The 55,654-nt window shown below is 58.8% G+C and carries 58 protein-coding genes, 2 tRNA genes and 1 pseudogene; 18 read left to right on the forward strand and 43 right to left on the reverse strand.

Annotated elements, in window-relative coordinates:
- Positions 1-694: 694 nt before the first annotated feature.
- Positions 695-1,270 carry a reactive chlorine resistance membrane protein RclC gene (rclC, locus tag B348_RS0105345; RefSeq protein ID WP_017735115.1) on the reverse strand — a complete coding sequence of 192 codons (576 nt, stop codon included), beginning with the start codon at positions 1,268-1,270 and terminating at the stop codon, positions 695-697.
- A gap of 177 nt (positions 1,271-1,447) precedes the next feature.
- On the reverse strand, positions 1,448-1,789 hold the full coding sequence (locus B348_RS0105350) for a carboxymuconolactone decarboxylase family protein (protein WP_016779377.1): 342 nt from the start codon (positions 1,787-1,789) through the stop codon (positions 1,448-1,450).
- A 110-nt stretch (positions 1,790-1,899) separates the two neighbouring features.
- On the opposite strand from B348_RS0105350, the gene B348_RS0105355 reads away from it, so the two are divergent.
- Entirely contained in the window at positions 1,900-2,811 is a 912-nt protein-coding gene (locus B348_RS0105355; RefSeq protein ID WP_017735116.1) for an AraC family transcriptional regulator, read from the forward strand.
- 213 nt (positions 2,812-3,024) lie between these two features.
- Here B348_RS0105355 and B348_RS0105360 read toward each other — a convergent pair whose 3' ends face one another.
- The 12 genes from B348_RS0105360 to B348_RS0105415 form a co-directional block, all read right to left on the reverse strand.
- Positions 3,025-6,714, reverse strand: a complete 3,690-nt coding sequence (locus B348_RS0105360; protein ID WP_157356479.1) for a DNA-binding protein — start codon at positions 6,712-6,714, stop codon at positions 3,025-3,027.
- Positions 6,715-7,024: 310 nt separating this feature from the next.
- The gene (locus tag B348_RS1000000131505; RefSeq protein ID WP_157356480.1) at positions 7,025-7,228 is read right to left on the reverse strand and encodes a hypothetical protein; all 204 of its coding nucleotides are present in this window, start codon (positions 7,226-7,228) and stop codon (positions 7,025-7,027) included.
- Between the two features lie 63 nt (positions 7,229-7,291).
- Complete coding sequence (locus B348_RS0105370; RefSeq protein WP_017735119.1) at positions 7,292-8,134, reverse strand: hypothetical protein; 843 nt, start codon at positions 8,132-8,134, stop codon at positions 7,292-7,294.
- 98 nt (positions 8,135-8,232) lie between these two features.
- The gene (locus tag B348_RS0105375) at positions 8,233-11,121 is read right to left on the reverse strand and encodes a DUF927 domain-containing protein (protein WP_017735120.1); all 2,889 of its coding nucleotides are present in this window, start codon (positions 11,119-11,121) and stop codon (positions 8,233-8,235) included.
- The gene (locus tag B348_RS0105380) at positions 11,118-11,390 is read right to left on the reverse strand and encodes a DUF3077 domain-containing protein (protein ID WP_017735121.1); all 273 of its coding nucleotides are present in this window, start codon (positions 11,388-11,390) and stop codon (positions 11,118-11,120) included. The genes B348_RS0105375 and B348_RS0105380 overlap by 4 nt, the downstream gene beginning before the upstream one ends.
- Positions 11,387-11,671: a hypothetical protein gene (locus B348_RS0105385; protein WP_017735122.1), complete on the reverse strand. Its 285-nt coding sequence runs from the start codon at positions 11,669-11,671 to the stop codon at positions 11,387-11,389. Before B348_RS0105385 ends, B348_RS0105380 begins: the two co-directional genes overlap by 4 nt.
- 528 nt (positions 11,672-12,199) lie before the next feature.
- The gene (locus tag B348_RS0105390; protein WP_017735123.1) at positions 12,200-12,538 is read right to left on the reverse strand and encodes a hypothetical protein; all 339 of its coding nucleotides are present in this window, start codon (positions 12,536-12,538) and stop codon (positions 12,200-12,202) included.
- On the reverse strand, positions 12,535-12,801 hold the full coding sequence (locus B348_RS0105395) for an AlpA family transcriptional regulator (RefSeq protein WP_017735124.1): 267 nt from the start codon (positions 12,799-12,801) through the stop codon (positions 12,535-12,537). Before B348_RS0105395 ends, B348_RS0105390 begins: the two co-directional genes overlap by 4 nt.
- 87 nt (positions 12,802-12,888) lie before the next feature.
- Positions 12,889-13,800 carry a hypothetical protein gene (locus tag B348_RS0105400; RefSeq protein WP_017735125.1) on the reverse strand — a complete coding sequence of 304 codons (912 nt, stop codon included), beginning with the start codon at positions 13,798-13,800 and terminating at the stop codon, positions 12,889-12,891.
- Between the two features lie 246 nt (positions 13,801-14,046).
- Positions 14,047-15,288, reverse strand: coding sequence for a tyrosine-type recombinase/integrase (locus B348_RS0105405; RefSeq protein ID WP_017735126.1), 1,242 nt, complete (start codon positions 15,286-15,288; stop codon positions 14,047-14,049).
- Between the two features lie 166 nt (positions 15,289-15,454).
- A tRNA-Met gene (locus B348_RS0105410) sits at positions 15,455-15,531 on the reverse strand.
- Positions 15,532-15,802: 271 nt separating this feature from the next.
- A complete protein-coding gene (locus tag B348_RS0105415) occupies positions 15,803-16,354 on the reverse strand; it encodes an RNA polymerase sigma factor (RefSeq protein WP_017735127.1) in 552 nt (183 codons plus the stop codon).
- 263 nt (positions 16,355-16,617) lie between these two features.
- Between B348_RS0105415 and B348_RS0105420 the strand changes: the two genes are divergently transcribed.
- The 11 genes from B348_RS0105420 to sctU are packed head-to-tail and all read left to right on the forward strand — an operon-like array spanning position 16,618 to position 26,757.
- Positions 16,618-17,676 (forward strand): TyeA family type III secretion system gatekeeper subunit, encoded by a 1,059-nt coding sequence (locus B348_RS0105420; RefSeq protein ID WP_017735128.1) that lies wholly within the window; start codon positions 16,618-16,620, stop codon positions 17,674-17,676.
- Position 17,677: 1 nt separating this feature from the next.
- The gene (gene sctV, locus B348_RS0105425) at positions 17,678-19,771 is read left to right on the forward strand and encodes a type III secretion system export apparatus subunit SctV (protein ID WP_017735129.1); all 2,094 of its coding nucleotides are present in this window, start codon (positions 17,678-17,680) and stop codon (positions 19,769-19,771) included.
- Positions 19,772-19,808: 37 nt separating this feature from the next.
- Entirely contained in the window at positions 19,809-20,708 is a 900-nt protein-coding gene (locus B348_RS0105430; RefSeq protein ID WP_026136578.1) for an FHA domain-containing protein, read from the forward strand.
- Positions 20,705-22,063 carry a FliI/YscN family ATPase gene (locus tag B348_RS0105435; protein ID WP_026136579.1) on the forward strand — a complete coding sequence of 453 codons (1,359 nt, stop codon included), beginning with the start codon at positions 20,705-20,707 and terminating at the stop codon, positions 22,061-22,063. Before B348_RS0105430 ends, B348_RS0105435 begins: the two co-directional genes overlap by 4 nt.
- Positions 22,050-22,478: a YscO family type III secretion system apparatus protein gene (locus B348_RS0105440; RefSeq protein WP_017735132.1), complete on the forward strand. Its 429-nt coding sequence runs from the start codon at positions 22,050-22,052 to the stop codon at positions 22,476-22,478. The genes B348_RS0105435 and B348_RS0105440 overlap by 14 nt, the downstream gene beginning before the upstream one ends.
- Positions 22,475-22,933 (forward strand): type III secretion system HrpP C-terminal domain-containing protein, encoded by a 459-nt coding sequence (locus B348_RS0105445; RefSeq protein WP_026136580.1) that lies wholly within the window; start codon positions 22,475-22,477, stop codon positions 22,931-22,933. The genes B348_RS0105440 and B348_RS0105445 overlap by 4 nt, the downstream gene beginning before the upstream one ends.
- Positions 22,930-23,943, forward strand: a complete 1,014-nt coding sequence (locus B348_RS0105450) for a FliM/FliN family flagellar motor switch protein (protein ID WP_017735134.1) — start codon at positions 22,930-22,932, stop codon at positions 23,941-23,943. The genes B348_RS0105445 and B348_RS0105450 overlap by 4 nt, the downstream gene beginning before the upstream one ends.
- Positions 23,940-24,593, forward strand: a complete 654-nt coding sequence (sctR, locus tag B348_RS0105455) for a type III secretion system export apparatus subunit SctR (protein ID WP_026136581.1) — start codon at positions 23,940-23,942, stop codon at positions 24,591-24,593. The genes B348_RS0105450 and sctR overlap by 4 nt, the downstream gene beginning before the upstream one ends.
- A gap of 7 nt (positions 24,594-24,600) precedes the next feature.
- Positions 24,601-24,864 carry a type III secretion system export apparatus subunit SctS gene (gene sctS, locus B348_RS0105460; RefSeq protein ID WP_014716816.1) on the forward strand — a complete coding sequence of 88 codons (264 nt, stop codon included), beginning with the start codon at positions 24,601-24,603 and terminating at the stop codon, positions 24,862-24,864.
- A 10-nt stretch (positions 24,865-24,874) separates the two neighbouring features.
- The gene (gene sctT / locus B348_RS0105465) at positions 24,875-25,663 is read left to right on the forward strand and encodes a type III secretion system export apparatus subunit SctT (protein ID WP_026136582.1); all 789 of its coding nucleotides are present in this window, start codon (positions 24,875-24,877) and stop codon (positions 25,661-25,663) included.
- On the forward strand, positions 25,660-26,757 hold the full coding sequence (gene sctU / locus B348_RS0105470; RefSeq protein ID WP_017735137.1) for a type III secretion system export apparatus subunit SctU: 1,098 nt from the start codon (positions 25,660-25,662) through the stop codon (positions 26,755-26,757). Before sctT ends, sctU begins: the two co-directional genes overlap by 4 nt.
- Here the strand turns inward: sctU and B348_RS0105475 are convergent, their stop codons facing one another.
- The 19 genes from B348_RS0105475 to B348_RS0105560 form a co-directional block, all read right to left on the reverse strand.
- The gene (locus tag B348_RS0105475; protein WP_017735138.1) at positions 26,758-27,108 is read right to left on the reverse strand and encodes a hypothetical protein; all 351 of its coding nucleotides are present in this window, start codon (positions 27,106-27,108) and stop codon (positions 26,758-26,760) included. It abuts the gene before it with no gap.
- Positions 27,109-27,119: 11 nt separating this feature from the next.
- On the reverse strand, positions 27,120-27,323 hold the full coding sequence (gene hrpT / locus B348_RS1000000131905; RefSeq protein WP_026136583.1) for an HrpT family type III secretion system protein: 204 nt from the start codon (positions 27,321-27,323) through the stop codon (positions 27,120-27,122).
- Entirely contained in the window at positions 27,320-29,461 is a 2,142-nt protein-coding gene (gene sctC, locus B348_RS0105485) for a type III secretion system outer membrane ring subunit SctC (protein ID WP_026136584.1), read from the reverse strand. The genes hrpT and sctC overlap by 4 nt, the downstream gene beginning before the upstream one ends.
- A gap of 14 nt (positions 29,462-29,475) precedes the next feature.
- A complete protein-coding gene (locus B348_RS0105490; protein ID WP_017735140.1) occupies positions 29,476-29,868 on the reverse strand; it encodes a hypothetical protein in 393 nt (130 codons plus the stop codon).
- Positions 29,869-30,084, reverse strand: a complete 216-nt coding sequence (locus B348_RS0105495) for a hypothetical protein (protein WP_017735141.1) — start codon at positions 30,082-30,084, stop codon at positions 29,869-29,871.
- Between the two features lie 89 nt (positions 30,085-30,173).
- Positions 30,174-30,767, reverse strand: a complete 594-nt coding sequence (sctL, locus tag B348_RS0105500; protein WP_017735142.1) for a type III secretion system stator protein SctL — start codon at positions 30,765-30,767, stop codon at positions 30,174-30,176.
- Positions 30,745-31,326, reverse strand: a complete 582-nt coding sequence (locus tag B348_RS01000000129765) for a type III secretion protein (protein WP_256204104.1) — start codon at positions 31,324-31,326, stop codon at positions 30,745-30,747. The genes sctL and B348_RS01000000129765 overlap by 23 nt, the downstream gene beginning before the upstream one ends.
- Before the next feature lie 13 nt (positions 31,327-31,339).
- A complete protein-coding gene (gene sctJ / locus B348_RS0105505; protein WP_026136585.1) occupies positions 31,340-32,140 on the reverse strand; it encodes a type III secretion system inner membrane ring lipoprotein SctJ in 801 nt (266 codons plus the stop codon).
- Between the two features lie 2 nt (positions 32,141-32,142).
- Entirely contained in the window at positions 32,143-32,514 is a 372-nt protein-coding gene (locus B348_RS0105510; protein WP_017735144.1) for a hypothetical protein, read from the reverse strand.
- A 126-nt stretch (positions 32,515-32,640) separates the two neighbouring features.
- A complete protein-coding gene (locus B348_RS0105515; protein ID WP_017735145.1) occupies positions 32,641-32,853 on the reverse strand; it encodes a hypothetical protein in 213 nt (70 codons plus the stop codon).
- Between the two features lie 234 nt (positions 32,854-33,087).
- The gene (locus B348_RS0105520; protein WP_017735146.1) at positions 33,088-34,011 is read right to left on the reverse strand and encodes a sigma 54-interacting transcriptional regulator; all 924 of its coding nucleotides are present in this window, start codon (positions 34,009-34,011) and stop codon (positions 33,088-33,090) included.
- 324 nt (positions 34,012-34,335) lie between these two features.
- Positions 34,336-35,436 (reverse strand): redox-regulated ATPase YchF, encoded by a 1,101-nt coding sequence (ychF, locus tag B348_RS0105525; protein ID WP_017735147.1) that lies wholly within the window; start codon positions 35,434-35,436, stop codon positions 34,336-34,338.
- Between the two features lie 21 nt (positions 35,437-35,457).
- A complete protein-coding gene (gene pth, locus B348_RS0105530) occupies positions 35,458-36,042 on the reverse strand; it encodes an aminoacyl-tRNA hydrolase (RefSeq protein ID WP_017735148.1) in 585 nt (194 codons plus the stop codon).
- Between the two features lie 168 nt (positions 36,043-36,210).
- Positions 36,211-36,804, reverse strand: a complete 594-nt coding sequence (locus tag B348_RS0105535) for a 50S ribosomal protein L25/general stress protein Ctc (RefSeq protein ID WP_017735149.1) — start codon at positions 36,802-36,804, stop codon at positions 36,211-36,213.
- Positions 36,805-36,942: 138 nt separating this feature from the next.
- Positions 36,943-37,884, reverse strand: coding sequence for a ribose-phosphate pyrophosphokinase (locus B348_RS0105540; RefSeq protein ID WP_003208392.1), 942 nt, complete (start codon positions 37,882-37,884; stop codon positions 36,943-36,945).
- Between the two features lie 46 nt (positions 37,885-37,930).
- Positions 37,931-38,005 (reverse strand) — tRNA-Gln (locus tag B348_RS0105545).
- A 37-nt stretch (positions 38,006-38,042) separates the two neighbouring features.
- Complete coding sequence (gene ispE, locus B348_RS0105550) at positions 38,043-38,846, reverse strand: 4-(cytidine 5'-diphospho)-2-C-methyl-D-erythritol kinase (protein WP_371105854.1); 804 nt, start codon at positions 38,844-38,846, stop codon at positions 38,043-38,045.
- A 49-nt stretch (positions 38,847-38,895) separates the two neighbouring features.
- Positions 38,896-39,513, reverse strand: a complete 618-nt coding sequence (gene lolB, locus B348_RS0105555) for a lipoprotein insertase outer membrane protein LolB (RefSeq protein WP_017735152.1) — start codon at positions 39,511-39,513, stop codon at positions 38,896-38,898.
- Positions 39,514-39,517: 4 nt separating this feature from the next.
- Positions 39,518-41,242, reverse strand: coding sequence for a tetratricopeptide repeat protein (locus tag B348_RS0105560; RefSeq protein ID WP_026136587.1), 1,725 nt, complete (start codon positions 41,240-41,242; stop codon positions 39,518-39,520).
- A 182-nt stretch (positions 41,243-41,424) separates the two neighbouring features.
- On the opposite strand from B348_RS0105560, the gene hemA reads away from it, so the two are divergent.
- From hemA to B348_RS0105590, 6 genes are all read left to right on the forward strand, one after another.
- On the forward strand, positions 41,425-42,714 hold the full coding sequence (hemA, locus tag B348_RS0105565) for a glutamyl-tRNA reductase (protein ID WP_026136588.1): 1,290 nt from the start codon (positions 41,425-41,427) through the stop codon (positions 42,712-42,714).
- Entirely contained in the window at positions 42,711-43,793 is a 1,083-nt protein-coding gene (prfA, locus tag B348_RS0105570; protein WP_017735155.1) for a peptide chain release factor 1, read from the forward strand. The genes hemA and prfA overlap by 4 nt, the downstream gene beginning before the upstream one ends.
- Positions 43,794-44,624, forward strand: coding sequence for a peptide chain release factor N(5)-glutamine methyltransferase (gene prmC / locus B348_RS0105575; RefSeq protein ID WP_017735156.1), 831 nt, complete (start codon positions 43,794-43,796; stop codon positions 44,622-44,624).
- Positions 44,618-45,373 (forward strand): molybdopterin-synthase adenylyltransferase MoeB, encoded by a 756-nt coding sequence (locus tag B348_RS0105580; protein WP_017735157.1) that lies wholly within the window; start codon positions 44,618-44,620, stop codon positions 45,371-45,373. Before prmC ends, B348_RS0105580 begins: the two co-directional genes overlap by 7 nt.
- A complete protein-coding gene (gene murI, locus B348_RS0105585) occupies positions 45,366-46,160 on the forward strand; it encodes a glutamate racemase (protein WP_026136589.1) in 795 nt (264 codons plus the stop codon). The genes B348_RS0105580 and murI overlap by 8 nt, the downstream gene beginning before the upstream one ends.
- 111 nt (positions 46,161-46,271) lie before the next feature.
- On the forward strand, positions 46,272-46,790 hold the full coding sequence (locus tag B348_RS0105590; protein WP_017735159.1) for an acyloxyacyl hydrolase: 519 nt from the start codon (positions 46,272-46,274) through the stop codon (positions 46,788-46,790).
- A gap of 172 nt (positions 46,791-46,962) precedes the next feature.
- Here the strand turns inward: B348_RS0105590 and B348_RS0105595 are convergent, their stop codons facing one another.
- The 10 genes and pseudogenes from B348_RS0105595 to B348_RS0105640 all read right to left on the reverse strand — a co-directional run bounded on the left by B348_RS0105595 (position 46,963) and on the right by B348_RS0105640 (position 55,631).
- Positions 46,963-47,268: a YkgJ family cysteine cluster protein gene (locus B348_RS0105595; RefSeq protein ID WP_017735160.1), complete on the reverse strand. Its 306-nt coding sequence runs from the start codon at positions 47,266-47,268 to the stop codon at positions 46,963-46,965.
- 54 nt (positions 47,269-47,322) lie between these two features.
- Positions 47,323-47,814, reverse strand: coding sequence for a DUF2878 domain-containing protein (locus B348_RS0105600; RefSeq protein WP_017735161.1), 492 nt, complete (start codon positions 47,812-47,814; stop codon positions 47,323-47,325).
- Positions 47,807-49,078, reverse strand: coding sequence for a cyclopropane-fatty-acyl-phospholipid synthase family protein (locus B348_RS0105605; protein WP_017735162.1), 1,272 nt, complete (start codon positions 49,076-49,078; stop codon positions 47,807-47,809). The genes B348_RS0105600 and B348_RS0105605 overlap by 8 nt, the downstream gene beginning before the upstream one ends.
- Positions 49,065-49,874: a DUF1365 domain-containing protein gene (locus tag B348_RS0105610; RefSeq protein ID WP_017735163.1), complete on the reverse strand. Its 810-nt coding sequence runs from the start codon at positions 49,872-49,874 to the stop codon at positions 49,065-49,067. The genes B348_RS0105605 and B348_RS0105610 overlap by 14 nt, the downstream gene beginning before the upstream one ends.
- Complete coding sequence (locus B348_RS0105615) at positions 49,871-51,118, reverse strand: NAD(P)/FAD-dependent oxidoreductase (protein ID WP_017735164.1); 1,248 nt, start codon at positions 51,116-51,118, stop codon at positions 49,871-49,873. The genes B348_RS0105610 and B348_RS0105615 overlap by 4 nt, the downstream gene beginning before the upstream one ends.
- On the reverse strand, positions 51,115-51,897 hold the full coding sequence (locus tag B348_RS0105620) for an SDR family oxidoreductase (RefSeq protein WP_017735165.1): 783 nt from the start codon (positions 51,895-51,897) through the stop codon (positions 51,115-51,117). The genes B348_RS0105615 and B348_RS0105620 overlap by 4 nt, the downstream gene beginning before the upstream one ends.
- Positions 51,894-52,316, reverse strand: a complete 423-nt coding sequence (locus B348_RS0105625; RefSeq protein WP_017735166.1) for a nuclear transport factor 2 family protein — start codon at positions 52,314-52,316, stop codon at positions 51,894-51,896. The genes B348_RS0105620 and B348_RS0105625 overlap by 4 nt, the downstream gene beginning before the upstream one ends.
- Positions 52,309-53,753, reverse strand: a pseudogene (gene phrB, locus B348_RS01000000129770) (deoxyribodipyrimidine photo-lyase). The gene B348_RS0105625 and the pseudogene phrB overlap by 8 nt, the downstream one beginning before the upstream one ends.
- Positions 53,754-54,671: a MerR family transcriptional regulator gene (locus tag B348_RS0105635; protein WP_017735170.1), complete on the reverse strand. Its 918-nt coding sequence runs from the start codon at positions 54,669-54,671 to the stop codon at positions 53,754-53,756.
- Positions 54,672-54,674: 3 nt separating this feature from the next.
- Positions 54,675-55,631, reverse strand: a complete 957-nt coding sequence (locus B348_RS0105640; RefSeq protein ID WP_017735171.1) for a DUF523 and DUF1722 domain-containing protein — start codon at positions 55,629-55,631, stop codon at positions 54,675-54,677.
- Positions 55,632-55,654: the final 23 nt, after the last annotated feature.

Raw genomic sequence — 55,654 nt, forward strand, 5'->3', positions numbered from 1 at the left:
GTGAACAGCAGTTCACCCGGTTCACCTGTTCACTAAGCTGGGCACCTTTCTGCTGACACGATCACGCGGGTTTCCTACCCCGTACCTTCAAGAGTGCTCCAGGGTCCCCACAACCGAACCAAAGCTAAGAGCATGACCCACATCGCTTCGCTGGAGGAGCAATACTAATGGGGCTAGGGGGATACCCTAATAAAACCGTGTTACGGGTGTTACGCGTGTTACATGGTTTGATAAGTGTCTGACTTTTAAAGGGTTTTTGTGGTGTTACACAGCTGTGGCTGATTTGCCGATATGCGTGTTACATGGCAAAAAGGTGTTACATCAATGAACGCCTTGGGAGGAGCTGTTTGTGATGATTACGGCGTGTGTCATCGAACTAGGGGCTTTCACTTAGAAGGGCCGCTACCGGCCAGAAGCGGACGCTCATGACCGACCGCTTCCGGCCGATTCTGTTGAAAAAGTCGGCTTCGGTTTCCACGGCAGAAAAGTACGCGTCGGAGATTGAAATCCGTGTTTTACGCAAAAGGTGCAGGGCTCAGATTTGACGTAGCAGCGTGCCAAAAGGGCGATTTTAGCGCTCAATGCATGGGTAACCAGGCCGGGTCGACTTTTTCAACAGAATCGGCCACAAGCAGCCTCTCGGAGGTATCTACGAAGCTTGAGGCGATTCAGATTTCAAGGCTTTAAAAGAAAACTAGGGGCGCCGCTCTTGCAATAACTGACGGGCGGAATCAGCCATCACCGGAAGAGCGCCGGCCAGCATCAAGAGATCTTTGAGCACTAGGCGTCCTGCACCAGACAGAAATGGAAAGCCATGTTCATCATCACCAAGATCCGGTACCCAGGCTTCAGGTGTGGTGAGCAGGAAGGTTAAGGTCACCAGCGGTGTACCGAAGGCCAGCGCCCCACCAAGCAGACCGGCGCGTCGCGAGATCGGGTTGGAAAGCACCAGCAGACCGATCAGAATTTCTACTAAGCCCAGGCCGTTGGAAAAGATGTATGTGTTATTTGCGGCCTGCCAAACGCGCTTTTCCGCATTCAATTCACCCTCGTGAGTCAGGTGTGCCTTGTAATCCTCGGGATGTTCATAAAAAAAAGACATAAACGGGCTATTGGCGACAAATGGGGTAATGCTATCGGCTTCGTAAGGCGCGAATTTGAGCGCCCCGATCCACAAGAAAACTACGGCGATCGCCAGTCTCATGAGGTGTGTGCCAAGGGTGTCGAGTTTGCTGATGAATTGCAGCCATGTAGTGAATGAAGCGAGCATCAGACTTATCCGAATATTTGGAATGTGAAACCAGTCTGAGGCTTAGCCGCGAGACGCTTTTGTGCGTCATGCTCAAGTTATTGTTCGATCGTCTCAACAAGTGGCTGACGTCTGGATGTATCAGGTAAGCCCCGGCACGTTTAAGTGTGCGGGGCCGGTGGAGTTATGGCGAAAGAGCTATTTTTTCAAGGTGTCGTACGCCTCAAGAGCGCGCAGTGAATAAATATAAGCGGCGCCTGCGTTCAACGAGATCGCAGTGGCCAAGGTCGCAGCCACTTCCTCGCGGCTCGCACCAGCCTTAATGGCCGCATCAGTGTGAGCTGCAATACAGCCGTCGCAGCGTGTAGTGATGGCGACTGCAATGGAGATCAATTCGCGGGTCTTGGTGTCGAGCACATCGTTTTCGGCAGAGGCTTCTCCGAGGGCCATGTAGGCTTTGACCATTTTTGGATTACTTTTGCCCAGCGCGCCGAAAGCTTTCTGGATGGAGGGTAATAATTCGGACCAGTTAATGAACATTGCGGTAACTCCTGAGGGGGGTTGGGTGTAATGTTTAACCTTGTTTAGTGTATGCCCTAGTCCTATTTTGATTAGTTCGATACGCTCTGTTTTTTCTGCGATGCGCTCAAATGAATTCGATCGACAAGCTCATCAGCCTCGCCAATGTTCGTGGCAGTCTGGATTTACGTTGCCAATTTCAGGGTGACTGGTCCCTGGAGCATGAGCAGGAAGCGCTGGGCAAAGCGCCATACCACGTGGTGCTGTCGGGTGAGTGTCGGGTGGAGCTTCCAAGCGGGCAGCGTCTTTCTATGCGCGCCGGCGACGTTCTGCTCCTGCCGGGTGGTGCGCCGCATGTGCTGCATAGTCCGGGCAAAACTGTTGCGCCAACATTGGTATCGGCAAAGCGTATCGACGCTGGCATATTGCCCATACATCGCATTGGCGGCGTGAGTGCGGATCTGGACATGCTATGCGGCTGCTTTCACTTCAACCGAACTTCGTTGCTATTTGCTTCATTACCTGACTACCTGTTGATACCCAGCGGCACGCTCCCAGCGGATGGACCATTACAGTCTCTGGTCGATTTATTACGCGGGGAAGCAGACGGCGATCAGATCGGAGCAAAATTTTTGCTCGATGCTCTTTCTCAGGCGTTATTCACCCTGATCCTTCGCGCCCATCTATCTAGCCATGGCCAAGACATCGGCACGCTCGCCTTGCTCAGCGATAAACGTCTGGGCCCCGTATGGCAGGCGATGTTGGCTGATCCTGCGCACGAGTGGACCATCCAAAATCTAGCAGATATCGCGTGCATGTCCCGAGCATCTTTCATGCGGGCGTTCGTTCGTGTGGCTGGTGTGTCGCCATGGGTATTGCTTACGCAAGTCCGTATGGAATTGGCGTTCAGCCTGCTGAGTCATTCACATCTGGGATTAAAAGATATTGCCTTGCAGGTTGGTTACCAATCGCAGGCGGCGTTCAGCAAAAAATTTAAGGAGGTTTATGGGGCGCCTCCAGGGAGAATGCGCCGCAGAATTTAGAGCTGTCACTTAGGTAGGGGTGACCAGAGATGGCCGTTTTCTGCCTGTTGTGATCGGCGGAGAGCGGCCAAAAGCAGTCATTCGGGCGCGTCTAAATTCGGGCGCGTCTAGGGAGTAAGGGGCGATTCAAAGGCACCCATGCGAGGCTCACCGCTGGGTCGAAGGTGACAGCACTAGTCATCCTCGTACAGACGTAATTCAGATAGGCAAGCCTCACTTACGCTTTCTATGTACCTCAATCATTCCCTTGCTATCGTCGTAGCTACTTACCGTATTTTCACGCTTAAGACGTCCCAATAGCTCTCGATCAGCAGGCGTATCCGGCACTTTTAGTCTACCGCGGCCCACTTCAGTCAGCTCAGGGTAATCACCGTCAAGCGCTTGCAGGATGGTGAAGAGCTGGTCACGACTGATCACCTCCAGGTGTGGTTTAAGCAGTAGTAAGATGTGCTGCGCTGAAACTTTCCCTTGCGCCATTTTCTGTACAACGTCAGGCGAGAGCTTATGCTCGAATGCGATAGCGAATCGCGCTAGTTCGTTTAGCCCAAGGTTAGTGGCCACTTCCACATACTGGAGAGCTTGCTCGACAATTACATTTTTGATCGTCGAATAAATATCATCACTCCCCAGTAACATCGCCAAGTCTCGCCCTATCAAAGCCGGGGTCATGTAGCTCGAAAACTCCTGCGACTCTCGGATAAATTCTTTGCGCGTCGGCCAATCGGTGGATGCAAGGTGCTCATATGATTCTGCGTCATCCGCAATGACGTTGTATTTGAGCAACTGAGCGAAGAGCTCGCCAACTTCCACCGCAATTTTACCAGCAGCGAGATATTTGCTAAGGCTCAAGCTCGCGACCAGCTCCGCACGCAACACCGCTGACGGAAGCTGGTCCGTTGCTGCCAGGATCGACATCGCCAACGCAGTCTTCGATCCCTCGTCGGCAGTGTCGATGTCGGTGATCTCAGCCGCGGCCGTCAGCACTTTTGTTAGATGCGCATCAATCGCCCCGATAGCCACGACGTAACCCTTAACGTTGTTGAATGTTGCGGGGATACGCTTATTTTCAGCTAGCGCTGGCCACGCCCCCTCAGACACATCTGTAAGGTCTGAAACATCACACTCCATAGCAGCACGCTCGACCACATCTCCGAGACGAGACGCATCTATCGAGAGCACATCTTCGATCACGGCAAGGAAGTGCTCTTTCGCATCTATCGTCGCGGATGTGCCTTCGACAGCCTCCAAGTACTTGCTCAAATGCCTGAGCACGTAGTCATACACCGTTTGGTCCCGATCCTGAATGACGTCGAGCGCCACGGTTTTCGCACTGTCGATAGCTATCAAGAGGTTCTGGTAAGTGATCTCATACAAATTGCGTGATACGAACGACGTACGGACATGACGGCCAAGCAGCTCAAGGCGAGGAACGGTAATACCTGCATCTCCGTAGAGCACGCCGATACGTTCAGCCTGGGCCGGCGAGGTCGCATCCGAAGTTAGCGCCGAAAATTCAGCGTGGCGCTCCGACAGGTATGACGACACCGCAGAATCAATCCGCTGCTTGGGAGGCGGCAAATTTGCGAGCGCTACATTCACAAACGCTAGACGCAAAGAGTCGTCTAGATCCGCCTGAGTCACTAGGTAGGTAAGCACTCGCGTGGACGCGATCGTGAAACGTTCGATAAGCCGATGGCGCTCTTCCCCTGCGCTGAGGTAGGCCTGCAGAAAACTGACCTGGCGCTCCCCGAGACCAACTAGAGAGCGGATCATGATGTCGGCTGCTTTGACATCTGAGGCTAGAAGACGATCTAAGATTGCGATGTTGTAAAGCGCAGGCTCCTGCAGCGCGTTCTTGCCTCGTTCGCGGACGATGGCGTCCACGTCCTCTGGGGTAAGCAAGAAGTGCTGATCCATCAGATCTCGCTCGACATGATGAATAATGAAATTCGTGGCAGCGGTGCCAACGCGATCCCCGTGGAAGGTTGACGTGTAGAGCGTGAAGTTGCGGTTGATATATCCGGCACGGACGATCTGGTACGCCAGGCCCGACGTTAGGATGCTTTTCGCAATTGCCTCGAAGGACTGCATGCCCTCCTCATATTGGACGAGAAATTCTGGCCGCTTGACGAGATCACCAAGATCAGCGCTTCGCAGGAATTTGATGTCATCCATCTTCTCATCGATTTGCTCGGTGAGAGCTTCAAGATCCGCTTCGTTCCAGCTCTTGGCGTCCAGCGGATCCCTAAGCGCAGCCACAAGATTGTCGCGGGTGAACGTCAGCGTATGACCGTGGTAGTTGTCGTAATATTTAAGCGGCGAATATTCGTCTGGAGAGACGAAGCTTGTCCAAAACTGCGCTTTCTTAAAGTCGTTCGGAGACTTCGCAACACCTTCAATCGAATACGTTGCATTTTGGGTCCGAAAACCAGCAGCTTCAGCAGTTAGCTGCACGTACTCAAGCAGCCGCTCTCCCAACTGAGCACTACGAGTAACAGCTCCGTTGATCCGCGTGACCTGCTGACGGAGCAAGCGAACATCGCCCTCGATTCGCTTGATGTTCTCAGTCACCAGTTCACGGCTTAGCTTGTAGAGCACGTCCATGTTGCTATGCCCGAGCCGGATGGTCTCGAAGTCAGCTAAGTGCGTACTCTTATAGAGCATCATCGCAAACAGGTCAGTCTCATTTAGTTTGAGGTCCTCGCCGTCGCCGGCGAAGATCCGGTCGCGAAAGACGATGAACTCGTTACGGACGTTCTTGAGCAGGCGCATATCCGGCACGTACTGCGTCGCTAAATCGAGTAGCTCCGCAGCTACCTGATGCTTGATCTGGCCGAGTAGCTGTAGCGCCAAGTTACGAGCGCTTCTGTGCGTAATGAAAGGGACTACCGGGATGACCAGATCGAAGAATTTCGTGCGATTAGCGCGCATAGCTTCGATCTGTGCCGGATCTTCCGTAGCGAGCACCTCTGTATTGCGTTTACGGCCTTCTATCTCCAGACCAATACGATCGAAGATGCTGTCTTTGATGGCATAAATAAATCGAATCGGTTTCTTGATCTGAGGCGAGGCGTTGAGCAGGGTGTTGAGCGCTCGAAGCGTCTCGAAAATATGAGAGTCGTTGAACCGATCGATATCCTCGAAGAGCACAACATCGCGATCTGAGACCTCAAAGAAATAGACGATCTCATCGAGATATTGGTCAAAATACGAAACGGAGCTTTCGTTGAGCGTGACGGTTGCAGATCCCGCGGAGAGCTGCTGGATATGCAATTTTCCATAGAATGACCAGCTTACTAGGAGGGCGGTCAGCGCACTGGCACACCAAACGACAGGATGAGCCCACACCCCGATATCCGCATACGGCGCGAATACAGAGGCAATCTTTGCCGTCCACTCCGTCAGTAGGAAAACTACAACAATGACGAACCCCAACAATATCGACGTTCCTATCGCCCGCCACCATCTAAAACGCTCGATACGTCGAAAGCGAGAACCAGGGGTTCTGCTCGGATATTCTCGATAGAGCAGCTGTTTAACAATTTCCTGTTGAATGCGGTTGGTCGGCGTGGTGGCCTGAACAGGCACTGAATCATCAAGCTGAGAAACTTCGATAGGTGCAAGCGTCGAGAGCGATAACTCTACGATGCGATGATCCAGCCGCCGAGCGACTTCCTGCATGATGCTGCTCTTACCGACCCCGTAGTTGCCGGACAAAGCTATGTTACGAACTTGATCCTTCGCGAGCGCAGCTTCGATAGCGGCGACATAGCCACCATGCTCTTCTGCCAAATACTCAGGGGTAAGCGGGACCAGCTCCCACGTGTCCCTGGTAGGCTTTTGTTCAGAACGGAAGATGCCCTGAACACAACTACGCATGCTGCGCAAAAAATGACAGAGCACATGTCCTCCTGACGAAATATCCTAATTTGTGGCAGTACCACATCAAGATCGAGCAGCTAAGTACGCAGACAGTACACGTGCCTACACAACCGTCGACCTCGCTAATATACCCCACCTGTGAGGCGCGTACTTGAATCGCCCCTGATTTCGTAGACACCGCCATGCATTTGCTCGAAGGGCTGCTTTTGGCCGAACACGGTCCTAAGCCCACAGCCGCCAAAAATCAGAAGCCAGAAAAATCTGGAGGCTTGTTTCGTAATGTGAGGATCTAGCGAAGCGAAAGCTGCTTAAGCTTCCGCCACTTTATCAGTCACCTTTTTTTGAGTTGGAGGTCAATGAAGGCAAGCTCTGCCTTGATTGCATCAATCGTGAGCGTCTCGACTCGAGTGCTTTTATTTGCTTTTACATTGAGCTTCTTCATGCCAGCCATGCCGACAATTATCCCGTTCAAATGCAGCTTTCGGGCCTTTAGGTAATCAGGCATCTGAGCACTGTTCTGTGGTGGTTTATTCATGATTAAACCGATGGTTGGGCCGAAGCAGCCGACCCTTGCCGGTTGCTTCGGGGAAGGTTTGGGTTAGGCTGCCAATAGGTCAATCAGGCTGTGTTGGCGCGAGCGATCTGCGAGTTCGTGCCAGGTCCAGCTTCCAAAGCGCTCGCCTTGTTCAGGTATATCCAGCTTCATTAATGCAACCGGGTCTCGATTGATCAGGTCGCGTGCGGCCCACAACTTACCGCCTGTTTCCAGCAGCGCTTTCGCGGCCTCATTCCACTTTTCTTCTAATACTGTGTTTGCCAGATGTGCTGCTTCTTTTTCAATCTTGGCATGTTCTTTTTGTGCCTCCATGATGTGCTGATCAATCGTCACCATCTCCTGCTCCAGGGCGGTGATGAGCAGTTGTTGGCGGCGGTGATGCTCAACCGCAGTCGTGAGGTTCTTTGCAGCCTTTTGGGCTTCCGCATTAGCGGCTTTCTCACCTTCCACATCGCCCCAGGCCACGGCCTGCGCATAAGCGGTGGCAGCGTCCGTTTCAGCTTGTCTAGCCTTTGCCATGTCTTCCTGGTCGCACTGGCGGACCTGCTGCAACCGTGTCTCAATGCTGGTGCGCTTTTCGTTGAGTTCCATCTCGTCGGCTTTCCAGTTCGCCATCGCGCTAAGGTAGCCCGCAGCTAAGCTCTCACGGTTCGCCAGGGCCTCCAGACGATCAATCTTTTGATTTAGAGTGTGGATCTCGAGATTTCGCGAGTCGATGCGTCTTTTGTGATCGTTGATTTCATCCTGCACGGCTCGTTGACGGCCCTGTTGAATAACCTCTGGAGTTTCCAGTGCCGCTTCAAAGGGCGCCAGGTCGCGCTGAATGCTCTCCACTTCGAGGGTCAGTTGGTCGCGGCGGTCTTTCAGTTCTTGGATAGTGTTCATCTGTATTGTCTCTGGGTACTGCGGTTGATAGGGATGGTTGTCGAACGGCTGGCGAGGCCGGAAATGAGCCGGCGCTTCCTCGATCAGCAGGCTCGCCGTCAGGCGGCCTTGGCCTCGCCTTCGTCCGTTCCTGGAACGGTCTTCACCACATAGCAGCGCTGGGGCCCTAACCCGGGCAGACGGATCAAGCTGTACGCCTTGCCGTCACTTCCCGGCTCAAGTACGCCGCGTTGCAGCAACTCCTTGTTCACCGCACTGATGTTCATGCCCTTGAAGATTTCGGCCCTCCAGGCTTCCGGCAGCACGTAGTAGGTGTTGGTGGTGTGCAGGGCGTCGCCCATGCCGTGTTCCATCGTTTTGCGAAAGCCCAACCGATCAATCGTGCGTGGGCCGTGTTCATCGATCTTGGCGGCGGCAGATTCCCAGCGGGTAAAGCGGCTTTCTCCAAAGCGCTCGATGACCTGCCTCAGCCGCGCCAAAATCGCATCCCCCTCGAAGTTACCGGCGCCGCCGCGCTCAGCCAGCCAAGCGTGCAAACACACCCGTGCGGCGCTCGTGGCCGTACCATCGGGCCAACCGGTGACGCCGAAGGCGGTGGCCAGCTCTCCGGCCGCTGCTGCGAGGCCGAAGCGAAGGGCGGCGCGCTGGGCCTGCCCGCTGGCCGAGGCGGGCAGGTTTTGGGTGATGAACTGCTCCACCGTGCGACGAATGATCACCGTCCATCTGAGCATTTCGCCAGGCGTGCACAGTGCGTGCAGGAAGGCGGTGAGGGGGGTGCCATAGTATTTGGCTACACGCGCCTTGAGCGCATCGGAGAGGGCAGCAGCGTCCTCAAAACCGTTCAGCACATCGAACATGCCGAGCCCCTTGCTCGCGTCCGCAGGCACGGCGAGCATGCGTACCTCCATACCGGCTTTCAGCTCCTTGTTTGCATCCGCCATGTGCTGCGCCAACGTCTTCTCGCCGGTCGAGAGAAACAGCAAACGCCACTCCTGCACCTGTCGGCCCGCTTGTCCTCGATCATTCGCCCGTGCCTTGCCGGTGCCATTGCCGAGCATGTAGACCGTCTCGCCGATAATGCGCGGGTCGCACATGCCGATTTCATCCAGCACCAGGAGGCCGTCTGAGTGCGCAGCGGCGATGGACTCCAAGGCGTTATCTGTCGAGCGCCACGAACGCACCAGACGAGGTCCGCCATAAACCGAGGCAGCGACCTGCAAGTGGGTAGTCTTGCCCCCGGAACTGTCGCCGTAGAGATGGAAGCCGCCCGACTCATGCCCGAGCAGGTTGAGCAGAGGTCCTGCAAAGGCCACAGAGACGACAAACGCCAAGCGATGGTTACCAACGCACAGCGCGCCGATTTGCTGCTGCCACTGCTCCAGAGAGCCCGCCTCGCTGATCGGTGGCAACTGCGCACCTGCCTCATAAAAATGCAGGTGTTCGGCGTGCGAGCCAATCTGTTGTTCGGGCAATAGAAACGCCTTGTCGTGCCAGCCCAAGCGCGTCACCAAGCGTGCTCGCTGGGCGCTGTCGAAGCCGCCGAGATAACTCTGCAGATCATTGCGTGCGTTGCGCCCAGATCGACTTCCGGCAAGGCGCAGGCCCATGTCTACCAAGGGGCCGAGTACGTCTTTGCCGAAGTCGCCGGTCATGGTTCGGGCTGGAATGTTCCAACGTTTTTTAGCGCCGTCCGGGTCATCGAACTCAACCAACAAGCCCCAGTTGTGGCCCTTGTCGTCGCGAGTGCGAGCGATGATTTCGAGAGGCGAACATACGGGGCGTGCCTCGCCATCATCGCCTGAATAAAACACCCCTTCAGGCGTCAGGCGAAAGCCGCCGGGCAACAGGTCATTTTTCGATTTCGCAGGGCGTTTGGCGGGCGCTTTGGCCTTCGATTGTTGAGGTTCAGTGGTCTCAGCAACACTGCCGAAAAGCTCTCCGTTGCGCACCAGCTCGGCGACGTGGTCAGCGGTCCAGCCTTTGGCTAACGCATCCGCTGCATCGTCGCCGTCTGCCCATTTCCCACCCTTGATGAGCGTGGGCTTTCCGCCTTTGCTGCTGGGCTTGAACTTGAATACGTCGAGCGAGATTCGTTGTACCGAAGCGGTGCCCAGCTCAATCAGCTTAAGCTCGACGGCGTCCATGCAGGTCTTGCCGCTGGCATCGTTATCCGGCCACAGCACTACCGTGCGCCCTTTGAGTGGCGTGAGGTCGGCCTTGTGCCAAGAGTTGGAGCCGTTCGGCCAGCAGGTGGCGACGTAGTCGGGCATTAGCTCAGCGGCGGCGTCAGCAGCCTTCTCGCCTTCACACAACACCACGGGCGCATCGGGGCGCTGTGCTAGCTCATCCAGGCGCAGCAGGGGCCGAGGTTCCGGCAAGCCTTGCCAGCGCCATTGGGTGGCTTGCCCTTCGGAACGCTTGCACCAGGTCAACGGCGCGAAAACCTTTCGCGGTTTGCCGTCTTCATCTGGACCTAGGTCGAAACGATACAACGCCATGATCGGCCGGCCCTGAGCATCACGATAGATCCATACCTTGGACGGAACACCCTGTTGCCGGTGTTTGGCAGGGCACTTGTTCATGGCCTCGGCCGGGATCGGTTGAATCGCAATCCACTCCGGCGTTACGCTCTTGGCTGGCGTGCTTTTGGTGGTTGCAGATCCTGCGGAAACGCTGAGCAGATCCGCCAGTTTTTTACAGGCCTCAACGTCCGTGCCGCCGTCGATGTAACGCACCAGGTCGATCAGGTCGCCGCCCTTATCGCCGGTGGCAAAATCCGCCCAGGTGCCTTTGCTCAAACTGACCTTGAGTGAGCCTGCGCGTTTATCGGTGCGTGTGGGGTTTGGTGCGGTGTATTCCTTGCCGCCATCGACGCGTTTGCCGTTCGGCAGCCAGTGCGCAAGTACGCGGTCGATGTTCTTCAGAGCAGCGCTTTTTACGTCGGCAAAGCTGGGGCGTTTTGAGGTGTTGCTGGTGCGCTGAGTCATGGCGCTGTCCTCGTTGCATACAGCGCATCGTTGACGTCATCAATCAGCGCTTTTGCCATTTCGCCCAGGTAGAGAGCGGGCCAACTGAACCGCTCGCCCTCGTTACTCATGGCTGCATCGAGGGTCAGTTGATTGGCGTAGTACTGAAATAGCGATATGGCCTCAAGTGCGTCCTCGATCGGCACGCCTGCATTGACCCTAAACAGCTTTTGAGTACCGCTGGCAACGCATGAGAATTCGGCACGCCCGAGAGTGTTGGCAGTGTTCACAGGGCACCCCCTTTCTGGCTCACTGGCACAGAGGAGGCATCACCGTACATGGTGAGTGTTTTGATCAAGCCCAAGGTCCCGCGCACGTCCCAAATGACGGATGACGGCACGCGGTTGGAAAGCAGGGGTTTATCGCCGTCTAAGTGATCTTCCAATAGCATGAGAACTGAATCGGCACGGTCGAGCGCACAGGTGATGGCGTCGATAGGCAGACCGGCTTCGGCGTCTTGGCTGACGCAGAGTAGATCCTCGGGTAGTGCAAAGCCTGGGAGTATGCTCATTGGGCACCCCCTGCGGCTTCCAAGGCTCGCGCTTTGGACATATGGGCGTTGTAACGGGAGAGACGTGTAGCGAGGCTGGAGTTGGCGTGTAAAGCGGCGAGAGCCATTGCTCGATGAGCAGCAGCGCGAATTTTGGACGGATTGGTGGCGTGCATTGGGCGAAACTCCTTTGTCTGGGGAGCTGCCACGGTTCGCCGTCAAACGAATTAGGGTGGCAGCTGTACGCAGGTTGACGGACCGGGGACAAAGGAACCCGGCATACCCGAAGGTATCCCGCGCACAGCCGCCATAAACAGGACGTGCGGGCACAAAAAAAGCGCCTGCAATCGTGATGGGGGCGCCTGTGCGCCAATGTCTGAACGGGCCGTCAAACCCGGTCGCTGATTTTGCAGCGACGGCCAGAGAGTAACGTCCGTTTTTTGAAAGTGCAACTGTGCAGATGGCTTGCGGATTTTTTCGATGCGGCATAAATTGATCAGGCATGTAGATTTACCTCAACGCCTCCGGTTGCCGCCGGGGGCGTTTTCGTTAGTGCTGGGAGGCGTTACGACTCAAGTTCATCCAGAACAGGTGATTGCCATGCCGGGAGTTTGTAAGCATCAGCTCCAGCGCAGTCACGTTGGCCTGGACACTCGGAATGAGCTGCTCGGTATCCTCAACTAGCACCCCTTCTGGCGGCTCGATTGAAAGCATCACCCACTCGCGAGACGGCCAGACGAGAAGCATTACGTGTGCCCCTTTCGATATGGCTTCATCGCGCAATGTGCGGAGGCGGTCTTGGCCTTTGGGAGTAACGTTGGGTAGGAGGCCGATGCCGAGTAAGTCGCCGGTGTCTAAATTAGTTTGTGGCAGAAAAATAGGAGTCATGCCGCCACCCTGTCGCGAGCAGCGATGCGTGCGTGAGCCCAATCCAAAACTTCAGAAAGGACCCATGCGACGGGGGCCCCACGAGCGGTGCTGTCGGTGAGTTTTACTGCTTGTGGAAAGCCGCTTTCAGGCTGGCTCATGAGCTTGTAAATGGTGGGGCGGGCGAGGCCTACAATGGCCATTACTTCAGTAATTCTGATTAACCTTGTTGCGGGTGCCAGATCTTTGATGTGTACGGGTTTGGAGGGGAGAGAGCTCGTCATAGTCGTGCCTGTAAAGTGAAAGACAGGCACAGACTAAGAGGCAAAAAAAAAGCAAACATGGTTTGCTTTTCTTCCACTGCATAAAAATTATCTTGGTAGAAAACCGCCTTTCTTTAGGTATTTCCTTACGGTTGGTATAGAGCCCTTGCCCTGTTTAACGAGTATTTTGACGAGGTCGGCCGCTGATATTTTGGGGTCAATAGCGATTTGCTTTATTGCCGATTTGCTTATCTCTTCAAAAAGCTTTTTGGTGTTCTCTTGCTTCGCTGTCCCCGGCTTGCTGTTGGCTTTCCCGGCTGCTTTGGCCCTTTCCGACGCTTTTGCTGCAAATGCCTGATCCAGTGCAGTTCGCAGAAACCGAGATGCGCTCAAGTCGTTCCGGAGGTTGTCCATGTGGTCAGCTTCTTGGTATAGCGAAGCTAACATCAATGCTTTTGAGGTCTCGCCATACCGAATGGCGAACTCCTCCCGGGCCTCTATTTCAAGTTCGCTGCTACGCTCCCTTTCCCTTTTGAGGAGAGAAGCATACTGGGTGGCGTCAGTCAGCCTGATCTGTTCGACTAGATCATAGTCAAGGTCGTAAAGACGCAGCTCTAGGTTGAAAAGCCAGTTGCCAAGTGCCGTTACTGCCTCGACTGCCTGAATGAGCGCGTAGGTTGCTACAAGCTGGGTGTCGCTGGCTGGGTGACTGATCCCTAAGACGCCTCGAATGACTCTAGGTAGTGAGGTCGCTTCGGAAAAACAAACGTGCTGTTCAATCACGCTTCGAAGATGAAACATCTTCGTCGTAGTTGATTCTGCGCAGTCAGCGTAGCGGCCGTCCTCTAGCCAGTAGGACATCGCGTTGTCGATGCAGTGAAACGCATCGCTAAATGTTTCGGAGAATTGGTGATACAACGACAACGTGCGAACAGCGATTTCAACATCGTCGAGATCCCAAAGTAGACAGTCGACATCCACGCCGGCGATCTCTAGTTCTATGCCGTAATCAATGTCCACTGAGTTCTCCCCGACGCCCCAAGGCCAGTGGGCTAACGCTGCGGTTTTCGGAGGGAAACGCGGATGCCAGCAGGGTTGCGGGTGTGGCCTTTCTGTAACACGACTGTTCGGTGTAACACGTGGTGTTCAGAGATTGCGCATTGCGTGTAACGCTAAATATGTTCAATGAAAACAATGAGTTATTGGTGGGCGTAACACGCGTAACACCCGTAACACGATTTTTGAGGGGTTGTAGGGTTAACAACTTCATACAACCTTCCCAAATTGACCTTGCACCACATTTCCTGCCTCCAGGGAATCGAGATGGTCGGCGTACCATTGCATCATCTGTGTGCGCTGCTCAAGGTACTGAGCCTTGTTGTAAATCCCTCGAACACCTTGTGCCTTGTGGCTGAGTTGGGCCTCGATATGGTCAGCAGGATAGCCATGCTCGTTGAGGATTGTGCTGGCGATGTGGCGGAAGCCATGACCTGTCTGGCGGCCTTCGTAACCAAGGCGCCGGAGTGCCATAAGGAAAACGGTATCACTTCGGGGTTTGGTGCGGTCGCTTCGACCTGGAAACAGGAGTGGGTAAGCGCCGGTTAGTTGCCGAAGCTCTATCAGTGCTTCCACTGCTTGAGTGCAGAGTGGCACCAGGTGCTCACGACCTTTCTTGCGACCCTTGCGCTCGACTGGAACGGTCCACAGTCTTTTGTCGAAATCGAACTCTACCCATTGTGCCTCTCGGAGTTCGCTGGGGCGTACAGCCATCAGGGTCAACAGCCTCAGGCCGAGCTGAACATCTTTTGCGTGGGGGTAGGAGCGTATCGCTCGAAGTAACCCCGGAAGCTCATCGGGGGAGACGTGGGCGTAGTTCTCTGCTTTTCCCGAGGACAGAAATTTATGCACACCCTCCAACGGGTTGTTGACGGCTCTGCCTGTTACGCGAGCCAGGTCATAGATATCTTTACAGTAGGCCCTCACACGGCTCATCTGCTCCAGAATCCCCTGACGCTCAAGCCCTCTCAATAGCTCCATCCACTCCATCGACATGATAGAGGTGTAGGGGCGTTTACCGAGCGAGGGGAATACATGGCGTTCGAGTGCGCCAAGTATCCTTTTGGCCGTACCAGCATCCCAGCCGCTCAAGCGAGACGTGTGCCACTCCCTTGCTAATGCTTCAAAGGTATCGTTGGCTGCATCGATCTCGGCGGCTTGGCGAGCTTTCTTGGATGTGATCGGGTTCTTACCTTCCGATGCGTCGGCGCGTAGATCAGCCGCTTTCTGCCGAGCGAAAGCACCGCCCACTTCCGGATAGCCGCCAAGGCCAAGCCACGACCATTTGCCGTCTGGCTTCTTGTAGCGTAACTCCCAAGACTTTTGGCCGTTCGGCTTGACCCTGAAATATAGCCCTGGGCTGTCTAGCTCGCGGTATGCCCCTGCCTCAGGCTCCAGGCTGGAAAGAGTAGTGTCAGCGAGAGGGCGCCGCTTAATATCTGTGCGTTTCATCCTTGTATGCCTTCAGTTCAATTATTTATGAAGCATACACGTGGGCATACACGGTGGGGAAGGATAGGGGTAGATAGAGATGAACAGCCAGAAACAAGAAAGCCCGCACTAGGCGGGCTTCTTGAGGTGATTCATAGACTGCTGTAGACATCTATGGATCGGTACTTGGTGGCTACACAGGGACTTGAACCCCGGACCCCAGCATTATGAATGCTATGCTCTAACCAACTGAGCTATGTAGCCAAGTGGCGCGCATTATTCGCGGAGAACGGGAATGCGTCAAGCGTTTATTTTGAATTTTTATCTACGCTTTCAACTGTTTAAGCGAAAAAGGCCGAAACGGCGACGAGTGGCGCAGTGGGCGCTGATGTTTCTGCGCTGAAGAATTCAGGTGGAGGGTGCGGTTTTACGGTGAGGGCCGATCCGTCGGGGGGGGCGCGGTGATGGCCCGGTAGTGCCATTGGAGTGTGACCCGGTTGGGCAGATATCCCTGTCGCCCAACGCGTAGCCTTACTTAGGGGTACCGCGAGTTGTGGGTGACGCGCTTGAGTTGTTCACGTGCGCGCGACAGGCGTGAGCGAACGGTGCCGATCGGAATGTCCAGCACGTCGGCGGTGTCCTGGTAGCTGCCGTCGGTTTCCAGCGAGGCGTACAACGTTTTGCGCATTTCTATGGGCAAGTGATTGATAGCGCTCAGGGTCGTTTCCAGGCGGCGGTTGATTTCAAACTCCCAGTCCAGGCTGTTGTTTTCTTCCTGGCCATGCCACAGGGACTCGTCGAATTCGCAATGGGCGGGCTTGGCATACAGGCGCCGGAAGTGATTTCGGATCAGGTTCTGCGCGATGCCGCACATCCAGGTGCTGAGCGTCGCGCTGCCATTGAAGCGCTCGCGATTGCGCCAGGCTTCCAGGTAAGTCAATTGCAGAAGATCATCCGCATCTTCTGGGTTGAGCACCCGTTTGTGAATGAAGCGCCGGAGTTTTTTCTGTTGATCGTCTGTCAGGTGGAGCATGAATTGAGGCGAACGGCCACCGAGGTGAACTAAGGCTTCAATTGGGATATTCATGATTTTTTCCTCAATGTAGACGCAGTCGAAACGTATCGACGCGAGCCTGATTGCACTGCTTGTGCCAAAGGGAAAAAATCAGTTAACCGATTGATTTGTATAAATAAATATCTTGAATTGAAGCGTTTTTATGCAGTCTCTGGCACGTGAGGAGGCGGGGCGTTTGCAAGTATTTTCAAACTTGCAGTGGCGTTGAATCTCGATGGAACCAGATGGCCAGGCTTTGCCACACAGGGAAACACTCTTCCTGTTTTGGTCTGCCCATGAAAGTCGAACCTCATAGCGATGTGCAAACAGTCCAGCACCCGGACCAACGCGTTGTCAGCAATGCCTCCGTGCCCACGCCGATGAGGGGAGTGGATGAGCTGGCCCATCTGTTCAATCAGGAAGTACAACTCAATAAGCTCCCTCTGGACCAGCGGCACATGGGAGTGCGCGTCCCTCCGGCTGAACAGATGGTGCAGCTGTACGACCAGTTGGGTCATCCGGCGCAGGCGAGCATGGCCTCCGTTTCGCGTCGACTCAGGATGCAGTTGCTGCAAAGCGCGGGTGTCGGCAAGTTGCTCGAAAACGCAGGCGGGGATCCGGCTCGTGCGTTCGTGGTGCTCAAGCATATGGCGGCTCAGGCGGACACTGAAGTGCGTAAGTATGAGGCCGCCCTGGCACGCGCAGCGCTTGCCAAGCTGGCAGCCCGCTTCAGAGGCGAGATTCAGGCTGGCCTGAACATTGCGCTCTCATTGCAGGAGGCCTGTGCCGATCCGCAGGAGTGCCAAGCGCTACGAACGCTCTACTACGCCAGTGTGGTCACGCGCCAATCCCTGTCGACGATGATGCAGGCCCTGCTGGGTGTGTATGGCGGCGAGCGCTTCCATCAAGGGCTCAATGTGATGCGTAAAGCCTTGGCGGACGATATCGCCGCCAAGGTGTCATCGATGCCCACGCCATTGTTGCGCTCCCTGCTGCTGGGCCTGCAAAGCTGTGGGCAGTTGGGTGCCGTGTTGGCCGGTTGCCTGGCGTTGAACCTGCGACTGGGTATCGATCAGGACGCCGTTCCCCTGCTGCAGCGCCTGCTTGGCTATGCCAGCAGCGGTATCTTCGCCGAGGAAATCCTGCGGTTGGGGGAAGAGATGGGGGGTGATTCGCCCTCGAGGAAACTGCCAGCCCTCAACGCGCTTTACCCCCTGGTCCGGCAGATGCCCTTGGCCTTGTGGCCTGACAGTAGAGTCCGCGAGGAAGCCTTGTTCAGGTTTATCGCGGTGATGGACGAGCTGAACCGGCTCGACGGTGGAACCCAGCGTTTTCCTGCGATGGCGGGGATCTGAGGTGACCCTGCTGTCAACCATCAACGGCATGTTGCTCAAAGTCGCACAGCGCGCCGAAGTGCTGGGCGCCGTAGTCGTCATGGCCATTGTCTTTATCTTTATCGTGCCACTGCCGACCTGGCTCGTAGATATTCTGATTGCGCTCAATATCTGCATATCTTGCCTGCTGATCGTGCTGGCGCTTTATCTGCCTGGCCCTCTGGCATTCTCGTCGTTCCCGTCGATTCTGTTGTTGACCACCATGTTTCGGCTGGCCCTGTCGATCGCGACCACACGCCTGATCCTGTTGGAGCAGGACGCCGGTGATATCGTCGAGGCGTTCGGTAATTTCGTGGTGGGGGGGAACCTGGCGGTAGGGATGGTGATCTTCCTGATCCTGACCCTGGTCAACTTCCTGGTGATCACCAAGGGTTCGGAGCGGGTCGCCGAGGTTGCGGCACGGTTCAGCCTGGATGCCATGCCGGGAAAGCAAATGTCGATCGACAGCGATTTGCGTGCCGGGCTGATTGACGGCATTCAAGCGCGTGACAAGCGTGATCAGCTGTCGCGTGAAAGCCAACTGTTCGGGGCCATGGATGGCGCGATGAAATTCGTCAAGGGCGATGCCATCGCCGGTTTGATCATCGTCGTGGTCAACCTGTTGGGAGGCTTTTCCACGGGCATGTTCCAGCACGGTTTGAGCGCAGCCGATTCGATGGCATTGTATTCGGTACTGACCATCGGTGATGGTCTGATTGCACAGATTCCAGCGCTGCTGATCTCCCTGACGGCTGGCATGATCATTACCCGCGTGGCACCGGAAGGGCGCAAGGGCGTCATTAACATGGGCGCCGAAATTGCCCGGCAAATGACCAGCGAGCCGAAAAGCTGGGTGATTGCGTCGGTGGGAATGCTGGCGTTTGCCGTGGTCCCTGGCATGCCGACCCTGGTGTTTATCCTGATTGCGCTGATAACCGGCAGCCTGGGTTACTTCCTGGTGCGTCAGCGTGCTCGACAGGAAAAGCCCCCCAATGAAGCCGCCACCGTCGTGCGCCCCGAAGAGAACGGTAAAGAGGACTTGCGCGGATTCGATCCGTCGCGCCCCTACCTGCTGCAGTTTTCCCCCGTTCTGCGCGGAACGCCCGAAGTGACGGATCTGATTCATGGGATTCGCCAGGCCCGAAACTCGCTGGTCGCCAACATTGGCCTGACACTGCCGCCGTTCGAAGTCGAACTCGATGACGCCCTGGCCGACGATGAAATGCGCTTTTGCGTGCATGAAGTGCCCATGGTCAAGGCGTCGGTGGTGGGGCGTGTGGCCGTTGCGCGAAAGGCGCTGACGGTTGAGCCCGAGCACGCCATGCCGGGGGTGGTCGAGCGGGATGAACAGGATTGGCTCTGGCTGCCCCCTGATGATCCGCTGCTTGATGATCCGCAACTGGAGCGCTTCACTGCCACGAGCCTGATCATCGAGCGCATGAGGCAGGCAATGATGCTCAGCGGGCCACAGTTCCTGGGGATTCAGGAGAGCAAGTCGATCCTGAGTTGGCTGGAGCAAAACCAGCCTGAGCTGGTGCAGGAGCTGCAGCGAATCATGCCGCTGTCGCGTTTTTCGGCGGTGTTGCAACGCCTGGCCAGTGAAGGTGTACCCCTGCGGGCGGTGCGGCTGATCGTCGAGTCGCTGATCGAATACGGGCAGCATGAGCGTGAGCCGGAAGCCCTGGCCGACTATGCGCGCATTGCCCTCAAGGCACAGATCTACCACCAGTACAGCGAGGCCGACGGCCTGCACGCGTGGCTGTTGTCGCCACAGAGCGAAAACATCCTGCGTGAAGCCCTGCGCCAGACCCAGACCGGGGTGTTTTTCGCGCTGGGCGAGGAACACAGCGCGGGGCTTATCAGCCTGCTCAATCAGGCCTTCGTCTTAAGGGCCAAGACCAAGAGCGTGATGTTGGTGGCGCAAGACTTGCGCAGCCCCTTGCGCACCTTGTTGCTGGAAGAGTTCAACCATGTACCGGTGCTGTCTTTCGCTGAGTTGGGGAGCAGCTCCAAGGTCAAGGTATTGGGGCGCATTGACCTTGGTCAGGAAGCGTTGATGCGGGGTGCAGTGGCATGAACCCGCGGCCATGGTCGGTTCGAAGGAGGGCTTGATGATGTTTGAGTTGCGGGTGCTTGATGGGCTGCGGCAGGGCGCTGCGTTACCGTTGTTCGGCGAACAGTGGAGCATCGGCGCCCAGGCAGACGCTGACTTGGTGCTGAGTGATCCGGGGGTATCCGAGCACCATGCTCAGCTGCGCTTTTTCGACGCCAACTGGTCGGTGCAGGCCCAGGCGCAGTTGGTGTACGCAGCGGATGGCCAGGCCATGGCGCAGATCCCGCACCTGGCGTTGAACGTTCCCTTTCTGGTGGGCGGCGTACGTCTGTGTGTGACCTTGGCGGAGCAGCCGTGGCCCCCGTCACCGGCTCCGGTATCCGTAGTCTCGTCATCGCCGGATGAACCTGCGCAGGCACTGAAGTTGTCGTCCATCTCGCCCGTGCAGCAAAAGCGCTTGATCAGCCTGGTGCTGGTGATGGCGGTGATCATCGCGGTGGTGGGCATGGTCTCCACAGGGGAGCATGAGGCGCAGGCTTCACTGATGCCAGCGGTGGTGAACAAACACGAATTGGCTTCACCGTCTGACGTGCGCCAGCAGTTGCTGAAGATGCTCGGCGAGCGGGAGTTGAGCCAGCGGATCAGCTTGCAAGTGATCAATGGCCAAGTTGTGCTCAGTGGGGGCGTGTCCCAGGACGATGTTGAGTTGGTGGCGCGGATGCTCAGCCGTTTTGGCGAGCAATTTGACAGCGCGGTACCGGTGATCAGCCGTGTGCGTGTGCGCGATGATGCATTGCCGTTCAGGATTGTGCAGATCGTCGGCGGGCCGAACGGTCACGTGGTTCTGGAGGAGGGCAGCCGACTCTTTGTTGGCGATCAGGTGGAAGGGCTGCGCCTGGTACTGATCGACAACAGCAAGGTGGTGTTTGATGGCACGCAGCGTTACGAGGTGCACTGGTGAGTACGCCATTGAACGTGCGCCTCGACGCCTGGCAGCAGCGTCAGGCCCACGCGCTGAGCAGCTTTGCGCCAGTGGCGATGCGCGGTCGAATCCAGCGCGTCAATGGCATGCTGCTGCAGTGCCGGCTGCCGCAGGCGCGTATCGGCGACTTGTGCCGGGTCGAAAAAACGCCGGGTGACTGCATGCTCGCCGAAATCATCGGCTTTGATCAGCAGGATGCGGTGCTCAGTGCCCTGGGGAATCTGGAAGGTGTGCGCGTGGGGGCCAGTGTCGAGCGCCTGGGCGTATCGCATCGGGTGCAGGTCAGCGCAGCGCTGTTGGGCCAGGTGCTGGATGGTTTCGGGCGGCCGATCACGGGGCAGGGGGCCAGTGCGTTTGTCGACGCTGAGCTGCCGGATACCAGTGCGGTGTTGTGCGAAGCGCCGTTGCCCACCGAGCGGCCGCGGATCAACCGTGCGCTGGCTACCGGCGTACGCTCCATCGATGGACTGATGACGCTTGGTGAAGGCCAGCGCGTCGGTCTGTTCGCCGGGGCCGGCTGTGGCAAGACGACCTTGTTGGCCGAGATCGCCCGTAACGTCGAGTGTGATGTCATCGTGTTCGGCCTGATCGGCGAGCGGGGTCGTGAATTGCGCGAGTTCCTCGACCATGAGCTGGATGACCAGCTGCGCGCCAAAGCGGTACTGGTGTGTGCCACCTCTGATCGCTCCAGCATGGAGCGCGCCCGCGCCGCGTTCACCGCCACGGCATTGGCCGAGGGTTTTCGGCGCAAGGGGCAACGGGTGTTGCTGCTGATCGATTCCCTGACCCGTTTCGCCAGGGCCCAACGCGAAATCGGCCTGGCTGCCGGCGAACCCCTGGGGCGCGGTGGCCTGCCACCTTCGGTGTACAGCTTGCTGCCACGATTGGTGGAGCGCGCCGGGTTGACCCGCGATGGGGTGATCACGGCCATCTACACCGTGCTGATCGAGCAGGACTCGATGACTGACCCGGTGGCCGATGAAGTCCGTTCGCTGCTCGATGGCCATATCGTGCTGTCACGTAAATTGGCCGAGCGTGGACACTATCCGGCGGTGGATGTGCTCGCCAGCCTTTCACGAATATTGACCAACGTCGCAGAGCCTGAAGATATCCGCGCGGGTACGGCGTTGCGACGTTTGCTGTCGGCCTACCAGCAGATCGAGCTGATGCTCAAGCTGGGGGAGTACCAGCCTGGCAGCGATGCCCTGACTGACCTGGCAGTGAACAGTCGCCAGGCGGTGGATGGTTTCCTTCGCCAGGATTTGCGTGAGCCCACGCCGATGGCGGCCACGCTGGAGCAACTCAAGGAGCTGACGGCCTATGTCCCATTCTGATGTGCTGCTCGGTGAAGTGGAGACGCTACGGCGTCTGCGCAGGCACAGGGCCGATCGGGCCGAGCGTGCCCTGCGTGAGGCGAAACGAGAGCAGCAGGCCCTGCTTGTTCACATCCGGCAGGCCCAGGATGCACTTGAACACACGCGGCAGGAGGAGGCTCGGCAAAGCGCTCAGTTGCTCAGCCAGCACCAGGGCCAGACGCTGACCTTGAAGGGCCTCAAATCCTGGAGCGCACAGGAACGCTCTTTATCCGCCAGTACCCAGCGTGAAGAAGGGCAACTCGAGGCGTTGCGCAACCAACGGACAGAAAAGGAAAACCGGGTTGGCAGTGCCCAGAAACAGGCCACCGAATGCCTGCGGCAGGTGGAAAAGCTTCAGGAGCTCTCTCTTTTGCTGGCACAGGAGCCGACATGACCCAGGTAGCAAATAAACCCACTGAGCGTCCACGCCTGCGTGAACCACGGGATGAGCGTGAACCGGGAGCGGCGGGCGTCGTGCCCTGGGAGCAAGGGCGACTGTTCGCACGGTTGTTTGCTGATGAGCGGGAGGGCGGCGGAGCGGGAGCCTCCTTGTCGGCGAAAAAATCAGCAGCGGGTGTCGCCCAGATCGAAGCGCTCGCCGAACAGCTGGGGCCGCGTGTGTTGGCCGGTTCGCAGTGGCCGTTGCAGGCGGTGCTGTACTTGCCGCGCCTGGGACGGATCAACGCCAGCGTGCGCCGCGAACAGGGCGCCTGGGGCATTGAGCTGGAGGCGGAACACGACGCCACTGCGCGCTGGCTCAGCGGCGTACGGCAACAATGTGAGGACCGATTTGCGCAAGCGCTGGGGCTGCCGGTCAACCTGATTCTGCCAAGCGTCGGTAAACCATGATCGTACCGTTACTGACATTGCCTTCGATCAAGGGCGACGTGGTAGCCGCACGCCACCGACTGGGCCGTGGCCTGCGTCTGCCGTTCCAGGTCGCGGGGCAGGCCGGTGAGTTGCGGCTCGAGCCTGGACGTCCGCCATCTGGCGGCGAATCGCTGTGCTTCGACACGCAATGCGGTGTGCTGGCACTCGCTAAGGCAGGGCCGTTGCTCAGCCTGCTGGGTGAGTGTCCGGTGACCTTCGCTGGGGCTGGCGACGATCCGGACTCCTGGTTCTGGGCGTTGTTCCAGTATCACCTGAGCCCCGACGTGCGAGCGCTGCTGGGTTACGTGCGATTGCTCCACACCCAGCGCCCAACGGGCTTTGGCTGCCGTCTCACCGTGACGCTGGGTGAATCCTGGGTTGAGGGTTATGTGTGGCTGAGCCCCGAAAGCTTTTTGGCCTTGCACGAGGCGGGGGCCTGGCGGGCCACGGCTGCGCCGCTGCCGTTGTCGTTTCAACTGGCAATTGCCGTGACCCTTGGGCGGTTGCGGGTCCCGATCCTACAGGCCAGCGGCCTGCGAGCCGGCGATGTGCTGGTGCTTGAACAGAGTTTTTTCCAGGCCCGCGGCAGCGGTTATGTGCCGGTCGGCAGAGCGCGCCTGCATGGCAGCATTGACGATGACGCCGGGCGCTTGCATTTCACGCTTACTTCTATCGAGGACACATCCGTGGACGAAGATTTTGCTGTACCTCATTACGCGGGCCCGGAAGACGATGAACCCGTCATGGATGTATTCGGCCCTGAGCCGTTTGATGAATTGAGCATGACACTGAGCGTGCGCTGCGGAACACTGAACCTGACCCTCGGGGAGTTGCGTAACCTCGCACCCGGTTCGGTGCTGGGCATTGCCGGTTTCGCGCCGACGATGGCGGGCCTGTATTACGGCGATCGGCCCATTGGCCAGGGGCAGTTGGTGGAGGTCGACGGGCGCCTGGGGTTGCAGCTGTCCCGGGTGGTGTTCGGTCGATGATACTTCAAGGGCTGGACCCGATAGTCCTGGCGATATTTCTGGGGGCGCTGTCGTTGATGCCCATGCTGTTGGTGGTCTGCACAGCCTTCTTGAAAATCGTGATTGTGCTGATGATTACCCGCAATGCCATCGGCGTACAACAGGTCCCGCCGAGCATGGCCATCAACGGAATCGCCCTGGCGGCCACCCTGTTTATCATGGCGCCGGTGGGGTATGAGATCGCCGAGAGCGTCAAGGCTTCGCCCCTGGACATGAGCAACGTGCAAACGTTTCTGGACACCGGCAATGAGGCCATCAAGCCCTTGCGTGCCTTCATGCTGCGTAATGTGGACCCCGATGTGCTGACCCATCTACTGGAAAACACCGCACGTCTGTGGCCGGCGAAAATGGCGCAGGAGGTACAGCGTGAGGACCTTATCCTGCTGATTCCGGCTTTTGTGCTATCGCAATTGCAGGCGGGGTTCGAGATCGGGTTCCTGATCTACATCCCCTTCATCGTGATCGACCTTATTGTTTCCAACCTGCTGCTCGCGCTGGGCATGCAGATGGTCTCGCCGATGACTATTTCCCTGCCGCTCAAGCTGTTGCTGTTCGTGCTGGTGTCTGGCTGGTCGCGGTTGCTCGACAGCCTGTTCCTTTCCTATCTCTGAGAGGCGTATGGAACCTATCGTGCTATTCAAGCAAGGCATGTTGCTGGTGGTTGTGCTGTCGGCGCCGCCGCTGATCGTGGCGGTGGTGGTCGGGGTACTGACCTCCCTGGTACAGGCGTTGATGCAGATCCAGGACCAGACATTACCCTTCGGCATCAAACTGGTGGCAGTGGGTGTCACATTGATCCTGACAGGCCGCTGGATTGGCGTGGAGTTGATCCAGCTGATCAACCTGACGTTTGAAATGATCGGCCGTTCGGCCCTGAACTGAGGCCTGGCCTGTGCTGCTTTATCTTGAATATCTACCCAGCCTGATTATCGGCATGGCGCGTATCTACCCCTGTGGCATCCTGGTGGCGGCGTTCTGTTTTCAACACGTGCGTGGCCTGCCCCGGCACACCGTCGTGATGGTCATGGCGCTGCTGCCCGCTCCGGGCATTCACGCTGCTCTGGCGGGGCAGGACATTTCAGCGCTGATGCTCGGTATGCTGGTGATCAAGGAAGTGGTCCTGGGATTGCTGCTAGGGGTGTTGTTGTCGATGCCGTTCTGGATGTTCGAATCGGTGGGCGCGCTGCTGGACAACCAGCGTGGCGCCTTGGCCGGTGGCCAGCTGAACCCGTCACTGGGGCCGGACGCGACACCCATCGGGCACATGTTCAAGCAGCTGGCGATTTACCTGTTGATAGCCATCCTGGGGTTGGGCGCGTTGACTCAGGTGATCTGGGACAGTTACCTGATCTGGCCACCTACCGTGTGGTTTCCGTTACCCGCCGCTGAGGGCATGAGCGTATTTGTCGGGCTGCTGGGTGACACGTTCATGCACATGATGCTTTACGCGGCGCCCTTTATTGCAGTGTTGTTGCTGTTGGAGTTCGGCATTGCGTTGCTGGGTGTCTATAGCCAGCAATTGCAAGTGAGTACCTTGGCGCCGCCGGTCAAGTGCCTGGCGGGGATCGGTATTTTGTTGCTGTACTTTGCCTTGTTGCAGGATCTGATTGTCGGGCGCATGAGCCAGTTGGGTGACCTCAAGCACTACCTGGGGCTTTTGTTCAAGGTCCCGACGCCGTGAGTGATTCGGGGGAAAAAAAGCACCCGGCGTCCGCCAAGAAACTGCGTGACCAACGCAAGAAAGGTCAGGTCTCGCAAAGCCAGGATGTGAGCAAACTGCTGGCGCTGACGGCGATCAGTGAGGTCGCCTTGTTCACTGCCGAGACCAGCCTGCTGCGCTTTCAGCAACTGATGGTGTTGCCGATGTCACGCTTGAGCCTGCCGTTTGTGCGGGCGCTGGAAGAGGTGCTGATGGAGGGCCTGGTCATGTTCTTCTCGTTCTCTCTGTTGATGGCCGGGCTAGCGATTGCCGCGAAGCTGATTGGCAGTTGGATGCAGTTCGGCTTGCTGTTCGCCCCGGACACGCTGAAGCCGGATTTCAATCGCCTCAACCCGATCAGCCAGATCAAGCAGATGTTCTCTGCGCAGTCGCTGATGACGCTGCTGATGAGTATCGCCAAGGCGTTCCTCCTGGGCCTGATAGTGTACGTGGTGGTCTGGCCCTCCTTGGGGACGTTGATCAACCTTGCCAACAGCGATCTGCAAAGTTACCTGCTGGCGCTGATCGCGTTGTTCCGTCACTTGCTGCATGCCTGTCTGGGGCTGTTGCTGGTGTTGGCGCTGATCGATCTGACCTTGCAGAAGTATTTCTTCGCCAAGCGTATGCGCATGACGCAGGTCGAGGTCACGAAGGAATACAAGGACATGGAAGGCGACCCCCATGTGAAGGGCCAGCGTCGCGCATTGGCCCAGCAATTGGCCCAGGAGGAACCCAAGGTCAAGCTGCCCAAGCTGGAGGAGGCCGACATGCTGGTGGTCAACCCGACACACTTTGCGGTCGCCCTGTATTACCGCCCCGGCAAGACGCCGCTGCCCTTGCTGATTGGCAAAGGGACGGACGCCGAGGCCCGTCGATTGATTGCCCGAGCGAAGGCGGCCGATGTGCCAGTGGTCCAGTGTGTGTGGCTGGCCCGCACGCTCTACACCCACCAGCTCGGCACCAGCATTCCTCGTCAAACGTTGCAGGCCGTGGCGCTGATCTACCGCACGTTGCGTGAGCTGGACGACGAAGCCAAACGCGAAACCCTGGAGCTGCCGGAGCTGGAGCAACGCTGATCAGCTGTTGGTGTGGGCGTCCAGGGCTCCAAGGTTGGCCAGCGCGAGTATCCGGCTGAGGACCTTGTCGAGGGTGTTGTGCGTGGTCGGCAGTGCATGCCAGATCACCAGTGCGTTTTCGGTATCGAGGTAGACAAAGCAGCCATCGAAGATCTGGGCCTGTTCAAGGCGCCTCTCCAGTACCCTCTGCAATTGTTTGGCTTGCAACGCTTCGCGCGCGATGTGCAGCGCTAGCCCCCGGCGTTCGCCAGCCTGCACGACGCACACTTTGATGCCGGGAGCGAGCGGCAGGTGAGCGGCAACGCCGCTCACCACGTTCTCCAGAAATACCTGGCGTTGATCGGTGGGCATTTACGCGGTACTCATCGTTCCAGCGATATGGTCTGGTAATCCGCGCGCTCTCCGGACGGGCCGGGCTCTGCGCGCATTTGCGATGGCCACCAGATCACCATCTTATCCGGGGTCGACTGGGGGCGTGAGCAGGAGTCGCCTTTGCACGTTGGGGTACAGCCAGTGACGAGCAGCACCAGGCCGGTCAGGGTGACGCATAGCAATGGGTGTTTCATGGTCGGACCTTCTGAGGAGGAGTAATCAAGGTGGGGCGGGGGACGCTCAGGTGTTCATCCTTCACCACTGGCCGCATGGCGATAAATACCTCGGCTTCCTCTCCAGGCTTCAACCAGGCGCGCGGCCAGACGGTGACGGCCAGGGTCTGCGAGTTGCTGCATTCTTTTTCATCGATGCGCACATTGCGGTTGAACGTGTTGCGCAGCACCACGACCGCGACGTTGTATTCAGGGCCTGCGTACCACTGGCTGCGCTCGGTGCTCAGCGCCAGCAAGTCGCGGGTGCTGCACAGTGTGTTCAACCCCAGGGGCATTGGCGCCAACTTGAACGCCTTGGGCACTTGCCCTGTCACCAGGTGTGCCAGGGTGCTGATGATGTCGCTGCGCTTGATCACGGGCTGGTGAGGGGCATATCGCCTGGCCAGCGGTGCCAGGGCTGCTTGCAATTCGACCTGGTCTGCCTGGGGCAAGTAGCGGGACGGGTCGGCTTGGTCACCGATAACGCGTGGGGTGATGATGAACAGGCGTTCACGCCGATTGTTCTGCCTTTCGCTCGAGGAGAACAATGCCTTGCCCAACAGTGGGATATCGCCCAGCAGGGGCACCTTGTTTTGCTTATCGGTACTTTCCGTGACGTGGAAGCCACCCACCACCATTGAGCGCTTTTCCGCCATGACGGCCTGGGTGCTGACGTTGCCGCGGCGAACATCAAGGTCTTTGAGGTTGCGTTCGGGGTTGGACTCGTCGAACGTGCCGTCCTCGATATCCACGGCCAAGTGGATCTGATGGCTTCCACGGCTGGTAATGACGCGGGGCACGACCTGGACGCTGGTACCCACGGTGACCGGCAAGATGGTTGCGTTCTCACGTCCGGGGGTCAGGTATTGAGTTCGGTTGAAGTCGATTACCGCTGGCTGGTTTTCCAGGGTGAGCACGGAGGGGTTGGACACCATGGTTGCCAGCCCCTTGGCTTCCAGCGCTCGTATATCGGCATAGAAACGGTCGCGATTTTCAATCGACAACTGCTGCGATGTGCCCGGTGCCATATTTGCGCCGCCACGGAACCGGCTGTTCTGAAACCCCCAGTTCACTCCGAATTCACGCAATTGCGTTCGCTCGATATCAAGAATGATCGTATCGATTTCCACCAGTTTGCGCGCCACATCGAGCTGGGCGATCAACTCGCGGTACATGGCCTGGCGTTCTGGCAAGTCATAGATCAACACCGAATTGTTACGGATATCGGCTTCGACGCGAACCCGGTTGGTGGGCGTCGGCGCGCGTGGTGTGAGTGTCGCGCCACTGTCCAACGGTGTGATATTGCTGTTTGAACCGAGCATCTGCCCCAACAAGGGATTGCTCAAGCGGGGAACGTTCGGCATGAGAGGGGTGGGGAGTGAGGGGGAGCGCTGGCCCATCGCCGAGGCCATGGCATTGGGGCGTGGCTCCAGCAACCCGCGCAAAATGCTGGAAACGCCCGGGATGATCAGCGTCGCACCGCGATATTCCAATGGGCGATCCGCGGCATTGGCGAACTTCAGCGGGAAGCTCAGCACCGCCTGTTTTTCATCCGCTGAGCGGCGTTGGCTGCTGAACTGCTTGATTTGTTCGATGTAGCGCCGAGGGCCAGAGACCAGTACGACACCATCCTCGGGCAACTCACCCCAGCCGAAGCGACTATCGAGCAGGCCAATATCGGTGAGGGCCTGCTTGAGGTCGGCAATGGTCTCTGAGGAGACCTCCAGGCGTGCGGACTCTTGTTGGTCCAGCGTGCTGACGTAGAGCGTGTTGTTGTACATGTACCATTGGAAGCGATGCTCCACTCCCAGGCGGTCGAGCAATGACTGCGGGGTATTGGCGCGTATCTTGCCATTGACGATGCCCTCCAGCAGCCCCTCGATTTGCAGTTGCGTACCAAAGGTCTGGGCAAAGTCTTCGAGCACATCCCGCACTGGCTTATGCTCGGCTTCATAAGCGTAGGCGGTGTTTTTCCACGCGGGAGGGATGGCGGCCAACGCGCTTTCTGCTGAACCCAGCAGCCAGAAAAACAGGAACACATTGCACCAATGGGCTCGTTTGGCTGAAACCCCGGACGAGCCAAGGCACAAGCGATTACCCTTATGGGTCTTGTTAGGCATAGACAGTTCTCTGATTAGTACGAGCGTGAACGTAGCGAGGTAGGTTTGAGGTTGGGGGCTGGACGAGCAAGGCGTACGACGATTGCGCGCCATGTGTCGCGTTGGTTGAGTAATGCCTCAAGGCAGTCGAGTACGTAGGCTTCTCCGCGATCAGTACGCAGGCTTTGAATCAGCCATAGCGCCCCCGTGTCAGCTTTTTGCGCCAGTGCACCCTGGAAATGGTTCAAGCTGGCCGCGCCCAGGCGCAGCCAGCCTTGCAAGGCAGGGTTGTCGGGTATCGCTGAGGTCAGTTGAGCACTCAGTAAAACGCTGTCTCCCTGACGTTGCAGGGTGACTTCGTCGTCGCCTTCAAAGATGGCGATTTCCCTCTCTGCGCCGCTCAACCAGTTACCCACGAATGCTTTCATTTACTGGAAGCTTTCAATAGTTGTTTTGAGCATTTGGTTGATCGTTTTACCGTGTTCATTATAAAGCGCGAACGTCACCTCTCTGCGCGTTACTAGATTGTGGAATAACTCACTATCTTCGGCGGCCAGGCTTTCTTCAAAGCCGGACTTGAACTCCTTATATGTAGATGTTTTATTTCGGGCAATCGAATGAGTCAACTCTTTGAAAAAGTCCATGATTTTCCCTCTGCGTTTTATTGTTGATCAGTGAATTAAACAGCCAAGGTGGAGTGCTGAATATAAATAAAGTCTTCGTCTTCGTAGGATTAGATCTCGATCGAGTACTCTTTGCCCTGATTGAAAAAAGTGTCGATCATGGCGTCCCAGCTGATACGGAAGTCTCCTTCATCTGTTTTCAGAACGAGCGTCTGAGGAGGAATCGTGTCGTCGGCATTTAACTTCCAGAATCTGCTCTTGTGACGGGTCAGGCACTCTCTGATCTCCTCGATATCATGGGGATGGCAGAGCAGCGTCGCGCTGACTTCCTGGACTTGACTCTCCAACAACTGCTTCAACAGCGCTGCAAGCCTTTGCGGGGCAGCCGTCTCGTCGAGCAGACAGCGAATGGCCTGGTTGGTGATGGCGGTCGCGTAGTGTTCAAGGTTGTCGCACATCGCTTGACGGTCGAGTTCCCATTGCTTGAATTGAGCGTCGGCGCGTTGCCAGATTTCCAGTGAAGCTTGTTCAAGCAAGGCCTCGCATTTTTTCTCGGCCTGGCTTATCAATTCGTCGGCCTGGGCATGGGCGCGATTCAAGAGCTGGCTGGCGTGTTCCCAATCGGCAAACTCTTCCCGCCGGATGAGGCTTCCTCGTGCACCGGATGCGCCCTCGCGCAATTCAATAGTATGTCGGCATAACATCACTGCTTTCCTCGTCCGTACGAGACAGGGGCATGTTGTCGCTCGCCATGGCTGTGACGCGCCAGACGACGGCCTGCCACAGCGTGTTCAATCGGCTGCTGACATGTTTGAGCGGGGCGTTTGCTCTTTCAGCCTCGTTCACACGTGTACGGGGGAAGCGCAATCGAAGACGCTGCCAGGTAGCGGGTTCAACCCAGCTATGAAGCAGCCGCAGTGGATCGGAGTGTGGCGGCAGCATGGCAGGGGGTAACGCCATGGCGAGGCGCATGCACCACTGATGATGACGCTCACTCAATGGCGCTGCAGCTTCGGGGTTGACCGTGTGGCTAACCAGTGTCAGCACCAGGTTGAGTTGCTCCGTTGAGGCCAGGGCCAACCGAAGCACTGTGGCTTGAGGCGCAGCGGGCAGGCAGGCGACAAATCCCGCAAGGTTGTCTGGCACTGACCGACCGCAACGAAAAAGCCTTTCAATGTCACGATACTCGTCACCCCTCCAGTCTTCGTGAGCATCCTTCCAGGGAAAAGCCCACCATTGAGCCCAGGCCAGTTGTTCATGCATGGGAGGATCGGGTCTAGGTGCCATGCGTTGACTCCGTTGAGTCGTCTGCAAAAACCGGCCCCTGCGGAGGACGCTTGCGCCGAACTTGCAAGAAGATCGTGGCGGCCACGGCCGAAGCCAGACCGAGCAGCAAAACCATGACGCTGGTTCGCCAGAACCCGAGATCTTCGCCGGGCACCAGGAAGGGGCCGAAGTACACCAGGCGTTGTTGTTCCTGATAAGTGGAGGCAGGTACAAACACCACGGTGAGTTTTTGCGGGTTGTCCACTGCCGCAGTCATCCCAGGGATACTGCTCGCCACCATTCTGCGAACCCGCGCGCGGATGTTGTCGGGGTCCAGGCGTGGATCATGCTTGATGAATACGGAAGCGGATGCCGGTTGGACGGGCTCTCCTGGTGCTATGCGTTCAGGCAGCACGACATGCACGCGTGCGACGATGACACCGTCAATCTTGGACAGGGTGGTTTCAAGCTCTTGGGATAGGGCATAGATGTAGCGGGCGCGCTCTTCCAGCGGGGTGGAAATTACCCCTTCCTTGCGAAACGTATCCCCCATGGTGGCCCTGGCCATTCGAGGAAGACCGGCGGCTTCCAAGGTACGTACGGCGCGCCCGATGTCGCTTGTATTGACCGTCACGACGACACCATCCTTGGCCGGGATTTTCTGTGCGCGAATATGTTTATCAGCCAGTTCGGCTACGACTTCATTGGCTTCCTGCTCGGAAAGTTGTCGATGAAGTTCCACCCGGTCACTGCATCCGCTCAATATAAAAGCCAGGCTCAAGACTAAAACGACAAGCAATGAGTTATTCATGCTCAAGACTGCATGTTGCCGATTTTGTCGACGCATTGTGTTGTCTTGGCAAGGCATTTCACCATCAGTTGTGATGTGAGTTGTGCGTTATTCAGCTCGCGTGGATAAGTGCCGATGGCCTCGACATCAATACCTTTTTTGGTTGAGCGGATTAATTTTGCGAAGCCATCTCTCGAGTTGCTGAGGTGCTTAGAGGCCTCTGTCAAAAGGAGTGATACTTCAGGCCTGTCAGAGACCGTGTGCATCGGGCGTGAGCCGTCGAGCATCGATGCGAAAAAACTGACGTCCGTACGGTCCGCCGATTGTTCCGGTGTTGCACGGTTATGTTCAACACTCCTGCCGGTCTGTGAGAAGAGGTCGTTTACTATTTGCATGGCGTGTCTACTCGATGAGGGGAGGGCAGGCGCTCTCCATAAAGGCGCATTTAACGGGGCTGTCGAGCGGGTGGGATGATTACCTTTCGGGCGGTTACGCCTGAAAGGTAATCGTTCATCCCGTACTTATTGACCGGAACCCGACCGGATCAACGCTTGAATGTTCTTTACTTCAGCGCTCTTCCAGCCGTTTTTTATTGCATCAGCCTTCATCTTCTCGAAGATGGCTTCGGCTGATCCCTCACCGCCGCCGCCGCCTCCTCCTGCCCCACCTAAACCGCCTAGATACGAATCTGCCTGATTCAAAGCGTTAACACCGCTTAGTGCGCCAATATTCATATGAAAATCCTACTCTGGTTGCTCGGGTTGTTGATTTGCCAGCGGTCAAATCACGGTAACGTATAAGTTTGTACATAAATTTGCGTCTGGCCATGACTGCGTGGCCTGTACGGGTAAAACGTTCCAGATGTTTCTAACTCACGATGTTGCTGAATATTTCTCAAGCGGCAGTTTAATCAGGCATTTTGGGGGCTGGGCTATACGGTCTTCTTGTCACTGTTGGGGCGACTGAACTCATGCCAGTGATATGTCCAACTGTTTCATCCTGTAATACAGTGTGCGTTTGGCAATTCCCAGTTCAATTGACACGGTATCCACACAGTGGTTGTGGCGGCTCATCGACTCTTCAATAAACGCTTTTTCAATTTGTTGCAGGCGTGCTTTGAGCTCTAGTTGGGGGGAGGGTTGGCTGCGCGCGGTAGTTGAAAGCGGTGGGAGGCCCAAGACAAACCGTTTTGCCGTCGAGCGTAACTCGCGAACGTTGCCCAGCCAGGGGTGGCAGAGCAGTTGTTGCAGCAGGCTGCTAGAGGGCGGTGGGGGGGCGCATTTGAACTGGTCGGCTTCTTCCTGGATCATTTCCAGAAACAACGGGATGATGCGTTCGGGCTGCTCCCGCAGGGCCGGAAGTTGAATGTTGACCACATTCAGTCGAAAGTACAGATCGCGCCTGAAGGCTCTCTGTTCGACCATGATGTCCAGGGACTGCTGGGCCGACGCGATGACGCGCATGTCCACGGGAATCAACCGGGTCGAGCCCAGGCGCTCTACTCCACGGCACTCCAGCACGCGAAGGAGCTTGGCTTGCAGGCTCAAGGGCATGCTGTCGATCTCGTCGAGGTACAGGGTACCCAGGTGGGCGGCCTCGACGAATCCTGCCCTTGATTGCATTGCCCCGGTATAGGCGCCGCTGTTGACACCGAACAGCTGGCTTTCCGCGAGGCTTTCCGGGATCGCCGCACAGTTCACGGCAACAAAATTACCTTGCCGGCCCGATAACGTATGAATGCGTTGTGCCAGTGTATCTTTGCCGGTACCGGTTTCTCCCAATAACAGGATGTCGACATTGAGAGTGGCGGTGCTGTTAAGCGTGGTTTCAATTTCCTGATCGTCGATGAGTGAGGCGTCTGTTCTGTTATCCCCTAGGACGTGAGCCGACATCGATTGATACTCCATGTTCGCTGTTGCGTCACTGTCGGAAAGTCGGTGTGCAAGTGCCAGTTCAGTAAACCGCAGAATATAAAAGTTGTCATCCGTCGTGCAGGGGGTTATGTACCGGATTGATGTAGGAAAAGATATATAAGGTTAAGGCTTTTATCCGTTTGTATTGTTGTTGGATAAAAGGGTTGTCGTGTAAGTAGGAGGTTTCTGAGAAGTTCGAGTATTTGGATGTGGTTGTTAGGTGCTTTAACTAAAGTGCTGGCCACAAAAAAGCCGATGCAATGCATCGGCTTTTTTGTGGGTGACAAGTGCTGCGCGTGGTACTTACACGTTAAAGCGGAAGTGCATCACATCACCATCTTTAACGATGTAATCCTTGCCTTCCAGACGCCATTTACCGGCTTCCTTGGCACCGGCCTCACCCTTGAACTGGATAAAGTCGTTGTAGGCGATCACTTCGGCACGGATAAAGCCTTTTTCGAAGTCGGTGTGGATCACGCCGGCGGCCTGTGGCGCGGTGGCGCCGACCTTGACGGTCCATGCACGCACTTCTTCGACACCGGCAGTGAAGTAGGTCTGCAGGTTGAGCATTTCGTAACCGGCGCGGATCACGCGGTTCAGGCCAGGCTCTTCCAGGCCCAGGGCCTCGAGGAACATGTCCTTTTCTTCGCCGTCATCGAGCTCGGCGATTTCTGCTTCGATCTTGTTGCACACCGGCACCACGATCGCGCCTTCTTCGTCGGCAATGGCCTTGACCACGTCCAGCAGCGGGTTGTTCTCGAAGCCGTCTTCGGCAACGTTGGCGATGTACATCACCGGCTTGGTGGTCAGCAGGTGGAAGCCCTTGATCACGGCCTTCTCATCGACGCCCATGTTCTTCATCAGGCTGCGTGCCGGCTTGCCTTCGGTGAAGTGTGCGATCAACTGCTCCAGCAGGCCTTTCTGGACCACTGCATCCTTGTCGCCGCCCTTGGCGTTGCGCGCAACTTTCTGCAGTTGCTTCTCGCAGCTGTCGAGGTCGGCGAAGATCAGTTCGAGGTCGATGATCTCGATGTCGCGTTTCGGGTCGACGCTGTTGGAGACGTGAATCACGTTCTCGTCTTCAAAGCAGCGGACCACGTGGGCGATGGCATCGGTCTCACGGATGTTGGCCAGGAACTTGTTGCCCAGGCCTTCACCTTTCGACGCGCCGGCAACCAGGCCCGCGATGTCGACGAATTCCATGGTGGTCGGCAGGATGCGCTTTGGATTGACGATGGCCGCCAGTGCATCCAGACGAGCGTCCGGCATCGGCACGATACCGCTGTTGGGCTCGATGGTGCAGAAGGGGAAGTTCTCCGCCGCAATACCGGACTTGGTCAGGGCGTTGAACAGGGTGGATTTGCCGACGTTGGGCAGGCCGACGATGCCGCAATTGAATCCCATGGTGTTTCCCCTCGGTAAGAGTCAGGCCTTCTGGCTGTGCAGGTTTTTCATCGCGCGGTTCCATTCACCGGCGAAGATATCCGGCAGCACGCCGAGGGCAAAGTCGATGCTGGCATCGAGTTTTTCCTGTTCGGCGCGTGGCGCACGACCCAGGACGAAATTTGAAACCATACTGGCAACGCCTGGGTGGCCAATGCCGAGCCGCAGACGGTAGAAATTATTCTGATTACCCAACTGCGCGATGATGTCGCGCAGGCCATTGTGCCCGCCATGCCCGCCGCCGAGCTTGAGCTTGGCAACGCCGGGTGGCAGGTCCAGTTCGTCATGGGCCACCAGGATTTCTTCGGGTTTGATCCGGAAGAAGTTCGCAAGCGCCGCGACAGCCTGGCCGCTGCGGTTCATGTAGGTGGTGGGAATCAGCAGACGAACATCCTGACCCTGGTGCGAGAAGCGCCCGGTCAGGCCAAAATACTTGCGATCGGCCACCAGGTTCACACCTTGCGCGTGGGCGATGCGCTCAACAAAAAGGGCCCCCGCGTTATGCCGGGTCTGTTCGTATTCGGCGCCTGGATTTCCCAGGCCAACGATCAGTTTAATGGCAGTCACGACAGGGGCCCTTCCTTTGGAGTTGTGGATAACATCGCCGCAACCGTTGTGCGGCGAAAGTGGACGACAGAAGCTGTTTACTCAAGAGTAAAACGCCGCGTTATCGCCCGCTTTCTCGCTACGTTCCGGTCCGCGATGTTTCCTCAAGCTCCGACGTTACAGAGTGAATTACTCTGCAGCGTCTGCTTCTGGTGCAACGCGTGGAGCGTGTACGTTTGCAACAGCTTTGTCATCACCGTGAGCCAGTGCGACAAACTCAACGCCTTTAGGGGCTTTGAGGTCGGACAGGTGGATGATGGCGCCGATTTCAGCGGCCGACAGGTCGACTTCGATGAACTCAGGCAGGTCTTTTGGCAGGCAGGAAACTTCGATCTCAGCAACAACGTGCGAGATTTCGCCGCCTTTCTTGATCGGAGCCGCTTCACCAACGAAGTGAACTGGAACGATCGCGGTCAGTTTCTGACCAGCAACAACGCGTACAAAGTCAGCGTGCAGCACGTGGCCTTTGGCCGGGTGACGTTGCAGAGCTTTGATGATTACGTTTTGCTTGGTGCCGCCAACGTTCAGTTCGATAACGTGGCTGTAGGCAGCTTCGTTTTCGAGCAGTTTGGCGATTTCTTTGGCCAGCATGCTGATGGATTCAGGGGCTTTTTCGCCACCGTAAACTACAGCTGGAACCAGGCTTGCGAGACGACGCAGGCGGCGGCTCGCACCTTTCCCCAGGTCGGAACGCGCTTCAGCATTCAGAGTAAAATCGTTCATGTTGTATCTCCAAAATAACCACATTCGCCCCAGCGTTTGCGACCAGCGCTAAAGGCGATATGGGCAAAAAAGCCCCGCCCCAGCAGAATGCTGGGGCGGGGCGCTTTTCGTCAGTGAAATGATCCGAAGGTTTGACCCTTAACGGAACATCGCGCTGATCGATTCTTCATTGCTGATGCGGCGAACCGCCTCGGCAACTACCGGTGCGATATCCAGTTGACGGATACGCGAACAGGCTTGAGCTGCTGCGGACAACGGGATGGTGTTAGTCACCACCAGTTCGTCCAGCATGGAGTTCTCGATGTTCTCGATCGCTCGGCCCGACAGCACAGGGTGTGTGCAGTAGGCGAAGACTTTTGCGGCACCGTGCTCTTTCAAGGCTTTCGCCGCGTGGCACAGGGTGCCGGCGGTGTCGACCATGTCATCAACCAGAATACAGGTACGCCCTTCGACATCACCGATGATATGCATCACTTCAGAGTGATTGGCTTTTTCACGGCGTTTGTCGATGATCCCGAGGTCCACGCCCAAGGATTTGGCAACAGCCCGTGCACGCACGACGCCACCAATGTCCGGGGACACGATCATCAGGTTTTCAAAGCGCTGGTCTTCGATGTCATCCACCAATACTGGCGAACCGTAGATGTTATCTACCGGAATATCGAAGAACCCCTGGATTTGGTCAGCGTGCAGGTCAACCGTGAGAACACGGTCGATACCTACCACGGTCAGCATGTCAGCGACGACTTTCGCGCTGATAGCCACACGTGCGGAACGCGGACGGCGATCCTGACGGGCATAACCAAAGTAAGGGATTACAGCTGTGATTCGAGTCGCTGAGGAGCGGCGGAAGGCATCAGCCATCACGACGAGTTCCATCAGGTTATCGTTGGTCGGAGCGCAGGTCGGCTGAATAATGAAGACGTCTTTACCGCGGACGTTTTCATTGATCTCGGCTGTAATTTCGCCGTCGGAGAATTTACCGACAGAGATGTCACCGAGAGGGATATGCAGCTGACGTACGACACGTCGAGCCAGATCGGGGTTGGCGTTCCCCGTAAAGACCATCATCTTGGACACGCGCAGTACCTAGAGGCTGAGGGTAACCTGGATGAGTATTAGAAAATGGCAGGGGCGGCTGGATTCGAACCAACGCATGGCAGGATCAAAACCTGCTGCCTTACCGCTTGGCGACGCCCCTGTATCTGTTGCAACGAGTGCCTAACACTCGGTTCCTTTTAGAGCAGACTTTGCAGCTTGCGATGCAACATCGAAACGTTGCTTCCCTTTGCTACAAACCCTGTAAGGGTCTCTGTAAGAAGGGCCGAGACTTTATCAGCTTCAGCTTTGTTTGGGAAGCCCCCAAACACACAACTTCCAGTTCCGGTTAATTTTGCTTCGGTAAATTTACCTAACAAATTCAAAGCGTTACGTACCTCTGGATAACGCCTTGCTACAACCGGTAAGCAGTCATTTCGACTGTTTCCCTTGGGAACGGGGCGCACTTTAATGGGAGAAGAGTTACGTGTCAACAACGGATCTGAAAAAATTTCTGCTGTACTTACAGATACTTGCGGCACAAGTACGACATACCACGGTTCTTCGGGGTCTACAGGGGTGAGTTTTTCCCCCACACCCTCAGCAAATGCGGCGTGTCCACGCACGAAAACCGGGACATCAGCGCCCAGCGTAAGGCCCAGCGCCGCGAGGCGATCGTGGTCCCAACCCAGCTGCCACAAGTGATTCAGACCGAGCAATGTGGTGGCCGCATTCGAACTGCCGCCGCCGATACCGCCGCCCATGGGCAGGATTTTATCGATCCATATGTCGATGCCGAGTGTGCAGCCGGATTGTTCCTGAAGTTTTTTGGCGGCCTTCACGATCAGATTGCTGTCGTGGGGCACACCTTCGAATGCCGTATGCAGCTGGATCACGCCATCGTTGCGTACGGCGAAGGTCATCTCATCGCCGTAGTCGAGAAATTGAAACAGCGTCTGCAACTCGTGATAGCCGTCTTCACGGCGCCCAAGAATATGCAGCATCAAATTGAGTTTGGCGGGGGAGGGCAGGGTCAGCGTTTGTACGGTCACGTCATTGCCCCAACTTGCGCGGTTGCCAGTCCTTGATCACCAGCGTGACATCCAGGTCGGTGCCATGCAGCTTGATGCGCTCCGGCAGCCAATAGCCGCTCTGTTGCACATAGCTCAAATATTCGACCTGCCAACCATCCTGCTCCAGAGTGGCCAGGCGGCTGTCGCCGTTCAGGCTCAGGCGACTTTTGCTGTCCGGTGCGGGAAGGCCGCGTACCCACCAGACAAGGTGCGATACCGGCAGCTTCCAGCCAATTTGCTCTTCCAGCAGGGTTTCCGGCGAGCTCGCTTCATAGCGGCCCTGGTTGGCCACTTCCAGGCTGACTTGTCCCGGTCGACCAGTCAGGCGCGCGGCGCCACGGCCCAGCGGGCCAGACAGGCGAATATCGTAGTAGTCCTGGCGTTGCAGCCAGAACAAGGTGCCGCTGCCGGAATCTTTCGGCGCACGAACGCCGACTTTTCCTTCGATCTGCCAGCCGTCAATGCTGCTGAGCTGATCCTTGTGCTGTTGCCATTGCGCCGGGTTGCCCTGGCCCTCAACGGATTCACGGCTGCCGATGCCCGCACAACCGGCGAGCAGGGCGATGAGACTGAACACTACAACATGGCGCAAGAACATAAGCTTAAAGGGTCTCGGATCCGGTCAGGCGCTTGATGGTGCCGCGCAGGATAGGGCTTTCGGGTTGTTCCTTGAGGAACTTCTCCCAGATTTGACGGGCTTCGCGCTGCTTGCCATTGGCCCACAACACTTCACCCAGGTGCGCCGCGACTTCCTGGTCGGGGAATCGCTCCAGGGCCTGGCGCAGCAAGCGTTCGGCTTCATCGAGGTTGCCCAGGCGGTAATTCACCCAGCCCAGGCTGTCGAGTACGGCCGGGTCTTCCGGGTTGAGCGCGTGGGCTTGCTCGATCAGCGCCTTGGCTTCGTCGTAGCGCGTCGTGCGGTCGGACAAGGTGTAGCCCAGGGCATTCAAGGCCATGGCGTTGTCCGGATCGCGCTTGATGATCAGGCGCAGGTCTTTTTCCATCTGTGCCAGGTCATTGCGTTTTTCCGCCTGCATGGCGCGCGTATAAAGCAGGTTCAGATCGTCGGGGTATTGCAGCAATGCTTGTTGCAGCAATTTCCAGGCGCGCTCGCCCTGATTGTTGGCCGACAAGGTTTCGGCCTGGATCAGGTAAAGCTGGATCGCGTAGTCCGGCTCCGCATCGCGCGCAGCCGCCAGGCGTTTTTCCGCCTCGTCAGTGCGGCCATTGCTCATCAGGATATCGGCCTGGCGCAGTTGCGCCGGCAGGTAGTCGTTGCCGGGGCCGACCTGGGCGTATTCGAGCAGGGCGGCCTGCGGGTCGTTTTTCTCTTCAGCAATGCGGCCCAGGTTCAGATGTGCCGAGTCCACATGGCTTTCGCGTTCGATCAGCTCTTGCAGATACCCCTTGGCCTCATCCCAGGCCTTGGCTTCCAGGCACACCAGCGCCAGGGAATACCGCAGTTCGTCATCGTCCGGGTATTGCTGGACCAGGTTGGCGAACTGCACTTTGGCGTCGGCCATGCGGTCCTGCTCCACCAGCATGCGCGCGTAAGTCAGGCGCAGGCGCTTGTCGTCCGGGTACTTCTTGATGCTTTTTTCCAGCAGCGGAATCGCTTCCTTGCCGCGATTGAGATTTTGCAGCAGGCGCGCGCGCAGCAGGATCGGTGCGATCTCACCCTCTTCCGGTGGGTTCTGCTCCAGCAGCTTCAGCGCCGCTTCCGTCTCGTCATCCTGCTGCAACAGCAAGGCCTTGCCGAAAATCAGCTGGCTGTTCTTTGGATGTTTTTGCAGCAGGCGGTCGAAACTCTTCATCAGGCCATTGCGCGTGTCCTGGTCGGTGTCGGCGGCCGACAGCGCGAGAAAGTCGAAATGGGTGTCGCCCTTGCCCTGCAAGACCTTCTCCATATAAACCATGGAGTCGTCGTAGCGCCCGGCGCGTGCCAGTTGCACGGCGGCCGCGCGTTGCGCTTCAAGGTCATCCGGGGCGTTTTTCGCCCAGATCAGCGAGGTATCCAGCGCAGCCTGATCGGCGCCCAGGTACTCGGCGATGCGAAACGCTCGCTCGGAAATCCCCGGATCCTGCGTGTTGATGGCCTGGGTCACGTAGTTATCCAGCGCAATATCGAAACGATTGCGCTGGCCAGCCAGCTCCGCGCTCAGCAGGCTGAACACCGTTTCTTCACTGAACGAGGAATAAACCTTGGGCTTTTCAGGGGCGGGGGTGCTGTCTTCCACCGGCGGCGTACCGTCCGGCGACACGGGGGCCAAGGCCTGGCAGCCGCTGAGGAAGACAAAAGCAAGGAGCAACGCGGAAGATCTATTCATATAGGAAGAGGACGACTAACCTGCGGTCGGATCATCATGACACAAGCCTTCGGCCAAACATAACCGAGTCTCAGTTGGTGCCTTTATAGACACAAGGCATTAGGACAATAGCCTACGGTGGTTGTTCTGAATCATTCGAAGTAGGACAATTGTCGGCTTCCCGACATCATCAGCGATATTGAATGGCCTTCCTCGCACTCGGTATTAACCACAAGACTGCTTCCGTAGACGTGCGCGAGCGCGTGGCGTTCACGCCAGAGCAGTTGGTTGAGGCCTTGCAACAGCTCTGCCGGCTCACCGACAGCCGCGAAGCTGCAATCCTTTCAACCTGCAATCGCAGCGAGCTTTATATAGAGCAGGAACATCTTTCAGCGGATGTGGTGCTGCGCTGGCTGGCCGATTACCACCATTTAAGCCTCGAAGAGCTGCGCGCGTGCGCTTATGTGCACGAAGAAGATGCGGCAGTTCGTCACATGATGCGTGTGGCCGCCGGTCTCGATTCGCTGGTGTTGGGCGAGCCGCAGATCCTTGGCCAGATGAAGTCCGCCTACGCCGTGGCGCGTGAGGCCGGCACCGTGGGGCCGCTGCTGGGCCGCCTGTTCCAGGCCACGTTCAATTCGGCCAAGCAGGTGCGCACCGACACCGCCATCGGCGAAAACCCGGTGTCCGTGGCGTTTGCCGCCGTCAGCCTGGCCAAACAGATTTTCAGTGACCTGCAACGCAGCCAGGCCCTGCTGATCGGCGCCGGTGAAACCATCACCCTGGTGGCCCGTCACCTGCACGACCTGGGCGTGAAGCGCATTGTCGTCGCCAACCGCACGCTGGAGCGCGCAAGCATCCTCGCCGAGCAGTTCGGCGCCCACGCGGTGCTGCTGTCGGACATCCCGGCCGAACTGGTGCGCAGCGATATCGTCATCAGTTCCACCGCCAGCCAGTTGCCGATCCTCGGCAAAGGCGCGGTCGAGAGCGCGCTGAAGCTGCGTAAGCACAAGCCGATCTTTATGGTAGACATCGCCGTTCCTCGGGATATCGAACCCGAAGTCGGCGAGTTGGACGACGTTTACCTCTATAGCGTCGACGACCTGCACGAAGTGGTCGCCGAAAACCTCAAGAGTCGCCAGGGCGCTGCCCAGGCGGCTGAAGAGATGGTCAGCACCGGCGCCGACGATTTCATGGTGCGCCTGCGTGAACTGGCAGCGGTGGACGTGCTCAAGGCGTATCGTCAGCAGGGCGAACGCCTGCGCGACGAGGAACTGAGCAAGGCCCAGCGCCTGCTGGCCAACGGCAGCAGCGCCGAAGAGGTGCTGATGCAACTGGCCCGTGGCCTGACCAACAAGCTGCTCCACGTCCCCAGCGTGCAGCTTAAAAAGTTGACTGCCGAAGGCCGCCTCGATGCGCTGGCCATGGCCCAAGAACTCTTTGCCCTCGGTGAGGGCGCGTCAGATAGCTCTTCGGATAAAAAACCGCAATGAAAGCGTCACTGCTCAATAAACTGGACGTGCTCCAGGACCGTTTCGAAGAACTGACCGCCTTGCTCGGCGATGGCGAAGTCATCGCCGATCAGACCAAGTTCCGCACCTATTCCAAGGAATACGCGGAAGTCGAGCCGATTGTGACCACCTACGGCCAGTGGCTGAAAACCCAGGCCGACCTCGAAGGTGCCCAGGCACTGCTCAAGGACAGCGACCCGGACATGCGCGAAATGGCTGTGGAAGAAGTCCGCGAGGCCAAGGAAAAACTGGTCGCGCTGGAAGGCGACCTGCAACGCATGCTGCTGCCCAAGGACCCGAATGACGGGCGCAACGTGTTCCTCGAAATCCGCGCCGGCACCGGTGGCGACGAGGCGGCGATCTTCTCCGGCGACCTGTTCCGCATGTATTCGCGTTATGCCGAGCGTCGCGGCTGGCGCGTCGAGATCCTTTCGGAGAACGAAGGCGAGCACGGCGGCTATAAAGAAGTCATCGCGCGGGTCGAAGGCGATAACGTCTACGGCAAGCTCAAGTTCGAATCCGGCGCGCACCGCGTACAGCGCGTGCCGGCCACCGAATCCCAGGGCCGTATCCACACCTCGGCGTGCACCGTGGCCGTGTTGCCCGAGCCGGACGAGCAGGAAGCCATCGAGATCAACCCGGCTGACCTGCGCGTCGACACCTACCGCTCGTCGGGCGCCGGTGGCCAGCACGTCAACAAGACCGATTCCGCGATCCGCATCACCCACTTGCCGTCGGGCATCGTGGTGGAGTGCCAGGAAGAACGTTCCCAACACAAGAACCGCGCGCGGGCGATGTCCTGGCTGTCGGCCAAGCTCAACGACCAGCAGACCAGCGCCGCCGCCAACGCGATTGCCAGCGAGCGCAAGTTGCTGGTGGGCTCGGGCGATCGTTCCGAGCGCATCCGCACCTACAACTTTGCCCAGGGTCGGGTCACCGACCACCGGGTCAACCTCACGCTGTATTCCCTCGACGAGATCCTCGCCGGTGGCGTCGATGCCGTGATCGAGCCGTTGCTCGCCGAATACCAGGCCGATCAGTTAGCGGCGATAGGTGAATAAATGACCATTATCGCCAGCCTGCTGCGCGCCGCCGACCTGCCCGACTCGCCCACCGCGCGCCTCGACGCCGAGCTTTTGCTGGCGGCGGCCCTGGGCAAACCCCGCAGCTACCTGCACACCTGGCCAGAAAAAATCGTCAGCAGCGAAGACGCGCTGACCTTCGCCAGCTACCTGCAGCGTCGCCGTGGCGGTGAGCCGGTCGCCTACATCCTCGGCCAGCAAGGCTTCTGGAAGCTCGACCTGGAGGTCGCGCCCCACACCCTGATCCCACGCCCGGACACCGAGCTGCTGGTGGAAGCGGCCCTGGAATTATTGCCAGCCACGCCGACCCAGGTCCTCGACCTCGGCACCGGCAGCGGCGCCATCGCCCTGGCCCTGGCCAGCGAACGCCCGGCGTGGAAGGTCACCGCCGTCGACCGTGTGCTGGAAGCCGTGGCCCTGGCCGAACGCAATCGCCAGCGCCTGCACCTGAATAACGTCACGGTGCTCAATAGTCATTGGTTCAGCGCCCTGCAAGGCCACACCTACGACCTGATCATCAGCAACCCGCCCTACATCGCCGACAATGACCCGCACCTGGTCGCCGGTGACGTGCGCTTCGAACCGGCCAGCGCGCTGGTCGCGGGCCGCGACGGCCTGGACGACTTGCGCCACATCATCAAGGAAGCACCCAAGCACCTGAATGCCGGTGGCTGGTTGCTGCTCGAACACGGTTACGACCAGGCCGCCGCCGTGCGTGACCTGTTGCTGAGCGAAGGCTTTGACGAGGTGCACAGCCGCATCGACCTCGGCGGCCACGAGCGCATCACCCTGGGGCGCCGGCCGTGCTGACCGATCAGGAGCTGTTGCGCTATAGCCGACAGATCCTGTTGCAACAGGTCGACATCGACGGCCAGTTGCGCCTCAAACAGGGCCGCGCCTTGATCATCGGCCTCGGCGGCCTGGGCGCGCCGGTGGCGTTGTACCTGGCCGCCGCCGGCGTCGGCGAGTTGCACGTGGCGGACTTCGACACCGTCGACCTGACCAACCTGCAACGCCAGATCATCCACGACACCGACAGCGTCGGGCAGACCAAGGTCGATTCGGCCCTGCGCCGCCTGAGCGCGATCAACCCTGAAATCAAGTTGGTGGCTCATCGCAGCGCGCTGGATGCCGATTCACTGGCCGCCGCGGTGGCGGCGGTGGATGTGGTGCTCGATTGCAGCGACAACTTTTCCACCCGCGAAGCGGTCAACGCCGCGTGCGTCGCCGCGACCAAGCCGTTGATCAGCGGCGCGGCGATTCGCCTGGAAGGGCAGTTGTCGGTGTTCGACCCACGTCGCGCCGAAAGCCCGTGTTACCACTGTTTATACGGGCACGGCAGCGACAGCGAACTGACCTGCAGCGAAGCCGGCGTGGTCGGCCCGCTGGTGGGCCTGGTCGGCAGCCTGCAAGCGCTGGAAGCCCTGAAACTGCTGGCCGGTTTCGGCGAGCCGCTGGTGGGGCGCCTGCTGTTGATCGATGCGTTGACCAGCCGTTTCCGTGAGCTGCGCGTCAAGCGCGACCCCGGTTGCAGCGTGTGTGGGCCGCAACATGGTTAAGGACGCGCCGATCGGTGTGTTCGATTCCGGCATCGGCGGCTTGACGGTGCTGGACGAAATCCAGCAACTGCTGCCCCACGAATCGCTGCTGTATGTGGCCGACTGCGGGCATATCCCCTACGGCGAGAAAACCCCGGCTTATATTCTTGAGCGCTCGCGAAAAGTCGCCGGGTTTTTCCGCGAGAAGGGCGCCAAGGCGTTTGTGATTGCCTGTAACACCGCCACCGTCGCGGCGGTGGCGGATCTTCGCCTGGACGCTCCCGACTGGCCGCTGGTGGGCATGGAGCCCGCCGTCAAGCCCGCCGCCGCTGCGACCCGCAGCGGTGTGGTCGGCGTGCTCGCCACCACCGGCACCTTGCAAAGCGCCAAGTTCGCCGCCTTGCTCGACCGCTTCGCCACCGATGTGCGCGTGATCACCCAACCTTGCCCTGGCCTGGTGGAGCTGATCGAGACCGGCGACCTCAACAGCCCCGTGCTGCGCCAGTTGTTGCAGGGTTATATCGACCCGTTGCTCAGCGCTGGTTGCGACACCATCATTCTTGGCTGCACCCACTACCCCTTCCTCAAGCCACTCCTGGCACAGATGCTGCCCCCCAGCATCATCCTCATCGACACCGGCGCCGCGGTGGCCCGCCAGCTCAAGCGTTTGCTGGGCGAGCGCGACCTGCTGGCCAGCGGCAATCCCGAGCCTGCAGCGTTCTGGACCAGCGGCGATGTGTATCACCTAAGAAATATCCTACCAACACTATGGAAATATCCGGGCGTTGTGCGAAGCTTTGGCGCGTGAAAAATTCGTGAAATGCCTGCCTTAAAAGCTGGAACTTCCGTCTGTTCGCCAGCTTCTATAGCCAGATAGCCTGTACACACCAAATAACTTCGTCGGGAAAGGATGTTTCTTATGAAGCGCTTGTTCTGTTTGGCTGCGATTGCGGCCGTCGTTGTAGGACACTCCGTTTCAGCCCAGGCCGCTGGCCTGGAATTGGGGGTGGGGAGTACCAGTGATTCGACCATGACCTACCGGTTGGGGCTGACGTCGCAGTGGGATAAAAGTTGGTGGCAGAGCGATACCGGTCGCTTGACCGGTTACTGGAGCGGCGCCTACACCTACTGGGACGGGGACAAGCGTGCGAGCGTCAGCAGCCTGTCGTTCTCGCCGGTGTTTGTGTATGAATTTGCCGGGGAGAAGGTCAAGCCGTACATCGAGGCGGGGATTGGCGTAGCGGCGTTCTCGCGCACGCAGGTCGAAGACAACAATATCGGCCAGGCCTTTCAGTTCGAAGACCGCTTGGGCTTTGGCTTGCGCTTCAATGGCGGGCATGAAGTCGGCATTCGCGCCACGCACTATTCCAATGCGGGGCTGAGCAGCAATAACGATGGGGTCGAGAGCTATTCGTTGCATTACACCCTGGAGCTATAAATCTAGAAAACACTGCAAATCAAATGTGGGAGCTGATCCAAAGTGGCAACCCAATCCCCTGTGGGAGCGGGCTTGCCCGCGATGGCGGCCTGTCAGTCAACACAGATTCGGCTGACCCACCGCCATCGCAGGCAAGCCAGCTCCCACATTTTGATCAGTGTTGATCGAAGGATCAGCGATAGGCCGTCGCAATCCCCTGCCTTTCCTCCAGACACTCCGGCGCGCCCATCTCGAACTCCCGGCAAATCAACGGCCGCCGCTCATAGATCGTGCACATCATCGTGTCCCGATCCAGCGCCGCACACCAGCCGTCGTCGAGGCGCAGCATCACTTCGCCGCCCCAATCGTCGGTGTCGATGTAACGCTCCGGTACGCCGGTGTCGGTGATCAGCAGCACTTCCAGCTGGCAACAGCAGGCCGCGCACGTCGAGCAGGTGACGGCGGGTTCGGCGATTTGGGTGTGGGGAATGTTGGTCATAGGCGCGCAGTGTAAGGCAAGCCGGTGTTGCGCGTATGAATGCTCTGACGGGCGTCAGTGCTCCAGTTGTCGGGCGACCCAGTGCAGCACGGGAAACAACAGCGCCCAGAGCAACCCCAGGCCGATCACCGTCGGCGTGGTGCCGTAGCCGAAACTCACCCCGGCCAGTTGGCTGCCCGCGTAATACGACAATGGCCCGCCGACCGCGCCCAACAGGCTGGCCCGCCACCAGGGCCGTGCGCTCCAGGCCAGGCAATGGCGCAAGGTGGTCGCCAGCAGCGCCCAGAGCACGATCAGCCAGAGCGGAATCAACGGCCCGGGCATGCTGAAATGAAACACGCCAAAGGTGCGTAGCGAAGTGTCGATCACCGTGCCCAGCAAGGTCACGGCCAGTATCACCTGGCCCTCGCGGGACCATGAACTGATCCACAGCAGATGCACGGCAAGTGCCGCCACCGCCACCAGCAACCAGCGGCTGTTGCCGCCCAGCACGCAGGCAAACCAGCCGCACTGGAACAGCACGGCATTGGCCAGCGGTTTAAGCATCGAAACGCCCGAGCAGCGGCGGATTGAGCGCGGCGGGTTTGGCCAGCAGCAATTGTGCGGTACCGATCGTACGCTCCATAAAGCCCCCTTCGCAGTAGCACAGGTAGAATTCCCACAAGCGCAGGAAGTACTCATCGTAGCCCAGCTCGGCGAGGCGGCCATGGGCGCGGCGAAAATTCTCATGCCACAGGCGCAGGGTTCTTGCATAGTGCAGGCCGAAGTCTTCCATGTGCAGCAAGTTCATGTCGGTGTCGCGGCTGACGATCTCGAGCATTTTTTGCACGCAGGGCAAGGCGCCGCCGGGGAAGATGTAGCGCTGGATAAAATCCACGTTGGTCTTCGCCTGCTCATAGCGCTGGTCGCGGATGGTGATGGCTTGCAGCAGCATCAGGCCATCGCTTTTGAGTAACTGCGCGCACTGCTTGAAGTAGGTTGGCAGGAAGCGGTGGCCCACGGCTTCGATCATCTCGATGGACACCAGCTTGTCGTACTGGCCGGTGAGGTCGCGGTAGTCCTGCAACAGCAGCGTCACCTGATCACCCAGGCCCAAGGCGGCGATGCGTTGTTCGGTGTAGGCAAACTGCTCCTTGGACAAGGTCGTGGTGGTGACCTTGCAGCCATAATGCTGCGCCGCATACAGCGCCATGCTGCCCCAGCCGGTGCCGATTTCCAGCAGATGGTCGCCGGGCTTGAGCGCGAGTTTCTGGCAGATGCGCTCCAGTTTGTTCAGTTGCGCCTGTTCCAGGGTGTCGTCGGCGGTGAGGAATTGCGCCGCCGAATACATCATGGTCGGGTCGAGGAATTCTTCGAACAGATCGTTGCCGAGGTCGTAATGGGCCGCGATGTTTTTCTGCGAGCCCTTGCGTGTGTTGCGATTGAGCCAGTGCAGACCCTGGGTAAACGGGCGGGCCAGGCGCGCGAGGCCGCCTTCCATCGCGTCGAGCACGTCGAGGTTGCTGACCATCACGCGCACCACGGCGGTGAGGTCCGGGCTGCTCCAGTAACCGTGGATGAACGCTTCGCCGGCGCCGATGGAACCGCTGGCCGCCACCAGGCCCCACACCGCCGGATCGAGGATGTGGATTTCCCCCAGCAGGTGCGCTTCCCGTGCGCCGAAGACCTGGCGTTCGCCGTCTTCGATCACCACCAACTGGCCGTGGCGCAGTTGGCTGAGTTGGCGCAGCACGGCCTTGCGCAGCAGGGCACTGGTCATGCCGTTGACGTTCAGGCGATGGGTTTTGACCGATAAGCTAGGGGTTTTCATGGCGGCGATCCTTGGTATACCCGACTGCAGTACGGGAGGCGCCATCGGCGGCTCGGTGGGGGAAAATCGGTGTGCGTTTGAGCAACAGGCGCAGGGCCTGCCAGTAAATCGCCAGGCAGGTCTTGGCGGTCATCCACGGGAAGCGCCACAGGTAACGGTGCAGGCTGGCGCGGTCGAGGGCGGCTTTTTCCAGGCTCAGGGTGGCATCGAAGACTTTTTGCGCCCCCTGCCAGTCGGCCATGTGCACGCCGAGCCTGGCGGCGGGCGGGCTGAAGCTCATGCGGTATTCCAGGTCGCGGGGCAGGAACGGCGACACATGGAAGGCCTTGGCCACGGCGAAGTGCTGGTGCTCGTCCGCGCCGAGGGCCAGGGCCGGCAGCACGTAGTGATAGCGCTCGCGCCATGGGGTGTTGGTCACTTCACACAGGATCGCGGCCAGTTGTCCGTCGGCCTCGAAGCAGTAGAAGAAACTCACCGGGTTAAAAGCCAGGCCCCAACTGCGGGCCTGGGTCAGCAGGCAGATAACGCCCTGGGGTGTACGCCCCAGGGCCTTGCCGACTTCCTGGCGCACGGCATCGCTCAAGCTCATGCCGCTGCGCGTGAATGCACGCAGGTAATCCTGCTGGCGGAAACCAAAGGGCGCAAAACGGCTGCGCCCGGCCAGGGGCGAGAGCCCCAGCACGTGCTGTTCTTCGCTCAGATCCAGGTACAGCAGGCCGATGCGGTAGCGAAAGGCGTGAGCCTTGGGCGTAAACCGGCGATGGGCGATCCAGCCGCTGTACAGGGCGCTGTTCACAGGCGTTCCCCAAAGGCGTCGGCTACGCGCAGGGCGCTGACCACGCCGTCTTCGTGGAAACCGTTGGCCCAGTAGGCGCCGCAATAAAAGGTATTGCGCACGCCGGACACTTCCTGCCAGCGCGCTTGCGCCGCCACCGCCGCCAGGCTGTATTGCGGGTGGGCGTAGGTGTAGCGGGCGAGGATCTTCAGCGGGTTGATCACCGCCGTCTGGTTGAGGCTGACGCAAAAGGTGGTGGCGCTGTCGATGCCTTGCAGGATGTTCATGTCGTAGGTCACGGCGGCCTGGCTCCGTGCATTGCCACTCAGGCGATAATTCCAGCTGGCCCAGGCCAGCTTGCGATCCGGCAGCAGGCGCGTGTCGGTGTGCAGCACCACGTCGTTGCTGGCGTAGGGCAGGGCGCCGAGGATCTCTTGCTCGGCCTGGCTCGGGTCGGCCAGCAATGCCAGGGCCTGGTCGCTGTGACAGGCGAACACCACGCGGTCGAAATGCTCGACACCGGCCGTGCTGTGGATAACCACGCCAGCCTCGCTGCGTGCGACTTTATCCACAGGGCAATTGAGACGAATCTGTTCGCGAAAACCCCGGGTCAGCGGTTCGATGTAACTGCTGGAGCCACCCTCGATCACACACCATTGCGGGCGGTTGCTCACCGACAGCAAGCCGTGGTTCTTGAAGAAACGCACAAAGAACTGCAAGGGAAAACCGAGCATGTCCGCCAGGGACATCGACCAGATCGCCGCGCCCATCGGCACGATGTAGTGGCGGATAAACCGCTCGCCATACCCGCCGGCCGTGAGGTAGTCGCCCAGGGTCATGTCGGCGCCGATGCGCTGTTCCTGCAGGTCCAGCGGCGCCTGGCGGTTGAAGCGCAGGATATCGCGCAACATGCCCCAGAACCCCGGCGACAGGATGTTGCGCCGCTGCGCAAACAGGCTGTTGAGGTTGTTGCCGTTGTACTCGAAGCGCTGTTTTTCGTCGTGCACCGAAAAACTCATCTCGGTCGGCTTGAAGCCCACGCCGACGTGCCCCAACAGGCGGATGAAGTTGGGATAGGTCCAGTCGTTGAACACGATAAAACCGGTGTCCACCGCATAGCTCTTGCCTTCGACGCTGACGTTGACCGTGTGGGTATGCCCGCCGATGCGGTCGTCGGCTTCAAACAGCGTGATGTCTTGGCTGCGGCTGAGCAAGTAGGCGCTGGTCAGCCCGGCGATGCCGCTACCGATGATGGCGATTTTCACAGGTAGTCCTTCTGCGGTGGCGGGCTGCGCAACATGCGTTTGCCGATGATCAACTGCACACGGCTGGGCAGTTTCGACAGCGGCCACAGGGTGGCGATAAACAGCGCGGGGAAGGCGATTTCCAGCGGGCGCTTGTCCAGCTTGGCGAAGATATGCCGCGCGGCTTTGTCGGCCGTCCAGCTCAGGGGCATGGGGAAATCGTTGCGTTCGGTCAGCGGTGTTTCGACAAAACCGGGGCTGATCACCGTGACGTCGATGTTTTCCGGCGACAGGCTGATGCGCAGCGCTTCGAACAGGTAGCGCAAGCCGGCCTTGGATGCACCATAGGCTTCGGCGCGGGGCATGGGCAGGTACGTCACCGCGCTGGCCACGCCGACCAGGTGCGGCGTTTGCCCGGCGCGCAACAGGGGCAGCGCGGCCTCGATGCAGTAACTGCTGGCCAGCAGGTTGGTGCGTACCACGTGTTCGATGATCGACGAATCGAACTGCCGGGCATCCACATATTCACAGGTGCCGGCGTTGAGGATCACCGTGTCCAGCGCGCCCCAGACCACGCCGATATGCTCGCCGATCTCGCGCACGGTCTGGCTGTTGGTCAGGTCGCCGGCCACCACCAGCACTTGCCCCGGATAGCGTTGGGCGAGGGCTTCCAGCGGGCCTTTGCTGCGTGAGCTGAGCGCCACGTGGGCGCCGCTGTTGAGCAACTCCACGGCCAGCGCGGCGCCGATGCCACTGCTGGCGCCGGTCAGCCAATAACGGCGGGGCGGGGTAAGGTTCATGCCACTCTCCTTTTCAGCCAACGGATGACGCGGCCGAGTACCGGCAGGTGTTCGTAGAGCAGGGCGCCGGCGTCGAAGTAGTCGCGATGATGGTAGACCTTGTCGCGCCACATCAGATGCGAACAGCCCTCGACCCGGATCAGCGTGCCATTGGCCAGGCGCGGGTGGCAGAAGCTCATCTTCCAGCGCAGGTAGCCTTCGCCTTCGGCGACCTGGTCGAAGCCGTGAAAGTCGAAGCGCAGCTGGCTGACATTGCTGTACAGCTCGGCAAAGTAGCGGTGCATCGCCGGCAGGCCGTGGACTTGATGCAGCGGGTCGGTGAAGGCGATGTCCTTGCTGTAGAGGTTATCCAGCAGGTGCAGGTTGTGTTTGTCCAAGGTCGCGAACGCTTGGGCGAACCGGCGCAGGAAGTCACTCATGGATGCCTCCGGCGGCTTCGCGTGAGGGCAGGCTGCGGAAGGCGGCCAGGGCGCGTTCGCGGGATTTTTTCAGGTCGACGATGGCGCGCGGGTAATCCGCCACGCCGAACAGGCCGCCCACCGCTTCGGGGTTGTGCACTTCCTTTTTGTTCAGTGCGGCCAGTTCCGGCAGCCAGCGCTTGATGAACACGCCTTCGCCGTCGAATTTTTCCGACTGGCTCAGCGGGCTGAAAATCCGGAAATACGGTGCCGAGTCGGTGCCGGTGGACGAACTCCACTGCCAGCCGCCGTTGTTGGCAGCCAGGTCGCCGTCGATCAGGTGGCGCATGAAAAAACGCTCGCCTTCACGCCAGTCGATCAGCAGGTTCTTGGTCAGGAACATCGCCACCACCATGCGCAGGCGGTTGTGCATCCAGCCGGTTTCCAGCAGTTGGCGCATGGCCGCGTCGATGATCGGCAGGCCGGTGCGCGCTTGCTGCCAGGCGGCGAGGTCCTTGGGCGCATCGCGCCAGGCCACGGCTTCGGTCTCGGGGCGGAACGCGCGGTGCCGGGATACCCGTGGGTAACCCACGAGGATGTGTTTGTAGAACTCGCGCCAGAGCAACTCGTTGATCCAGGTGATGGCGCCGATGTCGCCACTTTCGAACTCGCCCCGGTTGGTTTGCAACGCGGCGTGCAGGCATTGGCGCGGCGACACCACGCCCGCCGCGAGGTACGCCGAGAGCTGGCTGGTGCCGGGCTTGGCCGGGAAGTCGCGCTCGTCCTTGTAGTAGCTGATCTGCTGGTCGGCGAAGGCGTCGAGGCGCCGGCGTGCTTCGTCTTCGCCAGCGGGCCAGAGGGCGCGCAGGGTGTCGCTGGGCGTTTCGAAACCGTCGACAGTCTGCGGAACCGGATCGCTTTCAATGTTGAGTTTCGCCTGGGCCTTGGCCGTTGGCACCAGGCGCGGCAAGGCGCTGTGCAGGCGGGGTAGCAGACCTTGCGGAACTGGCTGAACACCTGGAAGTAGGTGCCGGTCTTGGTCAGCACGCTGCCGGGTTGGAAAAACAGTTGGTCGAGGTAGCTGTGGAACGTTACGCCGTCGGCTTCCAGCGCGTTGGCCACGGCGGCATCGCGGCGGCTTTCGTGAATGCCGTATTCCTCGTTGATGTGTACGGACTGCACTGACAGCTCGCGGCACAGCTCGCTCAATACGGCCGGCGCCTGGTCCCAGGTGGCGGCGTGGCGGATCAGCAGGGGAATATTCAGCGCGCCAAGGCTGGTGCTCAGTTCGCGCAGGTTGCGCAGCCAGAAGTCCACTTTGCACGGCGCATCGTCATGGGCCAGCCACTGTTCGGGCGTGATCAGGTAAACGGCCGCGATCGGGCCCCGCTGGCTCGCGGCGGCCAGGGCGGTGTTGTCATGTAGGCGCAGGTCGGTGCGCAGCCAGATCAAATGCATTTAGACGATTCCACGCTGGATCAGTAGCTGGTGGGCCGACAACGGATCTTCGGCCACGCACAATTGGGGGATCTCACCGGTTAATACGGCCAACTCGGCCTGGTGGATGCATACCGTTGGTCCGGCAATCAGCGTCGGGCACGGTACGCCGGCCAGCAGCTTGCCGAGTGCCGGCAGATGCAGGGCCTTGCTTGAATACAGCAGCACGGCGCGCGGTTGCAGGTGTTCCACCGCCAGCGCCAGCTCGCCGGCCGGCAGCGGCCAGTCGAAGACTTCCACCGGGCAGTCGGCGCTGCTCGCCAGCCAGGCGCTGAGCCACAGGTGCGGCTCCAGGGGCAGGTCGGACTGGTTGACCAGCAGCAGCGGCGCGCCCTGGAGCTGGCGGTTGTTGTGATAGATACGCGCGCCGAATTTGCTGCGCAGCCACGACAGGAAAAACACGCGCTCCATCTGCGCGCCGAACTGGCCTTGCCAGCGCTGCTCCAGGTCGTTGAGCAGCGGCAACAGCAATTGCTCGCACAGCGTGCGCGGCGGGTACAACGCCATGGCCTGGTTGAAGGCATCATCGACGCGGCGTTCGGCCAATTCGCTGATGGCGTTCAACAAGTTCTGGCGCAGCGCGTGCCACTCGTTTTCGACGGCGTCGGGGCTGGTTTGCGCGGAATCGAGCAGCGCTTTGACCTGGCTGACGGGCACACCGCGATTGAGCCAGGTGAGGATGGTGTGGATACGTTGCACATGGTCAGCGCTGAATAGCCGGTGGCCCTTGGGCGTGCGCTGGGGCACGATCAGGCCGTAGCGGCGTTCCCAGGCGCGCAGGGTCACGGCGTTGACGCCGGTCTGGCGCGCCACTTCGCGGATCGGCAGCCAGCCGTCTTCAAAGGCTTGGGCGAGGTCTTCTGGGGGGGCAGCTTTCATGGGTTAGATCGCATTACGCAGGCTGAGGTTTTCCGGGTGCGGTTGCAGGTAGGCCTGCTGCGCGATGTAGCGGTCCGGGTGTTGGCGAAAGTGATGCTTGAGCAAGGTCAAGGGCACCACCAGCGGCACGATGCCGTGGCGGTATTGGCCGATGACGGTTTGCATTTCCTGCTTGTCGTCGGCGCTGATGGCCTGTTTGAGGTGACCGCTGATGTGCTGCAGCACGTTGGTGTGGGTGCCACGGGTGGCGCACTGGGTCAGGCCGGTCATCAGGTCGCTGAAATAGCAGGCGGCCAGTTCCTCCAGGTTGACGTCCTTGCCCATGCTGCCCAGCAAGTGGCCGAGGCGCTTGTAGTGCGCCGGGCTGTGGGCCATCAGCAAGTATTTGTAGCGCGAGTGAAAGGCCAGCAGGCGGTGACGGCTCAGGCCGTCGGCGAGCAGTTGCTGCCAGCTGGCGTAGACAAACACGCGGGTCAGGAAGTTTTCCCGCAGCACCGGGTCATTCAGCCGACCGTCTTCTTCCACCGGCAGGTTGGGGTGCTGCGCGCAAAAGGCTTGGGCGTAGATGCCGCGCCCGCCACCGTCCACCGGCGTGCCATTGGCGCGGTACACCTTGACCCGTTCCAGGCCGCAGGACGGCGACTTCTGCATGAAGATGTAGCCGCACAGGTCGGTGTGTTGCCCGGCCATCTGCAGGCCGTAGTCATGCAGGGGCTGGGTCACGTTCAGTTCGGTGTGTACGGTGCCGACGGCTTGCGGGTGGGCAGGGTCGCCCACCAGGCGGATCGGCTCGCGGGGAATGCCCAGGCCGATGGCGACTTCGGGGCACAGCGGCACAAAGTCGAAATAGTCAGCGAGGGTTTGGCTGCACAGCAGGGATTGTTTGTGCCCGCCGTTGAAGCGCACGTTCTCGCCGAGCAGGCAGGCGCTGATGGCGATCTTCGGTTTGGTGCTGGACATAGGCGAACCCCGAGAAGATTCCT

The organism is Pseudomonas sp. CBZ-4 (assembly GCF_000346755.1).
Taxonomy (GTDB): Bacteria; Pseudomonadota; Gammaproteobacteria; order Pseudomonadales; family Pseudomonadaceae; genus Aquipseudomonas.

Bases quoted from the DNA above. Each gene is read 5' to 3' on its own strand.
- hrpT (WP_026136583.1), bottom strand. From the start codon at position 27,323: ATGAAACACCCATTGCTATGCGTCACCCTGACCGGCCTGGTGCTGCTC.
- sctC (WP_026136584.1), bottom strand. From the start codon at position 29,461: ATGCCTAACAAGACCCATAAGGGTAATCGCTTGTGCCTTGGCTCGTCC.
- hemA (WP_026136588.1), top strand. From the start codon at position 41,425: ATGGCCTTCCTCGCACTCGGTATTAACCACAAGACTGCTTCCGTAGAC.
- B348_RS0105390 (WP_017735123.1), bottom strand. From the start codon at position 12,538: ATGACTCCTATTTTTCTGCCACAAACTAATTTAGACACCGGCGACTTA.
- B348_RS0105620 (WP_017735165.1), bottom strand. From the start codon at position 51,897: ATGAACCTTACCCCGCCCCGCCGTTATTGGCTGACCGGCGCCAGCAGT.
- B348_RS0105450 (WP_017735134.1), top strand. From the start codon at position 22,930: ATGATCGTACCGTTACTGACATTGCCTTCGATCAAGGGCGACGTGGTA.
- B348_RS0105415 (WP_017735127.1), bottom strand. From the start codon at position 16,354: ATGAATATCCCAATTGAAGCCTTAGTTCACCTCGGTGGCCGTTCGCCT.
- B348_RS0105495 (WP_017735141.1), bottom strand. From the start codon at position 30,084: ATGGACTTTTTCAAAGAGTTGACTCATTCGATTGCCCGAAATAAAACA.
- B348_RS0105420 (WP_017735128.1), top strand. From the start codon at position 16,618: ATGAAAGTCGAACCTCATAGCGATGTGCAAACAGTCCAGCACCCGGAC.
- B348_RS0105350 (WP_016779377.1), bottom strand. From the start codon at position 1,789: ATGTTCATTAACTGGTCCGAATTATTACCCTCCATCCAGAAAGCTTTC.
- B348_RS0105625 (WP_017735166.1), bottom strand. From the start codon at position 52,316: ATGAGTGACTTCCTGCGCCGGTTCGCCCAAGCGTTCGCGACCTTGGAC.
- B348_RS0105405 (WP_017735126.1), bottom strand. From the start codon at position 15,288: ATGAAACGCACAGATATTAAGCGGCGCCCTCTCGCTGACACTACTCTT.
- B348_RS0105440 (WP_017735132.1), top strand. From the start codon at position 22,050: ATGTCCCATTCTGATGTGCTGCTCGGTGAAGTGGAGACGCTACGGCGT.
- B348_RS0105510 (WP_017735144.1), bottom strand. From the start codon at position 32,514: ATGCAAATAGTAAACGACCTCTTCTCACAGACCGGCAGGAGTGTTGAA.
- ychF (WP_017735147.1), bottom strand. From the start codon at position 35,436: ATGGGATTCAATTGCGGCATCGTCGGCCTGCCCAACGTCGGCAAATCC.
- lolB (WP_017735152.1), bottom strand. From the start codon at position 39,513: ATGTTCTTGCGCCATGTTGTAGTGTTCAGTCTCATCGCCCTGCTCGCC.
- B348_RS0105395 (WP_017735124.1), bottom strand. From the start codon at position 12,801: ATGACGAGCTCTCTCCCCTCCAAACCCGTACACATCAAAGATCTGGCA.
- sctS (WP_014716816.1), top strand. From the start codon at position 24,601: ATGGAACCTATCGTGCTATTCAAGCAAGGCATGTTGCTGGTGGTTGTG.
- B348_RS0105635 (WP_017735170.1), bottom strand. From the start codon at position 54,671: ATGAAAGCTGCCCCCCCAGAAGACCTCGCCCAAGCCTTTGAAGACGGC.
- B348_RS0105445 (WP_026136580.1), top strand. From the start codon at position 22,475: ATGACCCAGGTAGCAAATAAACCCACTGAGCGTCCACGCCTGCGTGAA.
- B348_RS0105355 (WP_017735116.1), top strand. From the start codon at position 1,900: ATGAATTCGATCGACAAGCTCATCAGCCTCGCCAATGTTCGTGGCAGT.
- B348_RS01000000129765 (WP_256204104.1), bottom strand. From the start codon at position 31,326: ATGCATGAACAACTGGCCTGGGCTCAATGGTGGGCTTTTCCCTGGAAG.
- B348_RS0105520 (WP_017735146.1), bottom strand. From the start codon at position 34,011: ATGTCGGCTCACGTCCTAGGGGATAACAGAACAGACGCCTCACTCATC.
- sctR (WP_026136581.1), top strand. From the start codon at position 23,940: ATGATACTTCAAGGGCTGGACCCGATAGTCCTGGCGATATTTCTGGGG.
- B348_RS0105490 (WP_017735140.1), bottom strand. From the start codon at position 29,868: ATGAAAGCATTCGTGGGTAACTGGTTGAGCGGCGCAGAGAGGGAAATC.
- B348_RS0105375 (WP_017735120.1), bottom strand. From the start codon at position 11,121: ATGACTCAGCGCACCAGCAACACCTCAAAACGCCCCAGCTTTGCCGAC.
- B348_RS0105640 (WP_017735171.1), bottom strand. From the start codon at position 55,631: ATGTCCAGCACCAAACCGAAGATCGCCATCAGCGCCTGCCTGCTCGGC.
- prmC (WP_017735156.1), top strand. From the start codon at position 43,794: ATGACCATTATCGCCAGCCTGCTGCGCGCCGCCGACCTGCCCGACTCG.
- B348_RS0105370 (WP_017735119.1), bottom strand. From the start codon at position 8,134: ATGAACACTATCCAAGAACTGAAAGACCGCCGCGACCAACTGACCCTC.
- sctL (WP_017735142.1), bottom strand. From the start codon at position 30,767: ATGTTATGCCGACATACTATTGAATTGCGCGAGGGCGCATCCGGTGCA.
- B348_RS0105475 (WP_017735138.1), bottom strand. From the start codon at position 27,108: ATGCCCACCGATCAACGCCAGGTATTTCTGGAGAACGTGGTGAGCGGC.
- murI (WP_026136589.1), top strand. From the start codon at position 45,366: ATGGTTAAGGACGCGCCGATCGGTGTGTTCGATTCCGGCATCGGCGGC.
- B348_RS0105600 (WP_017735161.1), bottom strand. From the start codon at position 47,814: ATGCTTAAACCGCTGGCCAATGCCGTGCTGTTCCAGTGCGGCTGGTTT.
- sctJ (WP_026136585.1), bottom strand. From the start codon at position 32,140: ATGAATAACTCATTGCTTGTCGTTTTAGTCTTGAGCCTGGCTTTTATA.
- ispE (WP_371105854.1), bottom strand. From the start codon at position 38,846: ATGCTGCATATTCTTGGGCGCCGTGAAGACGGCTATCACGAGTTGCAG.
- rclC (WP_017735115.1), bottom strand. From the start codon at position 1,270: ATGCTCGCTTCATTCACTACATGGCTGCAATTCATCAGCAAACTCGAC.
- B348_RS0105590 (WP_017735159.1), top strand. From the start codon at position 46,272: ATGAAGCGCTTGTTCTGTTTGGCTGCGATTGCGGCCGTCGTTGTAGGA.
- B348_RS0105605 (WP_017735162.1), bottom strand. From the start codon at position 49,078: ATGAAAACCCCTAGCTTATCGGTCAAAACCCATCGCCTGAACGTCAAC.
- B348_RS0105430 (WP_026136578.1), top strand. From the start codon at position 19,809: ATGTTTGAGTTGCGGGTGCTTGATGGGCTGCGGCAGGGCGCTGCGTTA.
- B348_RS0105560 (WP_026136587.1), bottom strand. From the start codon at position 41,242: ATGAATAGATCTTCCGCGTTGCTCCTTGCTTTTGTCTTCCTCAGCGGC.
- B348_RS0105595 (WP_017735160.1), bottom strand. From the start codon at position 47,268: ATGACCAACATTCCCCACACCCAAATCGCCGAACCCGCCGTCACCTGC.
- B348_RS0105385 (WP_017735122.1), bottom strand. From the start codon at position 11,671: ATGAGCATACTCCCAGGCTTTGCACTACCCGAGGATCTACTCTGCGTC.
- B348_RS1000000131505 (WP_157356480.1), bottom strand. From the start codon at position 7,228: ATGAATAAACCACCACAGAACAGTGCTCAGATGCCTGATTACCTAAAG.
- B348_RS0105535 (WP_017735149.1), bottom strand. From the start codon at position 36,804: ATGAACGATTTTACTCTGAATGCTGAAGCGCGTTCCGACCTGGGGAAA.
- prfA (WP_017735155.1), top strand. From the start codon at position 42,711: ATGAAAGCGTCACTGCTCAATAAACTGGACGTGCTCCAGGACCGTTTC.
- B348_RS0105515 (WP_017735145.1), bottom strand. From the start codon at position 32,853: ATGAATATTGGCGCACTAAGCGGTGTTAACGCTTTGAATCAGGCAGAT.